This window comes from Lelliottia sp. F153 (genome assembly GCF_002870005.1).
In the GTDB taxonomy this organism is placed as follows: Bacteria; Pseudomonadota; Gammaproteobacteria; order Enterobacterales; family Enterobacteriaceae; genus Enterobacter; species Enterobacter nimipressuralis.
In genome coordinates, this window is sequence record NZ_PKFT01000001.1 from 1 (window position 1) to 56,388 (window position 56,388).

Genomic DNA, 56,388 nt, shown 5'->3' on the forward strand with positions numbered 1-56,388 from the left:
GATACAGAATTTGCCTGGCGGCTTTAGCGCGGTGGTCCCACCTGACCCCATGCCGAACTCAGAAGTGAAACGCCGTAGCGCCGATGGTAGTGTGGGGTCTCCCCATGTGAGAGTAGGGAACTGCCAGGCATCAAACAAGTGAAGAGGCCATCCGGAAGGATGGCCTTTTTGCGTTTTTGTCCTTTCTTATTCATTCCTCTGCTTCCCTCCGTGAAACTTTCTCACCACTCAGTTCCATTCCTGGTATTCCTCCTAATCGATTACCCTGCTAAGTAAATGTGTGATTCAAGTCACAATGTTAAATATAACAAAAATATAACATTTCATTTACTAAATGATTGGATCTTAGCGTCCAACACGCTTAAGTCTTATGGCAGGAGCACACTTAAATGACCGAAGGTATCACATCGCACGGGACGCTGGCTGACAGCGATACCCGGCGCAGAGTATGGGCGATTGTCAGCGCGTCATCCGGCAACCTGGTTGAATGGTTCGACTTCTACGTTTACTCGTTTTGTTCCCTCTATTTTGCTCATATCTTTTTCCCGTCCGGCAACACGACTACCCAGTTGCTCCAAACCGCAGGGGTATTTGCTGCAGGATTTCTGATGCGTCCAATTGGCGGCTGGCTGTTTGGCCGAATTGCAGACAGACAAGGGCGTAAAACCTCAATGCTGATCTCTGTCTGCATGATGTGCCTCGGATCGCTGGTGATTGCCTGTCTGCCGGGATATGACACTATCGGGACGTGGGCACCCGCGCTGTTATTATTGGCTCGTTTGTTCCAGGGCCTTTCCGTCGGCGGTGAATACGGTACAAGTGCTACTTATATGAGTGAAGTTGCTGTGGAAGGGCGGAAAGGTTTTTATGCCTCCTTCCAGTACGTCACACTGATCGGCGGGCAGCTGCTGGCTATTTTAGTGGTGGTTGTTCTGCAGCAGGTGCTGACGGATGAGCAATTGCATTCTTGGGGATGGCGCATACCTTTTGCAATGGGAGCGGTTCTGGCGGTCGTGGCTCTGTGGCTGCGCCGACAGCTTGATGAAACCTCGCAAAAAGAGGTGAGGGCACTGAAAGAAGCAGGTTCGTTGAAAGGGTTATGGCGTAACCGAAAAGCCTTTGTCATGGTGTTAGGGTTTACCGCTGGCGGTTCGCTGAGCTTTTACACGTTCACCACTTATATGCAAAAGTACCTGGTGAATACCACCGGGATGCATGCCAATGTGGCCAGTATCGTCATGACGGCGGCCTTATTTGTGTTCATGCTGATTCAGCCATTGATTGGCGCACTGTCAGACAGAATCGGGCGGCGGACATCCATGCTCATCTTTGGTGGGTTATCCGCGCTTTGTACAGTCCCAATCTTGTCCGCGCTGCAACATGTATCATCTCCCTATGCAGCCTTCGCACTTGTGATGGTGGCGATGATTATCGTGAGTTTTTACACGTCAATAAGCGGAATATTGAAAGCAGAGATGTTCCCTGCTCAGGTCCGTGCTCTGGGAGTGGGGCTATCGTACGCGGTTGCTAATGCACTCTTCGGCGGTTCGGCAGAATATGTCGCGTTAACACTGAAATCGGTAGGCAGTGAAAACACCTTTTTCTGGTATGTCACCGTTATGGGGGCGTTGGCGTTTATTGTCTCACTGATGCTACACCGCAAAGGGAAAGGCATTCGTCTTTAATAATGTGCCAGTTGCCACACCGCATAGCCGGTGGTGGCACCGGCAACATCCCAGGCAAAATCTTTCCAGCTCCAGCCGCTCCCTGCAGGGCGGCTGTCCCAAAACTCTTTCGATGCGCCAAGACTGACGGAGAACATGAATCCGTAGACGGCGCTGCGATCGCGGCTCACACCTTGGTGCTGCGCGTATTCATTACCGGCGGCGGAAAGCATCGCTGAGGCGATAAAGTGCTGGGCTTTATCCTGACCCTGCCAGCTGTCATTAGCCATATGACTGCAGCCTGAAAGTAATAGGGAAATGAGCAGGAGCAAAACGCGCATAACAGACTCCAAAAAAAAGCCCCGTCACTGACAGGGCCTGGTCGTTACAGAATGCGGCTAATCAGACGGTCAATACGAATACGGCGTAAACGGCGGATAAGCTTACGCACTTTCACCGGGTAGTCCGCAATACTTTGCAAATCGCGGTAATGGCGAACGGTAGTCGTATGGGTACGAATCAGCTCAAGTTCACGTTCACGCTGGGCTGAAAGCTCATGTCGCGGATCGTGGATCAGAATGGCGTTTTCCAGATCCAGGCGCCAGGCGCGCGGGTTGAGGTTATTCCCGGTCAGCAGCATCCAGTCATCATCAACCCACATCCCCTTCAGATGATAGCTGTTGTCTTCGTCTTTCCAGAGGCGCACCACCAGTTGATCGGTGTTGACGTAATACTGCAGGCGGCTCAGGAAGCGACGCAGGTTGATTTCATAAAGATAGGGCAACGCACCGATAATTTTGAACGGCTGATCTTCCGGAATAAAGAAGTCGTTTGCGGTTTTATCCCCAACGATGATTTCGACTTTTTTACCATCGCGTAGCAGCTGGATAATATTACGCACCAGGATTGCCGGTAAGTTGAAGTACGGCGTACAGATCGTCAGCTTCTGCTCAGTACACGGCATCAGATGATAGATGGTCTTGTTCAGCAGGCTGGATTTTCCTAGCCCGACCAGCGGCGTAACGGACAGCTGTTCATTATTTGCGTCTCCCTGGAAATGATAAACCGCATCGCGCAATTCCTGACGGAAAAGGCGGATGTCGTTTTTGATTTCCGGGCTTTTTGGACGATTCGGATCGTCAAGACGATTGACGCCACGACCATGAACCAGGTTTTGATCGACCCAGTTAAACATGATGTCCGCCATCTGTGCATTGCGAACCAGATGGTAGCGGTCGTAGCGATACTTATCGAGCTGATGCAGGTAAACGTCATTGAGGCTGGCGCCGCTGTACAGCACGCTGTCATCAATGATGAATCCTTTGAAATGCAGAACGCCCAGGGCTTCGCGCGTATTGACAGGAACACCATACACACGGACGTCAACGCCTGGGTTTTCCCGCGCCATACGGCAGTACCAGTCGGCATTGGTGTTGGATGCGGCAGCGCCAATTCGGCCACGCTGAGCACGGTGCCAGTCAACCAGTATACGAACGTCCAGTTCCGGGCGCTGGCGTTTAGCTTCATAGACCGCGCTTAAAATCGCGCGTCCACCTTCATCCTGTTCGAGATAAAGCGCCACAATGCAAATACGTTGCGTGGCACTCGCAATCTTTTCCAGAAGCGTCTCCCTGAAATGGGCGGGAGCATAAAAGAACTCGACATCATCAACTGACTGAGAAATCTTCGGTAGTTGAGCAAGGTGTTGTTGATGTTTATTACGCTTAAATTTTGACAACATCACAGTGCGTATCTTCTCTGTTCATTGAAGGGTTATCTGGCATCTGCAGACAACATAAGCGGACAATGATACCACCAGAACTGTCGAAAGTGGTCAACATTTCCAGTACCTTACTCTTGAGCAGACGTCGATGCCAGGCGGAGCGAGAGGGCGACAATTCCCTCATCCAGCTGAATATCTACGTCGAATCCGAGTTTACGCGCCAGGGTAATCATGCCGCGGTTATTCGGCATAGTAATGCCATTCAGGCAGAGCAAACCGTGATCTCGGGTATAGCCAATCAGTTTTTCCAGCAAACGCCGACCGAGACCAAGGCCTTTCAGATCGGAGCGAACCAGCACGGCAAACTCGGCATCCACGTTGTCAGGATCGGAAATTGCCCGCGTGACACCCAGGATCTCATCGCCTTCATCACGATGGCGAACGGCAACAAACGCCATTTCCCGATCGTAGTCGATCTGGGTCATATTGGCTAAATCTTCATGGGTAAATTCGCTGATTTCGCTAAAGTAGCGATAGTACAAATCTTCTTTCGTCACCTGAGCGATAAAGGCTCGCAACTGAGGTTCATCTTCGGGCAGGATCGGGCGAAACAGCACCTGCTCGCCGTTTTTCATCTCCACCCACTCTTCCAGTTGCAGAGGATACGGGCGAATGGCCAGTCTGCTTTCGCGATCACCTGTAAAGGGCGCGATATCCAGTGTGACATCCAGTGCGATAAATTCATTGCCCGACGCCAGCAGCGGATGAATATCCAGCCGCTGAATCTCAGCACAATCGACGATCAGGTTAGAGACCTGGACCAGAAACTGGCTCAGCCCGATAATATCCAAAGGCTGGAGCGCGCTGCGACCGCGGATCTTTTTGCTCTTAATGGCCTGAATCACCAGATAACGAGCCAGATTCATGTTCAACGGCGGCAGGGCAACCACGGCCTGTTCTGCCGGTCGCCACTCCACACCGCCTTCACCCAGCATAATCAACGGGCCAAAGACCGGATCGTGTTCAACCACGACTCGTAATTCCTGCGCTCCGGCGCGATTCGCCATGCTCTGTACCAGAAGCCCGTGAACTCGCGCCTGCGGCCAGGCCATTTTTACGCGGTCAAAAATCGCCTCGGCGGCCTGCTGAACTTCCGCGGCTGTGCGCAGATAAAGCATCACCCCCTGCACATCCGACTTATGCGGAATATCCGGCGAACGCAGTTTTAACGCCACCGGATAACCAATCTGTTCGGCAATATGCACTGCCTCGGCGCTGTCGCTCGCAATCCAGGTGGGTAAAGTCTGCATACCATAGGCATCCAGAATGGGTCGTACTTCATGGGTATCCAGAGAAGACGCACCGTCCTCAATGGCCTGGCGTAACAGGTTATGCGCTTCGGTCGCATTGGCGGCCAGATTGCCGGGCAATGCGGGTGTTTCACGCAGTTGCTTTTGGTTGCGGCGGTACTCCACCATATGCATAAACGCAGTAATGGTGCCTTCCGGCGTGCGGTAGGTGGGCAGTCCTGCCTCGCTGAACAAACGCCGCGCTTCCTGAGAAGAGTATTCTCCGCACCAGTTGGTCAACAGCGTGACATATTTGCCACGTGGATGGTTTTTGACGGCATCAATCAGCGCGCGTGCGCTTTGGCTACCGGGTGCGACGGCGCTGGGGGAATGAATCACCATCAGCGCGTCAAAATCCTGGCTATCCAGCAACAGGGAGAGCGCGTTGATATAGCGCTCGCTACTGGCGTCATCCCGCAGATCCAGTGGGTTTCCCGGCGTGACACTGGCAGGAAGCGCTTCTTTAAGCCGCTGAATCGTCTCATCGCTCAGGGTGGCGAGTTTCCCGTTACGCAACCACAGCTCATCGAGGGCGAGCGCTGCGGGGGCCGCACCGTTACTTAAAATCATCAGCCTTTCACCGCGTAACGGGCGCATATGGCTTAGGGTTTCTACGGCCGAGAAAAGCTCGTGGGTATCCTGCACGCGCAGCAAACCAGCGCGCTGAATGGCCGCATCCCAGGCCGGGTCCATGCCTGAGTGAGAGTGCAACAATTTCTGCGCTGCGGGACTACGGCCACTTTTGATCACCAGAATCGGTTTATTACGTGATGCGCTACGCGCAGCAGAAACAAAACGTCGGGCATCAGTTAAGTGCTCGAGATAGAGAAGTATCGCGCTGGTTTTACTGTCGCGCGCGAGGAAATCGAGCAGCTCGTCGACATCAATATCCAGGCTATCGCCCAGCGCGATGAAATATGAAAAGCCCATTTCACGCTGCTGCGCCCAGTCAAGAATAGTGTTGGACACGGCGGCAGACTGAGAGATAAACGCCAGTTTGCCTTTTCGAATCGGCACTGGAGAAAAGCTGGCATTGAGTCCCTGCCACGGCGCCAGCAACCCAAGACTATTAGGACCAAGCAAACGCATCTGATACCGGCTCGCGCTGGCCAGCAGTTCGGCCTGCTGTTCTGGCGGCGAAGAGAGAATAATGCAGGTTTTACAGCCTTTCTCACCCAGCGCGTCGAGCAGGGCGAGATTGCGTTTGGCGTGCGTACACAGGATGGCAAGATCGGGGACAAACGGCAGGCTCTGTATGTCCGGCCAGGCGAGGACGCCCTGAACAGCTTTATAAGCGGGAGTGACAGGCATGACAGGGCCATTAAAGCCTCCGGCCAGCAAATTGCGCATCATTAAATATCCGGCGCGATCGGGCTTCATCGAGGCTCCGATCACGGCGATGGATTTAGGGCGGAGTAGCGCTTCTAGCCCTCGCTGGCTCATACAAGTCTCCTGTTAACGCGAGTGACCTGATGATTTTAAACGCTTTCCGGTTCTTCTGCTGTGATGCTGGCCTGATGTGTGGGTTTTCCTGCCAGGTAACGCTCGCGGAAACAGGAAAAATGGCGGCCCAGGGCGCTGGCGGCTTCGGTGTCATTCGCCAGATCTAACAGGGCGATAGCCACTTCCGCCGTACAATATTGCCCCTCGGCATGGGCTTCACGCAGGCGATAGGCTGACACGCGGGACAGATCGACGGAGATCACCGGCAGTGCATCCAGATACGGGCTTTTGCGGAACATTTTTCGCGCTTCGGTCCAGGTACCGTCCAGCATAATAAACAGCGGAGGTTTGCCTTTGGGCGGCGCGGCGATCACCTTGCGGCTTTCACCGGCATAGGAGGCGGGAAACACCACCATGGGTTGATAATCAGGACTGGCGACCAGATCGAGCAGTGCCTGCGGCGGCTCGGTGCGGGACCACTGAAACGCGGCCGTATTTGGCAGAATATCGGCGATTAACCGTCCGGTATTGCTGGGTTTCATCGGCTCAGTGTCAAACATCACCAGGCAGAAACGGCTCTGTGCGTGGCTCGCAGCCAGCGTCTCACACAGACACTGTTTTAGCGGCAACAGGCAGCGCTGGCAGCGACGAATGCGGTTGCCTCGGGCAAGAAAAGGGCGGGTCGCACGCGCCAGGCGTTCGGCGCGCAATTGAAGTACGGCGTTATCAGTCATGGAAGAGGCGCAGAAAAAACGCCATTCTCGCAGAGGGAACAGCGGGGCACAAGCAGTGCCCCGTGATTGTCAGAGCGTTTCGTTCAGCCAGCTTTCGAAAGGTGCCTTTGGTACGGCACCGTTGAGCATATCCACGACTTCACCCTTTTTGAAAATCATGATGGTGGGAATGCTGCGAATACGGAATCGCGCACTCAGCTCGCGTTCTGCTTCTGTATTGACCTTCACAAAGCGCATTTTACCGCTGCGCTCTTCGGCGACATCTTCAAAAATCGGCGCAAAGTTACGGCATGGGCCGCACCAGGGTGCCCAGAAATCCACGACTACCGGCAAATCGTCTTTCAGTAATTTATCGAGGGTTTCACCGGTTGCGTTAATCACGTCGCCATCGAAAAGCTCATGACCGCAACGCCCGCATTTCGCTCCATCATCAATTCGGTCATCCGGAATGCGATTGAGAGCCTGGCAGTTGGCACATACGGTATTCATAACTAACCTCTGATAGAGCAGTGGGACAAAGCGGCAAAGTGCCGATAATGTTTCTGATATGTTACATATTATCATTGAGCTTGTTTGAAACGACAATGCGTTTTATTCAATGGGAACAATAGTCACAGGCTTTTGTATGAAATAATGGCTATGCGCTGACACATCGGGTAATCTGCGCGCTTCGCGCAGCGCTGGTGGAGAAAAGCATGAACGACGAACTGAAGAATAAAAGCGGCAAGGTCAAAGTGATGTATGTCCGCAGTGATGATGATTCTGACAAACGCACCCAAAATCCGCGTACCGGAAAGGGTGGGGGCCGTCCGGGACCATCTCGTGCAGACGGTGGCCGTCGCCCCGCCCGCGATGACAGAAATAACCGCGGTGATGACCGCAAACGTGATGACCGTAAGCGTGACGATCGCCGTCGCGATGACCGTCCACGCGATGATTTCCCTCGTGATGCATCCCCATGGCGCACCGTTTCCCGTGCACCGGGTGAAGAGGCACCGGCAAAAGCCGATCACGGCGGAATCAGTGGTAAGAGCTTTATCGATCCGGAAGTCCTGCGCCGTCAACGCGCAGAAGAGACCCGCGTCTATGGCGAGAACGCCTGTCAGGCCCTGTTCCAGAGCCGTCCTGAATGCATCGTTCGCGCCTGGTTTATCCAGAGCGTCACGCCGCGTTTCAAAGAGGCCCTGCGCTGGATGGCAGCAAACCGTAAAGCCTACCATGTGGTAGATGATGCGGAGCTGACCAAAGCATCTGGTACTGAACATCACGGCGGCGTCTGCTTCCTGATCAAAAAACGTAACGGCACCACGGTGCAGCAATGGGTCAGCCAGGCTGATGCCGATGACTGCGTACTGGCACTGGAAGATGTGGGCAACCCGCACAACCTGGGTGCGATGATGCGTAGCTGCGCCCATTTCGGCGTGAAAGGTGTGTTGTTGCAGGATGCGGCGATTGTCGAATCCGGTGCCGCTATTCGTACAGCCGAAGGCGGTGCGGAACATGTGCAGCCGATTACTGGCGAAAGCGTTCTGGATGCTATCGAAGAGTTCCGCCAGGCGGGTTACTCCATCGTGACCACCTCCAGCCATAAAGGTACGCCGCTGTTCAAAGCGACGCTGCCGCGCAAAATGGTATTGGTACTGGGTCAGGAACGTGATGGTCTGTCCGATGCCGCGCTCTCTACTGCCGACCTGAGCGTCTCAATCGACGGAACAGGTAAAGTCGAAAGCCTCAACGTTTCCGTTGCAACCGGCGTCCTGCTGGCTGAATGGTGGCGTCAGAACAAAGCATAATATTGCGTTGTCTACAATTATGCCCGGTGATAGCCGGGCATAATTATTTTTATCCCTTCCGAAAAATCACTCGCTTTCAGCCGGTAACACGGGCATCCAGTCGATTGGCGCTTCATTGCGTTTTTTCAGCCATTCATTGGTCAGAACAAAGTGGTTACAGCCAAAAAATCCGCGGTGAGCCGACAGTGGAGAGGGATGCGGCGCTTTCAGAACATGATGACGCTGGGCATCGATAATCGCCCCTTTCTTCTGCGCATGTGCGCCCCACAGTAAAAACACCACGCCTTCACAATGTTCATTGATAAGGCTGATGACTTTATCCGTAAAGGTCTCCCAGCCCAGGCTGGCGTGGGAGTGAGCCTGTCCCGCGCGAACCGTTAACACGGTATTGAGCAGCAGTACGCCCTGACGCGCCCAGCTTTCAAGATAACCGTGCGCCGGACGACTAAAGCCAGGCATCGATCCTTCCAGCTCTTTATACATATTCAGCAGGGAAGGGGGTGTTGCAATCCCAGGACGAACCGAAAATGCCAGACCGTGCGCCTGTCCAGGACCGTGGTAGGGATCCTGACCCAGAATGACCACTTTCACATCATTCAGTTCGGTGTAACGAAAGGCGTTAAACACATCCTTCTGTGGCGGATAGATCGTTTGACCGGATTGCCGCTCCTGCGCGACGGTACTGAGCGTATTCACAAAATAAGGCTGTTGCTTTTCATCTGCCAGCACGTCATGCCATGTCAAAGGGGTCGTCATCATGCTCTCCTGCATATCTCAATTGCGCCTAGCTTAACCTTTTCAGGGAAGGGAGCAAAATTCCGCACGACATTTACAGCTAAGTCTTTCAATTTAATTTGAAATACTCAAATCAGGGCAGAAAGTCGGCTCTGTAAAATTGATCTGAAACAACAAAATCAAACCACACTATTTGTGTGGTTGCGGTTTTTGTTGATTTAAATCAAAGAATCATGGGGTGCCGGCTGATATATATACACTCAAGCAACAATGGTTTTACCAATTGGCCGCGAGAGGCCGACATTCATTAATTAATGTAGCCCTGGAGGCATGACATGATTACAGGTATCCAAATTACTAAAGCTGCAAACGACGACCTGCTGAACTCTTTCTGGCTGCTGGACAGCGAAAAAGGCGAAGCACGTTGTGTGGTTGCGAAAGCCGGTTTTGCTGAAGACGAAATCGTTCCGGTCAACAAACTGGGCGAAATCGAATACCGCGAGATCCCAATGGACATCCAGCCGGAAGTTCGCGTGGAAGGCGGTCAGCACCTGAACGTTAACGTTCTGCGTCGTGAAACCCTGGAAGATGCGGTTAAGAACCCAGAAAAATACCCGCAGCTGACTATTCGTGTTTCTGGCTACGCGGTACGCTTCAACTCTCTCACCCCAGAACAGCAGCGTGACGTTATCGCGCGTACCTTTACTGAAAGCCTGTAAGGCTTGAGGTTTTGGGGGAATAAAAAAGCCGGGTGATAAACCCGGCTTTTTTTTACTCTTCGTTCTGCGACGTTGGCGGCGTACCGCTTGGCTTACGGCGCTTACCAATGTTTTTGGCATCGCGATGGCGGTTCTTCACGCGCGGCTTCTCTTTCGCCTGCTCTTTTTTCTTCTCTTCGCGTTTCGCGAGCACTTTCTTGGACGGTTTGCCCGTCATCTTTTCGCTCGGTGGGCGCGTGGTCGGACGCAGTTCGTCAATGACGCGAGCTTTCAATGGCTCTTCGATATAGCGGCCAACTTTCAGGAGCAGCATGTAGTCGTGTGCTTCTACCAGCGAGATAGCGATCCCTTTACGACCCGCACGGCCGGTACGACCGATACGGTGCAGGTAGGTGTCACCGGTACGCGGCATGTCGAAATTAATGACATGACTGACATCAGGAATATCGATACCGCGCGCTGCGACGTCGGTGGCAACCAGCACATTGACGCGACCTTCAGTCAGACGCTTAATCCCCTCGGTACGCTTCGCCTGCGGCATATCGCCTTCAAGATAGCAGTTATCGATACCGGCAGAACGCAGCATATTCGCCAGCTCATGCACACGCTCGCGCTTACGCACAAACACGATGGTACGGGTGGTATCATCTTGTTTCAACAGATGTTTCAGCAGCTCGACTTTGTGCTCAAGGTTATCTGCGCGGTAATACCACTGGTGGATCTTTTTGCGCTCGCGCGTGGATGGCGTCGCAGACACTTCCGCTGGTTCGTTGAGCAGACGCTCAGCGAAGTCTTTAATTGCGTCACCTTCCAGGGTGGCGGAGAACAGCATCGTCTGTTTGCGCCAGCGCGTTTCGCCCGCAATGTGTTCGATGTCCTGCGCAAAACCGAGTTCCAGCATGCGGTCAGCTTCATCTAGGATCAGCGTTTCCACCGCACGGCAGTCAAAGTTTTCTTCTTTGATGTACTGCATCAGGCGCCCGGTTGTCGCCACCACGATATCCTGGTTCTCACTGAACACTTCGGCGTGGTTCATATAGGCAACACCGCCGGTGATGGTGGCGATATCCAGATGCGTATTCGCGGCCAGTTCACGCGCATGTTCTGCCACCTGCACGGCCAGTTCACGTGTTGGGGTCAGGATAAGAATGCGCGGTGGGCCAGATTTCTTGCGAGGGAAATCGATCAGATGCTGCAAGACGGGCAGCAGGTATGCCGCCGTTTTACCGGTGCCTGTCGGCGCAGAACCGAGTACATCACGGCCTTCTAACGCAGGCGGAATAGCAGCCGCCTGGATGGCAGTTGGGCGTGTGAAGCCTTTATTCTGGAGAGCTTCCAGCAGGCACTCATCGAGTTCAAGTTCGGAAAAAGTCGTTACAGTCATGTTCTACCTCTGTGTGGGGCGCTGATTATAGACGTTATGGCTGCAATCTTCATCTGTTTGTGGATATCCCTTTTCCGCCACTTCGCTTTCCCCTATGCTAATCCGGTTTTATTTAAGAAGGTTGCTTTGACATGTCTCAACCCAAAGCGCAGCTGCGCCGCGATGGTTTTACGTTTAAACAGTTCTTTGTAGCCCACGATCGCTGTGCGATGAAAGTCGGCACTGACGGTATATTACTGGGAGCGTGGGCGCCCGTCGCGAAGGTTAAGCGAATTCTGGATATTGGTAGTGGAAGTGGGTTACTGGCGCTGATGCTGGCGCAACGTACGGAGCAGCACGTCACGATCGATGCTGTTGAACTCGATGCACAGGCCGCCAGTCAGGCCAGCGAGAATGCCGCCGAATCGCCGTGGGCGTCTCGCGTTCAGGTGGAATGCGCCGATATCCTCACGTGGGCGCCGGAGCAAACGGCGCGCTACGATCTGATAGTCAGCAACCCGCCTTACTTTGAGCCTGGCGTCGACTGCGCGACGCCGGAACGCGATCAGGCGCGATACACCGGTTCGCTGGATCACACCGCACTGTTAATGGCGGCAGCGAATTTGATCTCAGAAGAGGGATTTTTCTGCGTTGTTCTGCCTGAAAGTACCGGTAACGCGTTTATCAAAAAAGCGCTCGATATCGGCTGGTACTTACGCCTGCGAACGGATATCGCCGATAACGAAGCAAGACTTCCGCACCGTGTTTTATTAGCACTCTCCCCAAAAGAGGGTGAGTGCTTTAGCGACAGGATGGTGATTCGCGGGCCAGATCAGCGTTATTCCGAAGCCTACACGGCGCTGACCCAGGCGTTTTATCTGTTTATGTGAACGAGAGGGGACAGCACCGACGGACCAGACTCCGCCAGTTGATCGGGGTAGTCCAGCGTGTAATGCAGGCCCCGACTCTCTTTGCGCATCATCGCACAGCGGACAATCAGCTCCGCCACCTGGACCAGATTGCGTAGCTCCAGCAGATTGTTAGATACGCGGAAATTGGCGTAATACTCGTCAATTTCCTGCTGCAGCATCGTTATCCGGCGTAGGGCGCGCTCCAGACGTTTGGTGGTGCGTACAATCCCGACGTAATCCCACATAAAGAGCCGCAGTTCATGCCAGTTGTGCTGGATGACCACCAGTTCATCCGGATTATCCACCCGGCTTTCATCCCAGGCAGGCAGGTGTGCCACCTCACGGGCGTAGGGCATCCGTTTGATGATATCTTCTGCGGCAGACCAGCCGTAAACCAGGCACTCCAGCAGCGAGTTTGACGCCATGCGGTTCGCGCCGTGAAGCCCGGTATAACTCACCTCACCGATGGCGTATAGACCATCCACGTCCGTACGGCCATGATCGTCCACCATCACGCCGCCGCAGGTATAGTGCGCCGCAGGGACGATCGGCACCGGCTCTTTGGTGAGATCAATCCCAAGCCCCAGTAATTTTTCATAGATAGTCGGGAAGTGCTGGCGCACGAAATCGGCGGGTTTATGGCTGATGTCGAGATACATACAGTCGACGCCGAGACGTTTCATTTCGTGGTCAATGGCACGAGCGACGATATCGCGCGGGGCCAGTTCACCACGCGGGTCGAAGTCTGGCATAAAGCGCGTGCCGTCGGGGCGCTTGAGATGCGCGCCTTCACCACGCAGGGCTTCGGTAAGCAGAAAATTACGCGCCTGCGGATGGAACAGGGCGGTCGGGTGGAACTGGTTAAACTCCAGATTGGCGACGCGGCAACCTGCACGCCACGCCATGGCGATCCCGTCTCCTGAAGAGATATCCGGATTCGTCGTGTACTGATACACCTTCGATGCGCCACCTGTTGCCAGCACCACCGATTTAGCCTGACAGGTCTCAACCGTCTCTTTATTCCGGTTCCAGACCCACGCTCCCACAACGCGTCGTGTGCCCGGCAGACCAATTTTATCGGAGATAATCAGGTCCACTGCATTGCTGCGTTCAAGCACCTGAATATTGGGGTGATTACGTGCCTGAGCGACTAAAGTGGTTTCGACCTCTTTGCCCGTTGCATCTGCTGCGTGCAGGATGCGGCGGTGGCTATGACCGCCTTCACGGGTGAGGTGATACCCCTCTTCGCCATTCGGCTGAACGTGCGTATCGAACAAAACGCCTTGATCGATAAGCCATTGCACACAGTGACGGGCGTTGCTGGCCACAAATTCTGCGGCGTGTTCATCGACAATGCCTGCGCCAGCGATCAGCGTGTCTTCCACGTGCGATGCAATGCTGTCGGTTTCATCAAATACCGCAGCAATACCGCCCTGAGCATAGAACGTCGAGCCTTCGCTCATCGGGCCTTTGCTCAGTACGATCACTTTCTGATGCGAGGCCAGTCGAAGCGCCAGAGAGAGCCCGGCAGCGCCGCTGCCAATAATCAGTACATCACAATGCAGTTCTGGAGTTGTGTTCATGATGTTTGTTTAATTTACTAAACAGTGTTTGGCCAGAATAGCACCCGAATGCGATGAATCGCACGTTTTTTTTGAATGCTGTTGCGCAGCCTAAACTTAAACACAACCTCAAAAAAGGCGTAAAAGAACGAAAATATTTTGCGAAGCAGATCGTTAGCTTCAGATTATGTGGTGAAATAAACCCTGTGTTGCGGTACTCTTCTGGCAGCAAAAATACCATTTCTCATCAGAAATTGGGTACGTATCGTTAACAGACTTATAATGAGAGAAAATGAACAGTCTGCGACACGATGGACAAAAACAGACGCGTAACGGAACTTATTGATGAATAGACCCTCTAACCTCGTGCTTGCTCACATTGCAGTGTTTTTAGAGTGGCGTTTCGATAACGCGTGGAATTTAGGTTTGGGGAGACATTACCTCGGATGAGCGAGCAGTTAACGGACCAGGTCCTGGTTGAACGGGTCCAGAAGGGAGATCAGAAAGCCTTTAACTTACTGGTGGTTCGCTATCAGCATAAAGTGGCGAGTCTGGTATCCCGCTATGTACCGTCAGGAGATGTTCCTGATGTAGTGCAAGAGTCTTTCATAAAGGCCTATCGTGCGCTGGATTCTTTCCGGGGGGATAGTGCTTTTTACACCTGGCTGTATCGTATTGCAGTCAATACAGCAAAGAATTATCTGGTCGCTCAGGGCCGTCGTCCGCCTTCAACGGATGTGGACGCAATAGACGCTGAAAACTTCGAAAGCGGCGGCGCATTGAAAGAAATTTCGAACCCTGAGAACTTAATGTTGTCAGAAGAACTGAGACAAATCGTTTTTCGCACGATCGAGGCACTCCCGGAAGATTTACGCATGGCAATTACCTTGCGGGAGCTTGATGGACTTAGCTATGAAGAGATAGCGGCTATCATGGACTGTCCGGTCGGAACGGTTCGTTCGCGAATCTTCCGTGCGCGAGAAGCTATTGATAATAAAGTTCAACCGCTTATCAGGCGTTGACGATAGCGGGATACTGGAAAAGGTATTAGGCATGCAGAAAGAAAAACTTTCCGCTTTAATGGATGGTGAAACGCTGGACAGTGAGCTGCTTAACGAGCTCTCTCACTCTCCCGAGATGCAAAAGACCTGGGAGAGTTACCATCTCATCCGCGACTCTATGCGTGGTGATACGGGCGATGTTCTCCATTTCGATATCTCAGCACGCGTAATGGCGGCAATTGAGAACGAGCCTGTACATCAGACCACTCCGCTGATCCCTGAAGCTCAACCTGCGCCACATCAATGGCAGAAGATGCCATTCTGGAAAAAAGTGCGCCCGTGGGCGAGCCAATTAACCCAAATGGGCGTGGCTGCATGCGTATCGCTTGCAGTTATCGTTGGCGTCCAGCACTATAACGGTCAATCAGAAGCTAACCAGCAGCCTGAAGCGCCAGTGTTCAATACACTGCCGATGATGGGTAAAGCAAGTCCGGTTAGCTTGGGTGTGCCATCTGCCGATGCCTCAGTCAGCCCGGGCCAGCAACAGCAGGTCCAGGAACAGCGTCGTCGCATTAATGCGATGCTGCAGGACTATGAGTTGCAGCGTCGTCTGCACTCTGAGCAGCTCCAGTTTGAGCAGGCACAGACCCAGCAGGCTGGTGTGCAAGTGCCAGGAAACCAAACTTTAGGAACGCAATCGCAGTAATGAAGCAACTTTGGTGCGCCATGTCCTTAGTGGCGGGTAGCCTGTTCTTCTCTACCAACGCCTCGGCTGATTTATCGTCCGGGGCGTTGTTGCAGCAGATGAATATGGCGAGCCAGTCACTCAACTACGAGTTGGCCTTTATCAGTATCAACAAGCAAGGTGTAGAGTCGTTACGCTACCGCCATGCCCGTCTTGATAACCAGCCGCTCGCCCAGCTTTTACAACTCGACGGCCCGCGCCGTGAGGTTGTACAGCGCGGTAATGAAATCAGCTACTTTGAGCCAGGCCTTGAGCCGTTTACGCTTAATGGCGATTACATTGTCGACTCGCTCCCGGCCCTCGTTTATACCGACTTCAAACGTCTGTCGCCTTACTACGATTTCATTTCCGTTGGCCGTACGCGCATTGCGGATCGGCTTTGTGAAGTGATTCGCGTAGTGGCAAGAGACGGCACACGCTATAGCTACATCGTGTGGATGGATGCGGAGAGCAAACTGCCGATGCGTGTCGATCTCCTCGATCGGGACGGCGAAACGCTGGAGCAGTTCCGCGTGATTTCCTTTACGGTGAATGGTCAGGTGGGTAACAGCATGCAGAATCTGGCGAAAGCGAGCCTTCCGCCGCTTCTGTCAGTGCCTGCGGGCGATACGGTGAATTTCAACTGGGTGCCAGCGTGGATCCCACAAGGTTTCAGCGAGATATCCAGTAGCCGTCGTCAGCTTCCGACCATTGAAACGCCGGTCGAGTCGCGTCTCTATTCTGACGGCTTGTTCAGCTTTTCGGTGAACATCAATCGGGCGTCTGCCAACAGCAGCGAGCAAATGCTTCGTACCGGACGCCGGACCGTGAGCACGACGCTGCGGGATAACGCCGAAATCACGATTGTGGGTGAACTGCCACCGCAGACGGCGAAACGCATCGCTGACAGCATTAAATTCAGGGCCGCACAATGATCAAAGAATGGGCCACCGTTGTCTCGTGGCAAAATGGCGTTGCGCTGGTGAGCTGTGACGTGAAAGCGTCATGCAACAGCTGCGCCTCGCGCGCTGGCTGCGGTAGCCGGGTGCTGAATAAGCTGGGGCCGCAAACCACGCACACCATCTCTGTGCCAAGTGCAGAACCGCTTACTGTTGGGCAAAAGGTGGAACTGGGGATTGCTGAAGGCAGCCTGCTGGGGTCCGCCATGCTGGTGTATCTCTCCCCGCTGGTGGGCTTATTTGTGGTCGCCGGAATTTTCCAGATGCTGTTTGGCACCGATCTCGCGGCGATGAGCGGCGGAGTGCTGGGCGGCGTGGGCGGTTTTATGCTGGCGCGCGGCTTTTCTCAAAAGCTTGCTGAGAAAGAAGCCTGGCAGCCCGTTATCCTCAGCGTGGGGCTTCCGCCAGACATGCTGCGTGTCGAAACGCTCTCTTCAGAAGCCCGATAATTCATCGGGCTTTATCTTTATTTACATCCCATAAAACAAAACGTCCTTCTCTGACGCTATGCTTGGCTTTAACAGCATTTCCTGGTGACGAAGATGTAGTGTAGAATGCTGCGTTTTCGCACTGAAAAACGTCAGGCTAAGAACAGCGGCCTCCAGGAATTCGTAAGGCATAATTATTTAACTATATGAAGAACATACGTAACTTTTCGATCATTGCTCACATTGACCACGGTAAGTCGACGCTTTCTGACCGTATTATCCAGATTTGCGGTGGCCTGTCTGATCGTGAAATGGAAGCCCAGGTACTGGACTCCATGGACCTGGAACGCGAACGTGGTATCACCATCAAAGCGCAGAGCGTAACGCTCGACTACAAAGCCCTTGATGGTGAAACATATCAACTGAATTTCATCGACACCCCAGGCCACGTTGACTTCTCTTATGAAGTTTCTCGTTCGCTGGCAGCCTGCGAAGGCGCGCTGCTGGTGGTTGATGCCGGGCAGGGCGTAGAAGCTCAGACCCTGGCCAACTGCTACACCGCGATGGAAATGGATCTCGAAGTGGTGCCGGTGCTCAACAAAATCGACCTGCCGGCTGCCGATCCAGAGCGCGTGGCGGAAGAGATTGAAGACATTGTCGGTATTGACGCCACAGACGCAGTGCGCTGCTCGGCGAAAACCGGTGTCGGTGTTCCTGATGTGCTGGAGCGTCTGGTACGTGATATCCCGGCACCAGAAGGTGACGCAGATGCGCCGCTACAGGCGCTGATCATCGACTCCTGGTTCGATAACTACCTTGGCGTGGTGTCGCTGGTGCGTATTAAAAACGGCACCATGCGTAAAGGCGACAAAATCAAAGTGATGAGCACCGGTCAGGTGTACAACGCTGACCGTCTGGGTATCTTCACACCGAAACAGGTTGATCGTACTGAACTGAAATGCGGCGAAGTTGGCTGGCTGGTTTGCGCCATCAAAGACATCCTGGGTGCGCCAGTGGGCGATACCCTGACTCAGGCACGTAATCCGGCTGATAAAGCGCTGCCAGGCTTCAAAAAAGTGAAGCCTCAGGTTTACGCGGGTCTCTTCCCGGTCAGCTCTGACGATTACGAAAACTTCCGTGATGCGCTCGGCAAGTTGAGCCTGAACGATGCTTCCCTGTTCTATGAACCAGAAAGCTCTACTGCGCTGGGCTTCGGCTTCCGCTGTGGCTTCCTGGGTCTGCTGCACATGGAGATCATTCAGGAGCGTCTTGAGCGTGAATACGATCTGGATCTGATCACCACGGCACCGACCGTAGTGTATGAAGTCCAGACCACCAACAAAGACGTTATCTACGTCGACAGCCCCTCCAAGCTGCCGCCGCTGAACAATATTGAAGAGCTGCGTGAGCCAATCGCGGAGTGTCACATGCTGCTGCCGCAGGAGTTCTTGGGCAACGTCATTACGCTCTGTATCGAGAAGCGTGGCGTGCAGACCAACATGGTTTACCACGGTAACCAGGTGGCACTGACCTATGAAATCCCGATGGCGGAAGTGGTGCTCGACTTCTTCGACCGTCTGAAGTCTACCTCTCGTGGCTATGCGTCGCTGGACTACAACTTTAAACGTTTCCAGGCGTCCAACATGGTGCGTGTGGATGTGCTGATCAACGGCGAGCGTGTTGATGCGCTGGCGCTGATCACCCACAACGATAACGCGCCGTACCGTGGCCGCGAACTGGTCGAGAAAATGAAAGAGCTGATCCCGCGTCAGCAATTTGATATCGCGATTCAGGCCGCCATCGGCAACCACATCATTGCCCGCTCTACGGTGAAACAGCTGCGTAAAAACGTCCTGGCGAAATGCTACGGCGGCGACGTAAGCCGTAAGAAGAAACTGTTGCAGAAACAGAAAGATGGTAAAAAACGTATGAAGCAGGTCGGTAACGTTGAGCTGCCGCAGGAAGCGTTCCTTGCCATTCTGCACGTGGGTAAAGACGGAAAATAATCCTTAAGGAGTTGGCATGGCGAACATGTTTGCCCTGATCCTGGTCATAGCGACCCTGGTGACGGGGCTGTTGTGGTGTCTGGATAAGTTTATCTTCGCCCCGAAACGTCGCGAACGTCAGTCTATTACGGGTGAACAGCTGGATGCGAAAACCATGAAGAAAGTCAGCCCGAAACCGGGCTGGCTGGAAACAGGGGCTTCCGTATTCCCGGTTCTGGCGATTGTTCTGGTGGTGCGTTCGTTTATTTACGAACCTTTCCAGATCCCGTCCGGTTCGATGATGCCTACGCTGCTGATTGGCGATTTTATTTTGGTAGAGAAATATGCCTACGGCATTAAAGATCCTATCTATCAGAAAACGTTAATCGAAACCGGTCATCCAAAACGCGGTGATATTGTGGTCTTCAAATACCCTGAAGATCCGCGTCTGGATTACATCAAGCGTGCCGTTGGCTTGCCAGGCGATAAAGTGAGTTACGATCCTGTCGCGAAAGAAGTGACCGTTCAGCCGGGCTGTAGCTCCGGTACGGCGTGTGAGAACGCGCTGCCGATCACCTATTCCAACGTGGAGCCGAGCGACTTTGTGCAGACCTTTGCCCGTCGTAACGGGGGCGAAGCGACCAGCGGTTTCTTCCAGATGCCGAAAGGCGAAACCAAAGAGAACGGAATTCGTCTGGTTGAGCGTAAAGAGACCCTGGGTGACGTGACGCATCGCATTTTGACGGTTCCGATCGCGCAGGATCAGCTGGGTATGTACTACCAGCAGCCAGGCCAGCAGCTCGCCACCTGGATCGTTCCGCCAGGACATTACTTCATGATGGGTGATAACCGCGACAACTCTGCGGACAGCCGTTACTGGGGCTTTGTTCCGGAAGCGAATCTGGTCGGTAAAGCGACCGCGATCTGGATGAGCTTCGAAAAACAGGAAGGGGAGTGGCCGACCGGCGTTCGTCTGAATCGCATTGGCGGAATCCATTAATTCCTGATAATTGCACACGTAACCCTCATAAATGAGGGTTACGTGAATTATTTAAGAGATAATCTCTCCTGGCTAACGACATACCCTGTCGTTGCGTATAGAATATTCCCCCGAAGTTTAAGGTTGGCGCTGACTCAGTGCCACGGCACACGAAACCGCGTTGGTCTTATCAGGTCGGTTTCGTGTGCTGCATTTTTGACGCATTCATTTACTGGTATCGCATGAACCCCATCGTAATTAATCGGCTTCAACGGAAGCTGGGCTACACTTTTCAGCATCAGGAGTTGTTGCAACAGGCATTAACCCACCGCAGTGCCAGCAGCAAACACAATGAGCGCCTCGAGTTTTTAGGCGACTCCATTTTAAGTTACGTGATCGCAAATGCGCTTTATCACCGTTTCCCTCGTGTGGATGAAGGTGATATGAGCCGTATGCGCGCTACGCTGGTGCGCGGCAACACGCTTGCCGAGATTGCACGCGAGTTTGAACTGGGCGAATGCCTGCGACTTGGGCCGGGTGAACTGAAAAGCGGTGGTTTTCGCCGTGAATCAATTCTCGCGGATACTGTCGAAGCATTAATCGGTGGTGTTTTCCTCGACAGCGATATTCAGACGGTAGAGCAACTCATTCTGAACTGGTATCAAACGCGTCTGGACGAAATAAGCCCAGGCGATAAACAAAAAGATCCTAAGACTCGTTTGCAGGAATATCTGCAGGGTCGCCACCTCCCGCTGCCATCTTATCTGGTGGTGCAGGTGCGCGGCGAAGCACACGATCAGGAATTTACCATCCATTGCCAGGTTAGCGGCCTGAGTGAACCGGTGGTTGGCACAGGTTCTAGCCGTCGCAAGGCGGAACAGGCTGCCGCCGAACAGGCGTTAAAAATGCTGGAGCTGGAATGAGCGAAGAAAAGAGTTACTGCGGTTTTGTTGCCATTGTCGGACGTCCTAACGTCGGCAAATCAACCCTGCTGAATAATCTGCTTGGGCAGAAAATATCCATTACCTCCCGTAAGGCGCAAACCACGCGTCACCGTATTGTCGGCATCCACACGGAAGGCGCGTATCAGGCGATTTACGTCGATACCCCTGGCCTGCATATGGAAGAGAAGCGTGCCATCAACCGCCTGATGAACAAAGCGGCGAGCAGCTCTATCGGTGATGTCGAACTGATCATCTTCGTGGTGGAAGGCACCCGCTGGACGCCAGACGATGAGATGGTTCTGAACAAACTACGCGATGGCAAATCGCCGGTGATTCTTGCGGTCAACAAAGTTGACAACGTGCAGGAAAAAGCCGATTTGCTGCCGCACCTGCAGTTCCTGGCAAGCCAGATGAATTTCCTCGACATCGTTCCCCTGTCTGCGGAAACGGGCATGAACGTCGATACCATCGCCGGTATCGTGCGTAAACATCTGCCGGAAGCGATCCATCACTTCCCGGAAGATTACATCACCGACCGTTCCCAGCGCTTTATGGCCTCTGAAATCATCCGTGAAAAACTGATGCGTTTCCTCGGTGCCGAACTGCCGTACTCCGTTACCGTGGAAATCGAACGTTTCCAGACTAACGAGCGTGGCGGGTACGACATCAACGGGCTGATCCTCGTTGAGCGAGAAGGGCAGAAGAAGATGGTGATTGGCAACAAAGGCGCCAAAATCAAAACCATCGGCATCGAAGCGCGTAAAGACATGCAGGAGATGTTTGAAGCACCGGTTCACCTGGAGCTGTGGGTGAAGGTGAAATCAGGCTGGGCTGATGACGAGCGCGCCCTGCGTAGTCTCGGTTACGGCGACGACGTCTAAGACACAACATCGTGGATGGATGGCAGCGAGCCTTTGTCCTTCACAGCCGTCCGTGGAGCGAAACCAGCCTGATGCTGGACGTCTTCACGGAAGAGTCGGGTCGCGTGCGCCTGGTTGCAAAAGGCGCACGTTCCAAACGCTCTAACCTGAAGGGCGCGTTACAACCCTTCACCCCGCTGTTGGTTCGTTTTGGCGGACGTGGCGAAGTCAAAACCCTGCGCAGTGCCGAAGCCGTCTCCCTCGCGCTTCCTCTGTCAGGCATCACGCTCTATAGCGGTTTGTACGTCAACGAACTCATCTCACGCGTCCTTGAACACGAAACACGCTTCTCCGAACTCTTTTTCGATTATCTGCACTGCATCCAGGCGCTGGCTGGCGCAACAGGCACGCCCGAACCCGCATTACGCCGGTTTGAGCTGGCGCTGCTTGGCCACCTCGGTTATGGCGTTGATTTTCTGCACTGCGCAGGAAGCGGCGAATCCGTAGAGGACGCCATGACCTATCGCTATCGCGAAGAGAAGGGGTTTATTGCCAGCGTGGTGATCGACAACACGACGTTCACCGGGCGGCATCTCAGGGCGCTCTATGAGCGAGAATTTCCTGACCAGGATACCTTACGCGCGGCAAAACGCTTTACCCGAATTGCCCTCAAGCCGTATCTTGGAGGCAAGCCCTTAAAGAGCCGCGAATTATTCAGGCAGTTTGTGCCAAAGCGTTAATGAACAATGAGAAAACCGAGGATTGTCATGGCTGAATTACTGTTAGGCGTCAACATCGATCACATTGCCACGCTGCGTAATGCGCGCGGTACGGCTTATCCTGATCCGGTTCAGGCGGCATTTATCGCCGAGCAGGCTGGCGCCGACGGCATTACCGTTCACCTGCGTGAAGACCGCCGCCACATCACCGATCGTGACGTACGCATCCTGCGCCAGACGCTGGACACGCGCATGAATCTGGAGATGGCGGTTACGGAAGAGATGCTGGCGATCGCCTGTGAAACCCAGCCGCATTTCTGCTGCCTGGTGCCGGAAAAACGTCAGGAAGTGACCACCGAAGGCGGGCTGGATGTCGCCGGTCAGCGTGACAAAATGCAGGATGCCTGCAAACGTCTCGCCGATGCCGGCATCCTGGTTTCTCTATTTATCGATGCGGATGTCGAACAGATCAAGGCCGCTGCGGAAGTCGGTGCGCCGTACATCGAAATTCACACCGGTTGCTACGCGGATGCCAAAGACGAAGCCACCCAGGCCAAAGAACTGGATCGCATTGCCAACGCAGCCCGCTATGCCGCGAGCCTGGGCCTGAAAGTCAACGCCGGTCACGGCCTGACCTATCATAACGTCAAGGCGATTGCTCAGATCCCGGAAATGCACGAGCTGAATATCGGCCACGCGATTATCGGTCGCGCGGTGATGAGCGGTCTGAAAGAGGCCGTTGCCGAGATGAAACGTCTGATGCTGGAAGCGCGTCAGTAATGGCGATTCTGGGCTTAGGCACGGACATCGTTGAGATTGCCCGTATCGAAGCGGTGATCGCCCGCAGTGGCGATCGCCTGGCAAAACGGGTGCTCAGCGACAATGAATGGTCCATCTGGGAAGCGCATCAACAGCCGGTGCGTTTTCTGGCGAAGCGCTTTGCGGTAAAAGAAGCCGCGGCGAAAGCCTTCGGGACCGGGATTCGTAACGGGCTGGCGTTTAATCAGTTCGAAGTGTTTAACGATGAGCTGGGCAAACCCCGTCTGCGGTTATGGGGCGAGGCGCAAAAGCTTGCAGAAAGACTCGGTGTGAACCATATGCACGTTACGCTGGCGGATGAACGTCATTACGCCTGCGCCACGGTAATCATTGAAAGCTAGAGTTTGTCCGCGTGATGCAGCTGCACGAACTTATCCCACAGCTGCTCTTCTGATTCGGCATGGGCCGGATCTTTGAGAATGGTGTTAGGGATCGGGCACACTTTCTGACAGGTCGGCGTTTCGTAATGGCCGATGCACTCGGTGCAGCGATCGCTGTTAATCTCATAAATGCTATCACCCATTGAAATGGCCTCGTTAGGGCATTCGGGTTCGCACATATCGCAATTGATGCATTTTTTGGTGATTAACAGCGCCATCAGGAAAATCTCAGAAACATCACAAACAGGGCGGGCATTATACGCTCATTCCCTGCTCAAACCAGTTTTTTTACCAGCTCTTCGCTGTGACGAATGCGTCCCGGTGCATGTTCCAGATCTTGCTGTACCAGTGCCACAAAGAGCAGATCCGTCAGCATCATCTGCGCGCTGGTAGAGGAAATCGCGGCGCTGCGGGTAGCCTGTTCTTCGGCGATGGTGTACAAGCAACGCGTGGCTCGCTGCTGCAGGGCATTCGGGTTAAAACCGGTAATCGCCAGGATTTTACCCCCGACGCGCAGCGTTTCATCAGACGCCAGATTGATTTCCCGACGTTCTCCGGAATAGGAGATGGCTAACAGCAAATCATTCGGGTCCATCGCCTGCACGGTAGACAGCAGGGCGTGCATGTCCTGTTCAACCACGGCGTTATAGCCGATCTTAGTCAGTTTCCAGCCAAAATTACGTGCCACCAGCCCCGATGCGCCAATGCCGGTCAGGATAATTCGCCGCGCCGCGCGCAGCATCGCCACGCTTTCAAGCAGCTTCTCTTCGCTGTTCACGTCAAGCGTAGCGTGCATCGCCGTCACGTTCTCTTTGATCAGCTTTTCACCGACCAGACGCATCGGATCGTCGCCGCGAATCTGATTGTGCAACGGCATGGATTGCGGATTTGGATTGTTGACCAGCGCTTCGCTGATCGCCAGTTTTAGTGCCGGAAAACCTTTAAAACCAATTTTTTGCGCGAATTTCACCACGCTGGACTGGCTCACGCCCGCTTCGCTTGCCAGCTGCTGAGAGCTGAGATGACGCGCATGATCGGGCTGGGAAAGCAGGAAATCCGCCAGTTTTTTATCGCTCTGGGCAAAGCCCGCGTACCGCTGGCGAATACGAATTAAACAGTTCATACGCCTCCTGGCGAAATGTGATTGCTGCTGCAAAACAGAATTTTGCTCGCCTGAATGAATTTTATATTCCATTATAGTACGGTTAATATGAATTAAAAATTCCTGAGGGACAAAAAATGAATCTTGGCTCACTCGTTTCAGAAACCCGTAATCCGCAAACCATGGATCTCGATGCGCTCTCCACGCTCGATCTTGTTAACCGTTTTAATCAACAGGATACGCTGGTCGCGCTGGCAGTGAAAGAGACATTGCCTGAGGTGGCAAAAGCCGTTGATGCCGCCGCCGCCGCGCTGAAAGCCGGTGGACGCATTATTTACATGGGGGCGGGGACCAGCGGACGTCTCGGGGTACTGGATGCCTCTGAATGTCCGCCGACCTTTGGCGTGCCGCACGGTCTGGTGATTGGGCTGATTGCCGGTGGGCCGGGGGCGCTGTTGAAAGCGGTCGAAGGAGCTGAGGACGATAAACAGCTTGGCGCGGATGATCTCGCCGCTCTGAGCCTGACCAAAAACGATCTGGTAGTCGGCCTGGCGGCATCTGGGCGCACGCCTTATGTCATCGGCGGTCTGGAATATGCCAAACAGCTGGGCTGCACGACGGTGGCGATCTCCTGCAATCCCGGTTCGCCGATTGCACAGGTTGCGGCGATTGCCATCTCTCCCGTCGTAGGGCCAGAAGCGCTGACCGGATCGACGCGCCTGAAATCGGGCACCGCGCAAAAGCTGGTACTCAATATGATCTCCACGGGGGCAATGGTGAAATTCGGCAAGGTCTACCAGAACCTGATGGTGGACATGAAAGCCACCAACATCAAGCTGGTGGATCGTGCCTGCCGTATGGTTGTGGAAGCCACCGGCGCCAGCCGTGAAGAGGCTGAAGCTGTTCTCCAACAAACCGATCACGACGTTAAACCGGCCATTCTGATGATTCTGAGCGGACTGGACGCCACAGCGGCACGCGCAAAACTGGAAGCCCATCAGGGATTCTTGCGGGCTGCATTACAAAACTAAAACTGAGGCGTATATGGAAAAAACAGCAGCGCTCGCCAGCGACATCTTGCAGGGGATTGGCGGGGAGAAAAACATCCGCCGTCTCGAAAACTGCATGACGCGCGTGCGGGTCGAAGTTCAGGACGACGGCCAGCTCGATCTGGCGCGTCTGAAAAAGCTCCCCGGCGTCAGCGGCTACGTAAAGCAGGGCGCACAGCACCAGCTGATTGTCGGGCCGGGTAAAGCCGCGCAGGTCGTTGATGCGATGCGTGCGCTGATGATCGGTGAAAGCGCTGAGGTTTTAGGCGATGTGGATCGCAACAAAGCGCAGGCCAAAGCCAAATACAAAGCCCCGATGAGCGATGCGCTGCGCCAGTTGGCCAACGTCTTTATTCCCCTGATCCCGGCGTTTATCGCGTCGGGTCTGATTACCGGGATTATCAATATCCTCAAACGCCCGGATATCGTCGGCGATTTTGCGACCCATTATCCAAACCTGCTTGGGATTCTGGGCATCTTTGGTAGCGCGGTGTTTGCCATCATGAACATTCTGGTGGGCGTCAACGCGGCGAAAGTCTACGGCGGTTCGATGGCGATGGGCGGCGTGATGGCGGGGATCCTCTCCAGCCCGCAGCTGGCGCAAATTACCCTGTTTGGCGAAGCGCTCCAGCCCGGACGCGGCGGTGTCATCGCGGTGCTGCTGGTCGTCGCCCTGATGTGCTGGGTCGAAAAGCGTCTGCGCAGCCTGCTGCCGGGCTCGATTGAGCTGATTCTCAATCCACTGCTGACCACCCTGATCACCGGTACGGTGGCGATTGTGGCCTTACAGCCGCTGGGCGGCTGGATCTCCGAGGCGATTGCGCACGGGGCGTCGATGGCTATCGATCGTGGTGGCTTGCTGGTGGGGGCGGTGCTGTCCGGTACCTTCCTGCCGCTGGTGTTAACCGGGCTGCATCAGGGGCTGGTGCCTATTCACGTGGAGCTTGTGCAGGCGCACGGCTACAACGCGCTGCTGCCGATTCTGTCGATGGCAGGGATGGGGCAGGTCGGTGCTGCGATTGCTATCCTGCTGAAAACACGCAACGAACGGCTGAAAAAGGTGATCAAAGGTGCATTGCCGGTTGGATTGCTGGGCATCGGTGAGCCGCTGATTTTCGGCGTCACATTGCCGCTTGGCAAACCATTCCTCGCGGCCTGTCTGGGGGGCGCGATGGGTGGGGCGTTGATCAGCTACTGGAAAGTGGCTACCGTTATTACTTTCGGGATCTCCGGTTTACCGCTGGCATTAACCATCGTAACCGGAAAAGTCATGCTCTATCTGTTAGGCTGTTTGGTAGCGATTATCGCCGGGTTCTTGTTTACCTGGCTGTTAGGATTCCACGATCCAGAGGAGTAAGGTTTGGTTAATCACGAGCGCCGCGTTGTCTTTTTCGATTTGGATGGAACGCTTCATCAGCAGGATATGTTTGGCAGTTTTATGCGCTATCTGTTGCGTCGCCAGCCCTTGAACGCACTGCTCGTGCTGCCACTTTTGCCGATTATCGGGATCGCACTGTTGATAAAAGGGCGCGCGGCGCGTTGGCCAATGAGCCTGCTGTTATGGGGCTGCACCTTTGGGCACAGCGACGCGCGGCTCAGCCAGCTGCAACAGGATTTCGTCCACTGGTTTCGCGGGCACGTCACCGCGTTTCCGGTGGTGCAGGACCGGCTAACGGAGTACCTCAACGCCAGTGACGCCGATATCTGGCTTATCACCGGCTCGCCGCAGTCGCTGGTGGAGCAGGTCTATTTTGACACGCCATGGTTGCCGCGCGTGAATCTGATTGCCACTCAAATGGGACGCGCCTACGGCGGATGGGTGCTGACGCTGCGCTGTCTGGGGCACGAGAAAGTGGTGCAGCTCGAGAAAAAAATCGGCACGCCCCTGCGCCTTTACAGCGGCTACAGCGACAGCAAGCAGGACAACCCGCTGCTCTATTTCTGCCAGCACCGCTGGCGCGTTACCCCTTCAGGCGAACTTCAGCAACTGGAATAGTGTTAATCATAACGGGTGTGTATAATGCCGCCCGCTTTCCGACTGGAGTACCTTTCGTTGTCTGACCTTGAACTCAATCATGAATACTGGATGCGCCATGCGCTCTCCCTTGCAAAACGCGCCTGGGATGAGGGCGAAGTGCCCGTGGGTGCCGTTCTGGTGCATAACAATCAGGTGATTGGCGAAGGGTGGAACCGTCCGATAGGGCGCCACGATCCGACTGCGCATGCCGAAATCATGGCCCTGCGTCAGGGCGGACTGGTACTGCAGAACTACCGTCTGCTGGATACAACGCTGTATGTCACGCTGGAACCCTGCGTGATGTGTTCTGGTGCGATGGTGCACAGCCGCATCGGGACGCTGGTATATGGCGCGCGGGATGAAAAGACAGGCGCGGCGGGTTCCTTAATGGACGTACTCGGTCATCCGGGCATGAACCACCAGGTCCAGATTATCGGTGGGGTACTTGCACCAGAGTGTTCGGGGCTACTAAGCGATTTCTTTCGAATGCGCCGTCAGCAGAAAAAGCAACAAAGGGCAGAATTGAAGTCGTCGGGTGATTAAGCTCATTCGGTGATACCACCGGATAGCTCTGCGCCAGCTGCTCGGCCTCCATCACTTCCTTCTCTTTCTCCTGCAGATAGCCTTCCAGGCTTATCTGATACTTGCGGATATTTTCCACATACGCGTAGGCTTCGTGCCCGCGCGCATAGCCGTACGTGAGTTTATTGTACCAGGGCTTCTGGCTCAGCAGCGGCAGACGCTGTTTTACGTCAGACCAGCTGTCAGGATTGCCTTTAGTCTTGGCGGTCAACGCGCGGGCGTCGAGCATATGCGCGTAACCCATGTTGTAGGCCGCCAGTGCAAACCAGATCCGCTCCTCTTCCGGCACCGTTTCCGGCACTTTCGCCATCATATCCTGCAGATAACGCGCGCCGCCGCTGATGCTCTGTTCCGCGTCGGTGCGGTCCGTCAGTCCGAGGCTTTGCGCCGTATTCTTGGTGAGCATCATCAGTCCGCGCACGCCGGTGGGTGAGGTCGCCTGAGCGTCCCAGTGAGATTCCTGGTAAGAAATCGCCGCCAGCAGGCGCCAGTCGATCGCCTGGGCGTATTTCTCGAACAGCGGCTGGAGTTCCGGCAGCACACTGTCGACCGCGCGCAGGAAGCTGCGGGTATCGACGTAATCGAAATCGCCGCCGTGACCGAGATACTTCTCCTCAAGCCGCGCGAGGGTGCCGTCTTCATTCATGGAATTGAAGAAATCAAGGATCGCGGCGGCGAGGGTTTGATCTTCGTCGAGAGGGCTAAACCAGGTGACGGGCTGTTCGTCGGTCACGTCCAGCGCCACGGCCAGCTCCGGATGCACGCGCTGGAACAGACTGATCGCCACGGAATCGGCGATGGTGTACGCCAGCTTTTTATCTTTTACCTGTTCCAGTAGGGCCGTAGTGCCGAGTTTGTCATCGACCTTCCAGCTGAGATCCGGGTATTTCTTCTCTTTCAGGGAGCGCAAATCGTCAATCACCACATGGCCTGGCGCGATGGTGAGTTGCTGATCGTTAAGGGCAGCAAGCGTACGCGGGCGCACCCCGCCCACGCGATAGACAAGTTGCTGAGAAACGGAGTAGTAGGTCGGCCCTGGCTGATAGTTTTTGCTACGCTCGCTGTTATAGACCAGCCCGGCGGCGAGCATATCGGCATCGCCGTTATCCAGGTCGTCAAACAGCTGGCTGATATTCTGGCGAACGGTGATTTTGAGTTTCACGCCCAGGTAGTCGGCAAACTGCTGCGCAAGTTCGTAATCGAGACCGGTTATTTTGCCGTTCACGTTGTTGTAGGTGAGTGGAGAGCTGATGGTACTGACACGCAGCTCCCCCCGCGACTGGATCGCGGCGATACGGTTTTCGGCTTTGCCGAACCAGGGGATTGAAGGCCACAGGGCCGCTGCCAGCAGCAAGGTTACAATGCCGATGAGCAGATAATTAATCTTTAATTTTTTCAATTAGTTAATTCTCTGCGCCGTGCGTTGCCTCAGTGTGCTGTAGCCATGTTAAGAATAAGGTTTGCCATTGATTGAGCGGCATTTTGCGCAAACTTACGACAGTTGGCAACAAATTAGAGAGACAGGTCACACCTATGGATAAAAATGCGAGATGATTTTATTTCGACGCAAACGGTTTCGTCGGCGCTCAGGATTCTCTATAATGACGCCCGTTTTCCCCTTGCGCACACTGTAAGCGCCTCAGGCGCTTCGAAGACGAGAGACTTATGATGGAAATTCTGCGTGGTTCGCCTGCACTGTCTGCCTTCCGTATCAATAAACTGCTGGCACGTTTTCAGGCTGCCGACCTTCCGGTAAGCAATATTTACGCTGAGTATGTCCATTTTGCTGACCTGAATGCTCCCTTAGATGCGCAGCAGCGCGAGCAGCTTGAACGTCTGCTCAAGTATGGCCCGAGCCTGAGCAGCCATACGCCAACCGGCAAACTGATCCTTGCGACGCCTCGCCCTGGCACCATCTCCCCCTGGTCTTCTAAAGCCACTGACATTGCCCACAACTGCGGCCTGAGCCAGATTAATCGTCTGGAGCGCGGCGTGGCGTATTACGTTGAAGCCTCGACGTTGACCGCTGAACAATGGCAGGCCGTTACCGCTGAGCTGCACGACCGCATGATGGAAAGCGTTTTCGCGTCGCTGGATGATGCACAACAGCTGTTCTCTCACCATCAGCCTGCGCCCGTTCAGAGCGTGGATCTGCTGGGTGAAGGCCGCCAGGCGCTGATTGATGCCAACCTGCGTCTGGGTCTGGCGCTGGCAGATGACGAGATTGACTACCTGCAGGATGCGTTCGTGAAGCTTAACCGCAACCCGAACGACATCGAACTCTATATGTTCGCGCAGGCCAACTCCGAGCACTGCCGCCATAAGATTTTCAACGCCGACTGGGTTATCGACGGCGAAGAACAGCCGAAGTCGCTGTTCAAAATGATTAAAAACACCATGGAACAAACGCCTGACCACGTCTTGTCTGCCTATAAAGACAACGCGGCCGTGATGGAAGGTTCTGAGGTGGGCCGCTTCTTCGCCGATCGCGAAGCAGGGCGCTATGCATTTCATCAGGAGCCTGCGCATATCCTGATGAAAGTGGAAACGCACAACCACCCGACGGCGATTTCGCCATGGCCGGGTGCAGCCACCGGTTCCGGCGGCGAAATCCGTGACGAAGGCGCAACCGGACGCGGAGCAAAACCAAAAGCGGGCCTGGTCGGTTTCTCCGTCTCTAACCTGCGTATTCCTGGCTTTGAACAGCCGTGGGAAGAAGATTTCGGCAAGCCAGAGCGCATTGTCACTGCGCTAGACATCATGACCGAAGGCCCCCTGGGCGGCGCGGCGTTTAACAACGAATTTGGTCGCCCGGCGCTGAACGGCTACTTCCGTACCTATGAAGAGAAAGTCGACAGCCACAACGGCGAAGAGCTGCGCGGCTACCACAAGCCCATCATGCTGGCAGGCGGGATCGGCAATATTCGCGCCGATCACGTGCAGAAAGGTGAGATCACCGTCGGCGCGAAACTGATCGTTCTCGGCGGCCCGGCAATGAATATCGGTCTGGGCGGCGGGGCGGCCTCTTCGATGGCCTCTGGTCAGTCTGACGCAGACCTCGATTTTGCTTCCGTACAGCGCGACAACCCTGAAATGGAGCGTCGTTGCCAAGAGGTGATCGACCGCTGCTGGCAGCTTGGCGATGCCAACCCTATTCTGTTCATTCACGACGTCGGCGCGGGCGGTCTCTCTAACGCCATGCCGGAGCTGGTGAGCGACGGCGGCCGCGGGGGGCGTTTCAACCTGCGCGATATCCTGAGCGATGAGCCAGGCATGAGCCCGCTGGAAATCTGGTGTAATGAATCCCAGGAACGCTACGTGCTGGCGGTCTCTGCGGACCAGTTGCCGCTGTTCGACGAACTGTGCCGCCGCGAGCGCGCACCGTACGCGGTCATTGGTGAAGCGACGGAAGAGCTGCATCTGACCATGAACGATCCGCACTTCGACAATCAGCCGATTGATCTGCCGCTTGACGTGCTGCTGGGCAAAACGCCGAAGATGACCCGCAACGTGCAAACCCGTAAAGCTGCGGGCAAAGCGCTGGATGTGCGCGGGATCGCCATTGCGGATGCCGTGAATCGCGTCCTGCACCTCCCGGCGGTAGCGGAAAAAACCTTCCTCGTGACCATCGGCGACCGCTCGGTGACCGGTATGGTGGCCCGCGATCAGATGGTTGGCCCATGGCAGATCCCGGTGGCGAACTGCGCGGTGACCACGGCGAGCCTCGACAGCTACTACGGCGAAGCGATGGCGCTGGGCGAACGTACCCCGGTTGCACTGCTGGACTTCGCCGCCTCTGCCCGTCTGGCGGTCGGCGAAGCGCTGACCAACATCGCTGCGACTCAGATTGGCGATATCAAACGCATCAAACTCTCCGCAAACTGGATGGCCGCAGCCGGGCACCCTGGTGAAGACGCGGGTCTGTATGAAGCCGTAAAAGCGGTCGGCGAAGAACTCTGTCCGGCGCTGGGTCTCACCATTCCGGTCGGCAAAGATTCTATGTCAATGAAAACCCGCTGGCAGGAGGGCAACGAGCAGCGCGAAATGACCTCTCCGCTGTCGCTGGTTATCACCGCTTTTGCCCGCGTGGAAGATGTGCGTCACACCATCACGCCACAGCTGGCTACGGAAGATAACGCCCTGCTGCTGATTGATCTCGGTAAAGGCCATAACGCTCTCGGTGCTACCGCACTGGCGCAGGTTTATCGTCAACTGGGCGACAAACCGGCAGATGTGCGCGACGTGGCGCAGCTGAAAGGCTTCTACGACGCCATTCAGGCGCTGGTAGCCGATCGCAAACTGCTGGCCTATCACGACCGTTCAGACGGCGGCCTGCTGGTGACACTGGCCGAGATGGCTTTCACCGGCCACTGCGGTGTGGAAGCAGATATCGCTTCGCTGGGCGACGACCGTCTGGCGGCGCTGTTTAACGAAGAGCTGGGCGCGGTCATTCAGGTTCGTGCTGCTGACCGCGATGCCGTTGAAGCGCTGCTGGCGCAGCATGGTCTGGCGGATTGCGTACACTATCTGGGTAAAGCCGTCAGCGGCGATCGCTTCGTGATTGAAGCGGACGGTCACGCGGTATTTAGCGAAAGCCGCTCCACGTTGCGTATGTGGTGGGCCGAAACCACCTGGCAGATGCAGCGTCTGCGCGATAACCCTGAGTGCGCCGATCAGGAACATGAAGCCAAAGCGAATGACAGCGATCCGGGTCTGAACGTGAAGCTCTCCTTCGACATTAACGAAGACGTGGCGGCACCTTACATTGCGACCGGCGCGCGTCCGAAAGTGGCGGTTCTGCGCGAGCAGGGCGTGAACTCCCACGTGGAAATGGCGGCAGCGTTCCACCGTGCGGGCTTTGATGCTATCGACGTCCACATGAGCGACCTGCTGGCTGGGCGCACCGGGCTGGACGATTTCCAGGCACTGGTCGCCTGCGGCGGTTTCTCTTACGGCGACGTGCTGGGGGCAGGTGAGGGTTGGGCGAAATCCATTCTGTTCAACAATCGTGTGCGCGATGAGTTCGAAACCTTCTTCCACCGTCCGCAGACGCTGGCGTTGGGCGTGTGTAACGGCTGCCAGATGATGTCGAATCTGCGTGAGCTGATCCCTGGCAGCGACGCCTGGCCGCGCTTTGTGCGTAACCAGTCCGACCGCTTCGAGGCACGCTTTAGCCTGGTTGAAGTGACCCAAAGCCCGTCTCTGCTGCTGCAGGGAATGGTGGGCTCGCAGATGCCGATTGCGGTTTCACACGGTGAAGGACAGGTGGAAGTCCGCGATGCTGCGCATCTGGCTACGCTCGAAAGCAAAGGGCTGGTGGCACTGCGCTTCGTCGATCACTTCGGCAAAGTCACGGAAACCTACCCGGCAAACCCTAACGGCTCTGCAAACGGCATTACTGCCGTGACCAGCGAAAGCGGCCGCGCCACCATCATGATGCCGCACCCGGAGCGTGTATTCCGTACCGTCAGTAACTCCTGGCACCCGGAAAACTGGGGCGAAGACAGCCCATGGATGCGTATCTTCCGCAATGCGCGTAAGCAGTTAGGTTAATCAGCCTGTCAATGCCGGGCGGCACTGTGTTTGCCCGGCTTTCAAAAGGCTTAAATCGGAGGCCCGGTGAGCGCTAGCGCCATCGGGCTTTTTTTGTCGCAAAAATGCGACAAACGCATAACAACCCTGTCGCTAAAAGGAGACGTGTAACTCGTTGATTTTAAATGGGTACGTAAGAGTGGTGCGAAGGTGTATCTAATTAGCGACACTTAGCCTGGAAATCGTTCAGTCAGCAACTAACGCTGTTTTGCCATAAATCTGTGAAATATCATTATGATAATAATTTATTTTGCATTCTGGCACGGCTGTTGCATAATATTAACCAGTGGCTCATTCACCCTCTTATGTCAGCCCCTTCGGGACGCGCTACATAAACTTCGAATGACGCACAACAAGGTGCCTGCCGTCCAACTACTGATTATAGCGATGCTTTATCAGACCCAGGGCGAAACGTCGAGTAAGGCACCGCCTCTTTTCACAACAAAGCCGGGTTTTTACCCGGCTTTGTTGTATCTGACGGGCTGACTCAGTTAGCATCACTCAACACCCACATTGAGAGAGTCATGCGTTGAAACGCTGGTCAATTTTCCCTCGCTCCCTGCGACAGCTCGTTATGATGGCATTCCTGCTGATCCTGTTACCTTTGCTGGTTCTGGCCTGGCAGGCGTGGCAGAGCCTCAATGCCCTCAGCGCTCAAGCGGCGCAAACCAACCGCACGACGCTGATCGATGCCCGCCGCAGCGAGGCGATGACCAATGCCGCTCTGGAAATGGAGCGTAGCTACCGCCAGTATTGCGTGCTCGACGACCGCACGCTGGCGAAGGTCTATCAGAACCAGCGCAAGCGCTACAGCGAAATGCTCGACGCACATGCGGGCGTTCTCCCCGACGACAAACTTTATCAGGCGCTGCGCCAGGATCTTAACGATCTGGCGCAGCTGCAGTGCAAAAACAGCGGGCCGGACGAGGTTGCGACCGCACGCCTCGAAGCCTTTGCCAACGCCAATACCGAGATGGTGCAGTCCACGCGCACCGTTATTTTCTCTCGCGGACAACAGCTTCAGCAGGAGATCGCCGAACGCGGTCAGTTCTTTGGCTGGCAGGCGCTGGTGCTGTTTCTGGTCAGCCTCGGTCTGGTGCTGCTGTTTACCCGCATGATCATCGGCCCGGTGAAGGGCATTGAACGGATGATTAACCGTCTGGGGGAGGGCAAATCCCTCGGTAACACCGTTGTGTTCAAAGGGCCGCGTGAGCTGCGATCCGTCGGTCAGCGCATCATCTGGCTCTCCGAGCGCCTACAGTGGCTGGAATCACAGCGCCATCAGTTTTTACGTCATATCTCCCATGAGCTGAAAACGCCGCTCGCCAGTATGCGCGAAGGCACCGAGCTGCTGGCTGACGAAGTGGCGGGACCACTGACCCCTGAACAAAAAGAAATTGTTGAGATTCTTGATGACAGTAGCCGCAATCTGCAGAAGCTGATTGAACAACTGCTTGATTACAACCGCAAACTGGCCGACGGTGCCGTCGAGCTGGAAAACGTCGAGATTGAGCCGCTGGTGGATATGGTGCTCTCTGCCCACAGCCTGCCTGCGCGAGCTAAAATGATGCATACCGACCTGGATCTCCAGGAGCCGGTCTGTTTTGCTGAACCTATGCTATTAATGAGTGTGCTGGATAATCTTTATTCCAATGCGGTGCACTATGGTACTGAATCCGGTAACATTTATATTCGCAGTTTTACCCACAATTCACGGGTCTGTATTGACGTCGCCAACACCGGTAGTCCCATCCCGGATGACGAACAGAAGATGATTTTTGAGCCCTTTTTCCAGGGAAGTCATCAGCGAAAAGGTGCGGTTAAAGGGAGCGGTTTGGGCTTAAGCATTGCCCGCGATTGCATACGGCGGATGCACGGGGAGTTATATATCTCCCACGACGATCGCGCTGATGTCTGTTTTCGCATCGAGCTGCCCCTTGAGCCGGAAAAATCAATGAAATGAATCTAAGTCTGGTGAGTATGTCACACGTCTTTTTCCGCGCGGTTAACGCGACGTTTTCCAGTAAAATTTTACGCTTAGGTCTGCCATGCCTGCTGCTGGCGGGCTGCGTGGCACACACGCCAAAAAGTGCGATCAGCGATAAACAAGAAGATAAATTACCTGAACATCAGCTGGCCGATTTCCTCTCCACCGATTGCGACGATGTCTGGCAGCTCAACGGCCATGATGTCGAATCGAACCCGCTGTTCTGGCTGCGCGGCATGGATTGCGCCGAGCGTCTCGCGCCTGCTGTGGCGCGCGCACAGGCGCATCAGTGGGCCGACGACACCTGGCAGGACACCTTTAAGCGCGGCATTCTGCTGGCCAATGCCAAAATTAATCCCGTAGAGCGTCGCAATAATACGTCGCGGATGGATGCGCTCAGCCCGCAGATCCCGGCGCAGATCCGCCCTCTGTATCAGCTGTGGCGTGACGGGCAGGTGCTACAGCTGCAACTCGCCGAAGAGCGCTTCCGCTACAGCAAACTGCAACAGTCCGCAGACGGCGAACTGGATACCCTGCGCCAGCAGCAGCAATACTTACGTTCCCAGCTTGATACGACCACCCGCAAGCTGGAAAACCTGACGGATATCGAACGTCAGCTCTCCACCCGCAAGCCGTCCAGCAACTATTTGCCGGATAATACGAAAGGCACTGCGCAGCCCGCCAAAACGCCGGAGCAGGAGAGCGAGACGCCGAAACAAGAGGATGTGAAGCCATGACGAGCCGCAAACCTGCCCATCTCCTGCTGGTGGATGACGATCCTGGCCTGCTCAAGCTGCTGGGAATGCGTCTGGTCAGCGAAGGCTACAGCGTGGTCACCGCCGAAAGCGGCGCTGAAGGACTGAAAGCGCTGGGGCGCGAGAAGGTCGATCTGGTGATTAGCGATCTGCGCATGGACGAGATGGACGGGATGCAGCTGTTTGTGGAAATTCAGAAGCTGCAGCCTGGGATGCCTGTGATTATCCTCACCGCCCACGGCTCGATTCCGGACGCGGTCGCCGCCACGCAGCAGGGGGTGTTTAGCTTCCTGACCAAGCCGGTGGACAAAGACGCGCTGTACAAAGCCATCGACGATGCGCTGGAACATTCTGCCCCGTCGGTGGATGAGAAGTGGCGCGAATCCATTGTGACCCGCAGCCCGGTGATGCTGCGCTTGCTGGAGCAGGCGCGGATGGTGGCCCAGTCGGACGTCAGCCTGCTGATCAACGGCCAGAGCGGTACCGGGAAAGAGATTCTCGCCCAGGCGATCCACAACGCCAGCCCGCGCAGTAAAAATGCCTTTATCGCCATCAACTGCGGCGCATTGCCGGAACAGCTGCTGGAGTCTGAACTCTTTGGTCATGCACGCGGGGCCTTTACCGGCGCGGTCAGCAGCCGTGAAGGGCTCTTCCAGGCGGCGGAAGGTGGCACGCTGTTTCTTGATGAAATTGGTGATATGCCTGCGCCGCTGCAGGTCAAGCTGCTGCGCGTGTTACAGGAGCGCAAAGTGCGCCCACTCGGCAGCAACCGGGATATCGATATTAATGTGCGCATTATTTCGGCCACGCACCGCGACCTGCCGAAAGCGATGGAGCGCAAAGAGTTTCGCGAAGATCTCTACTACCGTCTTAATGTCGTAAACCTGAAAATCCCCGCTCTGGCGGAACGTTCCGAAGATATTCCCCTGCTGGCAAACCATCTTTTGCGCCAGTCAGCCGATCGCCACAAACCCTTCGTGCGCGCGTTCTCCACCGACGCCATGAAACGCCTGATGACCGCCAGCTGGCCGGGCAATGTGCGTCAACTGGTCAACGTGATTGAGCAGTGCGTGGCGCTGACCTCTTCGCCGGTGATCAGCGATGCGCTGGTGGATCAGGCGCTGGAAGGGGAAAACACCGCGCTGCCCACGTTTGTCGAGGCGCGTAACCAGTTCGAACTCAACTATCTGCGCAAGCTGCTGCAGATCACCAAGGGTAACGTCACCCACGCCGCGCGCATGGCCGGGCGTAACCGCACTGAGTTCTACAAACTGCTGTCGCGTCATGAGCTGGAAGCGAACGATTTTAAAGAGTAGTACCGCAAAATTTGACTGACTATGATACTGTGAGCAATCGATTACGAGGCTACAGACAGGCGAGCGTTTAAGGACCCACCATGAAAAAGATTGATGCGATTATTAAACCTTTCAAACTGGATGATGTGCGTGAAGCGCTGGCGGAAGTCGGTATCACCGGGATGACAGTCACCGAAGTGAAAGGCTTTGGTCGCCAGAAAGGTCATACCGAGTTGTACCGTGGCGCAGAGTACATGGTGGATTTCCTGCCGAAAGTGAAAATCGAAATTGTGGTGACTGACGATATCGTCGATACCTGCGTGGATACCATTATCCGCACGGCGCAGACCGGTAAAATCGGTGACGGCAAGATCTTCGTCTTTGACGTGGCGCGCGTCATCCGTATTCGTACCGGTGAAGAAGACGACGCGGCGATTTAAGCCGGCGTAGATGTCACCGGCCGGGTAGAGCGAACTGCCAGGTGTAATAAAAAGCCCCTCTGAAAGGGGCTGTTTGCGTTACAGCACTTTGTGTGGACCAAAGCATTCGTAATGGATCTGCTCTGCTTTAACGCCCAATTCAACCAGCTGCTTCGCGGCAAACTGCATAAAGCCGACCGGACCGCAGAGATAAAACTGCATGGCCGGATCGCTGAACGCCCCTTCCTGAGTCCGTATATCCATCAGCCCTGCGCTATCAAACACGTCATCGCTTTCCGGTTTGTTATACCAGATGTGAGAGGTGAAGCGCGGCAGCGTGGCACCCAGCGTTTTAACGTCTTGCGCAAAGGCATGCACCTGCCCATTTTCCGCCGCGTGGAACCAGTTCACCTGGGCGCTGTGGTTTGCCGCTGCGAGGGTATCGAGCATTGCCAGCATCGGCGTTTGGCCGACCCCCGCTGAGATCAGCGTGACAGGCGTGTTCGCTTCTACCGCCATAAAGAAATCACCCGCCGGTGCCGCCAGATGCACCACGTCACCGACGCTGGCGCGATTATGCAGCCAGTGAGAAACCTGACCGCCGTCTTCACGTTTCACCGCAATACGATAGCCTTTTCCATTCGCTTTACGGGTCAGAGAGTACTGACGAATTTCCTGATGCGGGAACCCTTCTGGTTTCAGCCATACGCCGAGATACTGACCCGGCTGATAATCCGCAACCGGAAGCCCATCGACGGGTTCAAATTCAAAGCTGGTGATCAGGGCACTACGCGGGGTTTTATCGGCGATACGGAACGCGCGCGTGCCTTCCCAGCCGCCGTTTTTCGTTGCGTGCTCGCTGTAGATTTGCGCTTCACGATTGATGAACACATTCGCCAGCACGCCGTAGGCTTTGCCCCAGGCGTCCAGCACTTCCTGGCCTGGGCTGAACATCTCGTCGAGCGTCGCCAGCAGGTGGCTACCGACGATATCGTACTGCTCAGGTTTAATCTGGAAACTGGTGTGCTTCTGGGCAATTTTCTCAACCGCAGGCAGCAGCGCGGCCAGATTTTCAATATTGCTGGCATACGCGGCGATGGCGTTAAACAGCGCCTCGCGCTGATCGCCGTTGCGCTGATTGCTCATATTGAAAATCTCTTTCAGCTCCGGGTTGTGAGCGAACATGCGATTGTAAAAATGGGCGGTGAGTTTCGGTCCGGTTTCGACCAGCAGGGGAATAGTGGCTTTAACGGTAGCGATGGTTTGAGCGTCTAACATAGCAACTTCCTTCGATTGTTACTCTAATGATGTATTTTAAATGCATCTTATAAAAAATAGCCCTGCTTTGTAAATGGTTCTTTGCATGATGAAATAGTTGCATCACAAACCTGAAAAGAAATCCATTGAAAATCGCGAGGTCTTTATTCCTCAAACCCTTGCGTGGCGGGTAGGTAAACGTTTGCGTAAAATCCTTTGTCAAGACCTGTTATCGCAACACTATTCGGTTATACTGTTGCCCGTCGTCTATCAGGACAGCCCTTTCAGGCCAAAATTTTATTGTTAGCTGAGTCAGGAGATGCGGATGTTAAAGCGTGAAATGAACATTGCCGATTATGATGCCGAACTGTGGCAGGCTATGGAGCAGGAAAAAGTACGTCAGGAAGAGCACATCGAACTGATCGCCTCCGAGAACTACACCAGCCCGCGCGTAATGCAGGCGCAGGGTTCTCAGCTGACCAACAAATATGCAGAAGGTTATCCGGGCAAACGCTACTACGGCGGTTGCGAATACGTTGATATCGTTGAACAACTGGCGATTGACCGTGCTAAAGAGCTGTTTGGCGCAGACTACGCGAACGTACAGCCGCACTCTGGTTCTCAGGCGAACTTCGCGGTTTACACCGCGCTGCTGCAGCCGGGCGATACCGTTCTCGGTATGAATCTGGCGCAAGGTGGCCACCTGACTCACGGTTCCCCGGTTAACTTCTCCGGTAAACTGTACAACATCATCCCTTACGGTATTGATGAGTCCGGTAAAATTGACTACGAAGACATGGCGAAGCAGGCGCAGACCCATAAACCGAAGATGATCATCGGCGGTTTCTCTGCTTACTCCGGCGTGGTTGACTGGGCAAAAATGCGTGAAATCGCAGACAGCATCGGCGCATACCTGTTCGTTGATATGGCGCACGTCGCCGGTCTGATTGCAGCAGGCGTTTACCCGAACCCGGTTCCACATGCGCACGTTGTCACCACCACGACCCACAAAACCCTGGCAGGTCCGCGCGGCGGCCTGATCCTGGCGAAAGGTGGTGACGAAGATCTGTACAAAAAACTGAACTCTGCCGTCTTCCCAAGCGCTCAGGGCGGCCCGCTGATGCACGTTATCGCAGCAAAAGCCGTTGCCCTGAAAGAAGCGATGGAGCCAGAGTTCAAAGTTTACCAGCAGCAAGTGGCGAAAAACGCGAAAGCGATGGTGGAAGTGTTCCTGAACCGCGGTTACAAAGTGGTTTCTGGCGGCACTGAGAACCACCTGTTCCTGCTGGATCTGGTTGATAAAAACCTGACCGGTAAAGAAGCCGACGCCGCGCTGGGCCGTGCTAACATCACCGTTAACAAAAACAGCGTACCAAACGATCCGAAGAGCCCGTTTGTGACCTCCGGTATCCGTATCGGTTCTCCGGCTGTTACTCGCCGCGGTTTCAAAGAAGCGGAAGTGAAAGAGCTGGCTGGCTGGATGTGTGATGTTCTCGACAACATCAACGATGAAGCTGTGATCGAACGTGTTAAAGGTAAAGTGCTGGATATCTGCGCACGTTTCCCTGTCTACGCGTAATTCTGCTCGCAGAAATAATAAAGGCCGCGTAAGCGGCCTTTATGTTATCTAGCGACGGTCGACAGATATTGCTCCCGGCCCGGTTACGGCCAGCAACAAAAACGCGCCGGCAATGCTGATATTCTTGTAGAAGTTAATCATGTTAGGCATAACCGCATCACCGCTCATATCCCAGTAGTGGTGACCAATCACCGCTGTCCCAAGCGTATAGAGGACAAAGAGCAGCGCCAGCGGCCGGGTGAAGAACCCGAGCACAATCAGAATCGCGGCGGGCACTTCCATGATCACCGCAATAATGGCTGCCAGCATCGGCATCGGTGCGCCGAGCGACGTCATATATTGCACCGTTCCATCAAAACCGGTCATTTTCGGAATACCAAAAATAATAAACAACACAACAATCGCGATACGTGCAATCAGCAGTACCAGCGGGCGGGACTGTCCGAAATCGAAATAGCGTAGAGTGTTCATGGCAGGCTCGTTATTGGATGGGGCTTATCATAAAGCTAATACACAACCGGTAACTCCGCCATAAGACCAAATTATCAGCCGCTTAACCCTTCGCAAGTCTGCTCCAGGTCCCCGTGCATTTCGCCCCGTTCCCGCTTTGGGCGGCCTGAATGCAATCTCGATACTCCGTCGGCGTAAGCGTTTCAGGAGCGAATAAACAGCCGCTGTCTGTCAGAGGTAATGTGATGGCTATCACAATATCATCGCAAACTCCGTGGCTGATGCTGTTTCGAATGTCGGGTGAAGCACGCTTATGCCTCGAACCTCAGCGCCATCCGGTGAATGCCCGTCATCACGCCGGACAACCTGATTTAACGGCGTTAGCCCTGGATGAGCGCACCCGTTTAGCCACAGAAATTGCCGCCGAATCAACGGCAAATTCCTGTTAATCAGCTGTTAATAGCCGCTTGCGTCGGCCACTTTTTAGCGCCAGACTAGCGCCTCCAAAACGGGAGGGATTCATGGGTTTGCATTCCACGCGCTGGCTGGCGCTCAGCTATTTTACCTACTTTTTTAGCTACGGTATTTTTCTGCCTTTCTGGAGCGTCTGGCTCAAAGGTATCGGCCTGACGCCGGAAACCATCGGCATTCTACTGGGTGCAGGCCTGGTAGCGCGATTCCTGGGCAGCCTGCTGATTGCGCCGCGCGTCAGCGATCCCTCTCTGTTGATTAAGGCCATGCGTATCCTCGCGCTGCTGACGCTGGTGTTCCTCGCGGGCTTCTGGGTGAATCAGCAGTTTGCGTGGCTGATGGTGGTGATGGTCGGTTTTAACCTCTTCTTTTCGCCGCTGGTACCGCTGACGGACGCGCTGGCGAACACCTGGCAAAAACAGGTGACGATGGACTACGGACGCGTGCGCCTGTGGGGGTCCATCGCCTTTGTGATTGGCTCGGCGCTGGTGGGCAAACTGGTCAGTCTCTACGACTATCGGGCCATTCTGGCGCTGTTAAGCGTCGGTATTGCCTCAATGCTGCTGGGGATGTTGCTGCAGCCGTCGGTGAAACCGCAGGGCGAAAGCCGTCATCAGGAGAGCACCGGCTGGTCCGCCTGGCGGTCACTGATTAAACAGAGCTGGCGTTTTCTGGCCTGCGTCTGTCTGTTGCAGGGCGCTCACGCGGCCTACTACGGTTTTAGCGCCATTTACTGGCAGGGGGCGGGGTTCTCCGCGTCGGCGGTGGGCTATCTCTGGTCGCTCGGCGTGGTGGCGGAAGTCATTATCTTTGCTCTTAGCAAGAAGCTGTTCCGCCGTTTTGGTGCGCGCGATCTGCTGCTGCTCTCTGCCGTCTGCGGCGTGTTGCGCTGGGGCATTATGGGCTGGACCACCGATCTCCCTTGGCTGATTGTGGCTCAGATCCTGCACTGCGGTACCTTTACGGTGTGCCATCTGGCGGCGATGCGCTACATCGCTGCGCGTCAGGGCAGCGAAGTGATTCGTCTCCAGGCGGTCTATTCGGCGGTGGCGATGGGCGGCAGTATCGCCGTGATGACGGTGTTTGCGGGCTTCCTCTATCAGCACCTCGGCCACGGCGTATTCTGGGTGATGGCGCTCGTGGCGCTGCCGGCTATGGTGGTTCGTCCCAAAGTGGCAGCGCGAAGCGAAGCGTTATGATTCCAGCATGGCGCGTATATGTTCCTGCTGCTGCGCATTCAACGTCTCTACGGCATGAATGAGCGGCGGCGAGAACAGCGGCAGGGCGGTAGGGTACGGAGTAATAATCAGCGCCGCCTCGCGCGGTGCGCCGTCCTTCTGAAACGTCTGGAGCGACACATAGCGGATATTCAGCGGCAGCAGCGTCAGCTCGCGCAGCTGCTCTTCAATCAACACTTCGCAGGCTTTATCATCGCCCGTTAACAGCACCACCTGTTTTTCATGCAGGTCGGTCTCCTGCATCAGCCAGGCGCCGAAAATCACCGCCACCAGGCTCATCTCCTCATCGGAAAACCGCAGGCCAAATTCTGCTTCTACTTCAAACAGCACATCCCGGGTAGTGCGCATCAGGCGCGGATAGAGGCGACCGATCTCTTCGGGCAGACTGTTATCGATGCCAACGCCAAACAGCGAGCGGTCCAGCGCCTGGGAAAGATGGATGTACAGCTGGTCCGTCAGCCCCTGTTCGTCGCTAAAGCGCATTCCTGTTTGCCCGCGAAAGCGCCCGATCATTCGAGAGATGGCGTGGCGCAGGCGTTGATCCAGCTGATGCGCATCGCGCAGCGGATCGGGCGTGCGCAGCATCATAAACAGCAGCGACAGAAACAGCGGCTCATCGGCATGGGGGCTTTGCCGCACGCGGCGCTGCCAGTGGCGGACAATCTCCTGCGCTGCCAGATATTCACCGCGCGAATGCGCCCAGTGGCGCTGAACAGCGGAGAACTGCGGCGTCTGCCCCAGATGATGCTGGATCAGGCAATACTGCAGATAGAGCTGCAAAAACTGCACGTCGCGGCACTCGAAGTGGCGCTGCAGGCGGCGCGAACAGAAGTTGATCAGCGCGCGCAGATTGGTATCGTCATACAGCGTACGCGCAATGCCGAGTTGTTTAAGCTCGGTTTTGAGCGCCGGGGTAAACTGTTGTGTAATAAAATGCGGACACAGCCGCAATGCCCGTCGCAACCAGTGCAGCAGGCATAAACGTTGATCGAGCGTCGTACCTTCAATTCGGTAGCTGCCGTCATGATGCGTCACGATGTTCAGCCGGTGATAGCGCTGGATCTCATCGCGTGTCTCGGCTATATCTTGCCGTGCAATGTCGTCGTCCACCCCATTGATATCAACAATACTTTGCGGGGTCACGGCAATACCTGGCAGGTAAAGCATCAAAAGCACCTGGCAGCGGCGCTGCGAACTGGAAAGCACAGATGGGTTTTCGAGGGTCGTCATCATCTGTCGGGTATCCAGTAGAAGTATTCGATAAGAATAGCTAAAGGATGTGCGCAGGAAAGCGCACCCGTGGGTCTTTCCGTCAGGAATGCGGGAGAACATCACAGAATTTTTGACGTGAGGAATCGATGCAAATAGTTAAACACAGCGCCACGGCGCTATTTTTGGCGGTTTTATCTTCTGCTGCCGTCGCGCATCCTCACAGTTTCATCAGCCTGCAGACGGAGATTGTCGCAGACGATACGCATCTGAGCGGGCTGAAAATGCGCTGGACGATGGATGAAATTACATCAGCCGATCTACTCTATGACGCGGGCGATGCGAAACCGGGCGATGAGATCTGGAAAAAACTGGCGGCGGAAGTGATGGCCAACGTACTCGGTCAGCACTATTTCACCGAGTTCTGGCACAACGGTCAGAAAGTGAAATTTCTTAATCGCCCCACGACCTACGGCATGGAGCGCGACGGGCACCAGGCGGTGTTAACTTTTATTCTGCCGCTGGCCGAACCTCAGCCGTTGGCAGGGCAGAAGTATACGTTTTCAACCTTTGACCCGAGCTACTACGTCGACATGAGTTATGCAGAAGACAAGGACGCAACGCTGCCCGCGGTGCTGCAAAAGCGCTGCACGATTGCGGTTCATACGCCAAAACCCAGCGAAGAGACGATGAATTTTGCGCTCTCTCTCGATAAAGCGGATGCGCCGCCGGAAGATATGGATTTAGGTAAACAGTTTGCGCAGCAGGTGACCGTGCAATGTCAGTGATCTCCACTTCACTCAGCAAAAAACGCCGCTGGCTGCACCTGTGGCCGCTGGCACTGTTTCTGATCTTAGCGGCCATCGGGGCGTTTTGGCTCTGGCAGGCGTGGCCGCAGGTGATGATGAAAAGCATCCTCTGGCAGCGCGACGTGAATCAGCAAATGAGCGGGCTGCTCAAGGCCGTGGCGGAAAACCCGACCAAAGCGGGCGGCTCGCTGCTGATCTTCAGCTTTTTGTATGGCGTGCTGCATGCCCTGGGGCCAGGGCACGGGAAGATCGTCATCACCACCTGGCTTGCGACTCACCCTTCAAAGCTCAAATCCAGTATCGGCTTAACGCTTGCCTCTTCCTTGTTGCAGGGGCTGGTGGCGATTGCGCTGGTGGTTGTGGTGCTGACGGTGCTGCAACTGCCTGCCCGACAGCTGCACATGAGCAGCTTCTGGCTGGAGAAGGGCAGTTATGCGCTGGTGGGCGTGCTGGGGGTGCTGCTCTGCTGGCGGGCGATCAAAAAACTGCGGGCATTACTTCGAAAACCAACGTTTAAAGCCTTCACGGCGCATCATGTTCACGACGCACATTGCGGTTGCGGGCATCAACATCTGCCGACGCAGGAGCAGCTTCAGAGCACAGATGACTGGCGAGCGCGGCTAATGATTATTCTGTCGATGGGAATGCGGCCCTGTTCTGGGGCGATCATGGTGCTGCTGTTCAGTAAGGTGATTGGAGTATTTAGCTGGGGCGTGGTCTCCGCGCTGGCGATGGCGGCGGGAACGTCACTGACGATTACCTCGCTGGCATTGCTGGTCCACAGTTTTCGCCAGCTGGCGGTCAAACTGAGTGGCAACAAAACGCCGGTACTGTGGCGGCAGGTTGGCTGGACGACGCTGGCGTTAGCGGGCGGGGTGATTTTACTGGTGGCGGCGGTGACGATGTGGATCAGTGCAGTGCCGGTAGGGCGGGGGTTACGACCGTTCTAAAACGAACGATGGCACTGCACTTATCCGGCCTACAGGATCGTAGGCCCGGGAAGTACAGTGCCACCGGGCACAACAGTCGGAATTAACGCTTCAGCGCTTCACTCAGTTCGTCACGCATGTTTGCCAGCATAGCTTTCACGACACGCGGGTTACCGGCCACGATGTTACCGCTCAGCATGTAGTTGTGACCGCCGGTGAAATCGCAAACCAGTGCGCCTGCTTCACGGGCAATCAGCTCGCCTGCAGCAAAATCCCACGGCTTCAGCGCGATTTCGAAATAACCATCAACACGGCCAGCGGCAACGTAGGCCAGATCCAGCGCAGCAGAACCGGTGCGACGGAAATCCGCGCATTCGGTGTAGAGCTTGCCGAGGATTTTCATGTAGGTCTGAGCGTGCTGTTTCGCCTTGAACGGGAAACCAGTCGCCAGAATCGTGCCATCCAGATCGCGAGAGTTGCTGCCGCGCAGACGGTAACCGTTCAGCTGCGCGCCCTGACCACGGGTAGCCGTGAACAGTTCGTTACGCATTGGATCGTAAACAACGGCCACTTCAGTACGGCCTTTGATGCGTACAGCGATAGAAACAGAGAAATGAGGAAGGCGTTTAACGAAGTTGGTGGTGCCATCCAGTGGATCGATTACCCATTGAACATCCTGATCTTCGCCTGCGTGTTCACCGCTTTCTTCGGTGATGATGGTGTGCTGCGGGTAAGATTTGCGAATGGTTTCGATAATAATCGCTTCTGCGGCTTTATCGACGTTAGTCACAAAGTCATTGCTGCCTTTCTGGCTGGTTTCTACAGAATCTGGAGTTTCGTAGTGTTTGGCAATTACATTACCCGCCTTGCGCGCTGCGCGCACGGCGATGGTCAACATAGGATGTTGCATCGGTTACTCTCACTGGATGTTAAAGAACAGGGGAAACGAAAACGGCCCAGAGTATAGCAGCGAGTTCGGATCATGTCTCTCGTTTATGATAATATGGCCGAATATTCTTCAGACACTGGCTTCAGACAAAACTAATTATGCTGCAAAACATCCGAATCGTACTGGTCGAAACATCGCACACCGGCAATATGGGCTCTGTCGCCCGCGCAATGAAAACCATGGGTTTAACCAATCTGTGGCTGGTCAATCCGCTGGTTAAACCAGACTCGCAGGCTATTGCACTGGCAGCAGGGGCGAGCGACGTGATCGGCAACGCTCAGATCGTCGATACCCTTGATGAAGCGCTGGCGGGCTGTAGCCTGGTCGTCGGTACCAGCGCACGTTCACGTACGCTGCCGTGGCCGATGCTCGATCCGCGCGAATGTGGCCTGAAAAGCGTTGCTGAAGCCCAGCAGGCGCCGATCGCACTGGTGTTTGGCCGTGAACGCGTTGGCCTGACCAACGACGAGCTGCAGAAGTGTCATTACCACGTGGCGATTGCCGCGAACCCGGAATACAGCTCCCTGAACCTGGCGATGGCGGTGCAGGTTATTGCCTACGAAGTGCGTATGGCATGGCTTGCGACCCAGGAAAAAGGCGTCACCCCGGAGCAGGAAGAAGACGCCGCGTATCCGCTGGTGGACGATTTAGAGCGTTTCTACGAACATCTTGAGCAAACGCTGCTGACGACGGGCTTTATTCGCGCGTCGCATCCAGGCCAGGTGATGAACAAGCTGCGCCGTCTGTTTACCCGCGCCCGCCCGGAAACGCAGGAGCTGAACATTCTGCGCGGGATGCTGGCGTCGATTATTGAGCAGAAGAATAAGCAACAGTAACGCCTGATTGCCCGGCTGCGCTTCGCTTGAGCGGGCCGACGTTCTGGTCAGTCGGGTGAGCAAAGCGCCACCCGACAAGGCTTAGAGCGCACATAAGGCTAAATACTTGACTAAAACAGTCAAGTAAATAGTTGACCAATTTAGTCGGGAATGTCAGACTTGGCCCTGCTATGCAATACCCCCCATTTTACAATAAAAAACCCCGGGCAGGGGCGAGTTTGAGGTTAAGTAAGACATGAGACTGACATCTAAAGGGCGTTATGCTGTGACCGCGATGCTGGACGTTGCGCTCAACTCTGAATCGGGCCCGGTTCCGTTGGCTGATATTTCTGAACGTCAGGGTATTTCCCTCTCTTATCTGGAACAGCTGTTCTCCAGATTGCGTAAAAATGGACTGGTTTCCAGCGTTCGCGGCCCAGGCGGCGGATATCTGCTGGGTAAAGACGCGGGCAGTATTGCAGTTGGCGAAGTCATTAGTGCTGTTGATGAGTCTGTTGATGCGACCCGTTGCCAGGGCAAAGGCGGCTGCCAGGGCGGCGATAAATGCCTGACCCACGCGCTGTGGCGCGATCTGAGCGACCGTCTGACCGGCTTCCTGAATAACATCACCCTCGGTGAACTGGTTAATAACCAGGAAGTTATGGAAGTGTCTGGCCGCCAGCATAATCACGAAAACCAACGCAGCACCCGCGCGCAAGACGCAATCGACGTTAAACTGCGCGCGTAAAAAAACGATAAGATTTTTCGAATCAGGCCGGGGCACCCGTTGCCCCGTGTACTCGGCCGTACATCCAGCCGGTTAGCCTGATTCCTTGCATTGAAGCGATGTACGGAGTTTATAGAGCAATGAAATTACCGATCTATCTCGATTACTCCGCAACCACGCCGGTGGACCCGCGTGTTGCCGAGAAAATGATGCAGTGTCTGACCCTGGACGGAAACTTTGGTAACCCAGCTTCCCGTTCTCACCGTTTTGGCTGGCATGCTGAAGAGGCGGTTGATATCGCCCGTAATCAGATTGCTGAGCTGGTTGGCGCCGACCCGCGTGAAATTGTTTTCACCTCCGGTGCAACCGAATCCGACAACCTGGCGATCAAAGGCGCTGCCAACTTCTATCAGAAAAAAGGCAAGCACATTATCACCAGCAAAACCGAACACAAAGCCGTGCTGGACACCTGTCGCCAGCTTGAGCGTGAAGGTTTTGACGTCACCTATCTCGCCCCTCAGAGCAACGGTATTATCGACCTGAAAGAGCTCGAAGCGGCCATGCGTGACGACACCATTCTGGTGTCCATCATGCACGTTAACAACGAAATCGGCGTGGTTCAGGATATCGCGACTATCGGCGAACTCTGCCGTGCGCGCGGCATCATCTATCACGTTGACGCGACTCAGAGCGTGGGCAAACTGCCTATCGATCTGAGCCAGCTGAAAGTGGACCTGATGTCCTTCTCCGGCCACAAAATTTATGGCCCGAAAGGTATCGGCGCGCTGTACGTTCGTCGTAAGCCACGTATCCGCATCGAAGCACAGATGCACGGCGGCGGTCATGAGCGCGGCATGCGTTCAGGAACTCTGCCTGTTCACCAGATCGTGGGCATGGGCGAAGCCTACCGTATCGCGAAAGAAGAGATGGAAAGCGAGATGGCGCGCCTGCGCACGCTGCGTAACCGTCTGTGGGACGGCGTGAAAGATATGGAAGAAGTCTATCTGAACGGCGACCTCGAGCAGGGCGCTCCGAACATTCTCAACGTCAGCTTCAACTATGTTGAAGGCGAATCGCTGATTATGGCGCTGAAAGACCTCGCGGTCTCTTCCGGTTCTGCCTGTACTTCTGCAAGCCTCGAGCCATCCTACGTGCTGCGTGCACTGGGCATGACCGACGAACTGGCACACAGTTCTATCCGTTTCTCTTTAGGTCGCTTCACTACCGAAGAAGAGATTGACTACACCATCAAGCTGGTTCGTAACTCCATTGGCCGTCTGCGTGACCTTTCTCCACTGTGGGAAATGTTCAAACAGGGCGTGGATCTGAACAGCATTGAATGGTCACATCACTAATCGGTACGAAGGAGAATTCAACATGGCTTACAGCGAAAAAGTTATTGATCATTACGAGAACCCACGCAACGTTGGCTCTTTCGACAACAGCGACGAAAGCGTTGGTAGCGGCATGGTTGGCGCGCCAGCATGTGGCGACGTGATGAAGTTGCAGATTAAAGTCAACAATGAAGGTATCATTGAAGACGCGCGTTTCAAGACTTACGGTTGCGGTTCTGCTATCGCTTCCAGCTCCCTGGTCACCGAGTGGGTGAAGGGCAAGTCTCTGGACGAAGCACAGGCAATTAAAAATACCGATATTGCTGACGAACTCGAACTGCCACCGGTGAAAATTCACTGCTCTATTCTGGCAGAAGACGCGATCAAAGCCGCTATTGCGGATTACAAAAGCAAACGTGAAGCGAAATAAGAAGAGTTGAGGTTTTGTTATGTCGATTACCCTTAGCGACAGCGCTGCCGCGCGAGTAAGCGCCTTTCTGGCGAACCGTGGTAAAGGCTTTGGCCTGCGACTGGGCGTACGTACCTCCGGCTGTTCCGGGATGGCTTATGTACTGGAATTTGTTGACGCACCGGCGACTGATGACACCGTGTTTGAAGACAAAGGCGTGAAGGTAGTAGTCGATGGCAAGAGCCTGCAATTCCTCAACGGCACTCAGCTGGACTTCGTCAAAGAAGGCCTGAACGAAGGGTTTAAATTCACTAACCCGAACGTAAAAGACGAGTGCGGTTGCGGCGAAAGCTTCCACGTTTAACTGCGTTCCGCTGTTATACCGATTAATTCGTGTTGCAGAAAGGCGGCGAGCGAGTGAATCTCCGGGAGCTTACTTAAGTAAGTGACCGGAGTGAGCGAGCGCAGGCAACGCATCTGCAACGCGAAGTAAGAAGGTATAACCCCACCGTGGCCTGGCTGCGTGTGGGGTTTGTTCTAACTGGCTAACCCTGAGATTGTTATGGATTACTTCACCCTCTTCGGGTTGCCCGCCCAGTACCCGATCGATATCCAGGCCCTGACGGTTCGTTTTCAGGATCTGCAACGTCAATTCCATCCTGATAAATTTGCCAGCGGGTCCCAGGCGGAGCAACTGGCTGCCGTTTCGCAGTCAGCCACCATTAATCAAGCGTGGCAAACGCTGCGCAGTCCCTTAGCGCGTGCGGAATATCTGCTCTCGCTGCACGGTTTTGATCTGGCTAGTGAACAACACACGGTACGCGACACCGCTTTCCTGATGGAACAGCTGGAGCTTCGCGAAGAGCTGGATGAGATCGAACAGGCGAAAGACGAAGTGCGTCTTGAAAGCTTCATCAAACGGGTGAAAGCGATGTTCGATACCCGCCATCAGCAGATGGTTGAACAACTGAATAACGAGACGTGGGACGTGGCGGCAGATACTGTACGCAAGCTGCGTTTTCTCGATAAACTGCGAAGCAGTGCTGAACAACTCGAAGAAAAGCTGCTCGATTTCTGATTTTGGAAGCTTAACATGGCCTTATTACAAATTAGTGAGCCTGGTCTGAGCGCCGCACCGCACCAGCGTCGTCTGGCGGTGGGCATTGATTTAGGCACCACCAATTCCCTCGTAGCGACCGTACGCAGCGGTCAGGCGGAAACGCTGGCAGACGCCGAAGGGCGTCATCTGCTGCCCTCTGTCGTTTACTACCAGCAGCAGGGCCATTCGGTGGGATATGACGCGCGCGCCAATGCCGCGAAAGATCCGGCCAATACCATCAGCTCGGTAAAACGGATGATGGGCCGCTCGCTGGCCGATATTCAAACGCGTTACCCGCATCTGCCTTATCAGCTGCAGGCCAGTGTTAACGGCCTGCCGATGATTGCCACCGACGCCGGGTTGCTCAACCCGGTTCGCGTCTCTGCCGATATTCTCAAAGCGCTCGCGGCGCGCGCGACCGAGACGCTCGAAGGCGAACTGGATGGCGTTGTTATCACCGTTCCAGCCTATTTCGACGACGCACAGCGTCAGGGCACGAAAGACGCTGCGCGTCTGGCGGGCCTGCATGTGCTGCGCTTGCTCAACGAACCAACCGCTGCGGCGATTGCTTACGGTCTCGATTCCGGCCAGGAAGGGGTGATTGCCGTTTACGATCTCGGCGGCGGCACCTTTGATATCTCCATTCTTCGCCTCAGCCGTGGCGTGTTTGAAGTGCTGGCGACCGGCGGCGATTCAGCCCTCGGCGGCGATGACTTCGACCACCTGCTGGCGGATTACATTCGCGAGCAGGCGGGTATTCCCGATCGCAGCGACGTGCGCGTTCAGCGCGAACTGCTGGATGCCGCTATCGACGCCAAAATTGCGCTTAGCGATGCCCAGTCTGTCACCGTTGACGTGGCGGGCTGGCGCGGCGAAATCACCCGCGAGCAGTTCAACGAACTGATTGCTGCGCTCGTAAAACGCACGCTGCTGGCCTGTCGTCGTGCGCTGAAAGATGCCAACGTCGACGCGAGCGAAGTGCTGGAAGTGGTGATGGTCGGCGGCTCAACGCGCGTACCGCTGGTGCGTGAACGCGTGGGCGAATTCTTTGGCCGCACGCCGCTCACCTCTATCGACCCGGATAAAGTGGTGGCGATTGGGGCCGCGATTCAGGCGGATATTCTGGTCGGTAACAAGCCGGACAGCGAAATGCTGCTGCTCGATGTAATTCCGCTCTCTCTGGGGCTGGAAACCATGGGTGGCCTGGTCGAGAAAGTGATCCCCCGTAACACCACCATCCCCGTGGCGCGCGCGCAGGAGTTCACCACTTTCAAAGATGGCCAGACTGCGATGTCTATCCACGTGATGCAGGGCGAGCGCGAGCTGGTCCAGGATTGCCGTTCGCTGGCGCGCTTCGCGCTGCGCGGTATTCCTGCGCTGCCAGCAGGCGGGGCGCATATCCGCGTCACCTTCCAGGTGGATGCCGATGGTCTGCTCAGCGTCACGGCGATGGAAAAATCGACCGGCGTGGAGTCATCCATCCAGGTGAAACCGTCTTACGGTCTGACCGACGGCGAAATCGCCTCCATGATTCAGGATTCAATGAGCTATGCCGAACAGGATGTGAAGGCACGTATGCTGGCGGAACAGAAAGTGGAAGCCGCGCGCGTGCTGGAAAGTCTCGAAGGTGCACTCACTGCCGATGCCGCGCTGTTAAGTGCCGCAGAGCGCCAGGCCATTGACGACGCCGTTGCGCAGTTACGCGCAGTGGCCGTTGGCGATGACGCTGACGCAATAGAACAAGCGATTAAAAACGTTGATAAACAAACCCAGGATTTCGCCGCTCGCCGCATGGACCAGTCTGTCCGTGTCGCGCTGAAAGGCCAGTCCGTGGACGAGGTTTAATATGCCAAAGATTGTTTTTCTGCCTCATGCGGACCTCTGTCCGGATGGCGCAGTTCTGGAAGCTGAGACCGGCGAAACCATCCTCGACGTTGCCCTGCGCAACGGTATCGAAGTGGAACACGCCTGTGAAAAATCCTGTGCCTGCACCACCTGCCACTGCATCGTGCGTGAAGGTTTTGACTCCCTCGCGGAAAGCACCGAAGACGAAGACGACATGCTGGATAAAGCATGGGGTCTGGAGCCAGACAGCCGTTTAAGCTGCCAGGCGCGCGTCACCGATGAAGACCTGGTGGTCGAAATCCCGCGTTACACTATCAACCATGCGCGTGAGCATTAACAGGGGGTAGTATGGGACTGAAGTGGACCGACAGCCGCGAAATCGGTGAGGCGCTGTACGACGCCAACCCGGATCTGGATCCGAAGACCGTACGATTCACCGATATGCATCAGTGGATCTGCGATCTGGAAGATTTTGACGATGATCCCAGCGCATCCAATGAAAAAATTCTGGAGGCGATTCTGTTAGTCTGGTTAGATGAAGCAGACGTTTAACAGAAAGAAAGATCATACGGGCTGCCTTCTGGCGGCCCGTTTGCTCGTTGCGAATAAGGAAAAATAAAATGACCGAAGCGATGAAAATTACGCTCTCTACACAGCCTGCTGACGCACGCTGGGGCGACAAAGCCACCTACAGCATCAACAATGACGGCATCACCCTGCACCTGAACGATTCCGACGATTTGGGTCTGATCCAGCGCGCCGCGCGTAAAATTGACGGCCTGGGCATCAAGCACGTCACTCTGGCCGGAGAAGGCTGGGACACGGATCGCAGCTGGGCATTCTGGGCTGGTTACAAAGGCCCGAAAGGCACCCGTAAAGTCGAGTGGGCGAACCTCGACGAATCCGCGCAGAAAGAGCTGGAAAACCGTCTGACCATCATCGACTGGGTACGCGACACCATTAACGCTCCGGCGGAAGAGCTGGGTCCTGAACAGCTGGCGCAGCGCGCAGTCGATCTGCTGTGCAAAGTCGCGGGCGATAAAATGTCTTATCGCATCACCAAAGGTGAAGATCTGCGCGAGCAAAACTACATGGGGATTCACACTGTAGGGCGCGGCTCTGAGCGACCACCGGTGCTGCTGGCTCTCGATTTCAACCCGACCGGCGACAAAGAAGCGCCGGTTTACGCGTGTCTGGTCGGCAAAGGCATTACCTTTGATACCGGCGGTTACAGCCTGAAGCAGAGCGCGTTTATGGACTCGATGAAGTCCGACATGGGCGGCGCGGCAACCATTACCGGCGCACTGGCATTCGCTATCACCCGCGGTCTGAACAAGCGCGTAAAACTTTACCTGTGCTGTGCAGACAACATGGTGAGCGGCAATGCGTTCAAGCTGGGCGATATCATTCGCTACCGTAACGGTAAAAATGTCGAAGTGATGAACACCGACGCCGAAGGCCGTCTGGTGCTGGCGGATGGTCTGATTGACGCCTCTGCGCAGAAACCTGAGCTGATCATCGATATGGCGACCCTGACGGGGGCGGCGAAAACCGCTCTGGGTAATGACTATCACGCACTGTTCAGCTTCGACGACAAACTGGCCGCACGCCTGCTGGCGAGCGCCGCCGCTGAGAACGAACCTTTCTGGCGTCTGCCGCTGGCGGAATTCCACCGCAGCCAGCTGCCGTCTAACTTTGCCGAGCTGAACAACACCGCAAGCGCAGCGTATCCGGCTGGCGCAAGCACCGCTGCAGGCTTCCTGTCCCACTTCGTTGAGAACTATCACGAAGGCTGGCTGCACATCGACTGCTCTGCCACCTACCGCAAAGCGGGCGTGGAACAGTGGTCTGCGGGTGCTACCGGTCTGGGTGTGCGTACGATTGCGAATTTGTTGACTGCTGAGTAGTCGTCCTGCCGGGTGGCGTAGCCGCTGCCCGGCCTACAAACCCCGTAGGCCCGTGCAAGCGCTGCGCCGCCGGGCGATTAACGTAACGAAACTATGTCCGAAACCAAAAACGAATTAGAAACCCTGCTGGAGCAGGCGGCCACGGAGCCAGCTCACCGTCCGGCATTTTTCCGCACCCTGCTGGAGTCCACCGTCTGGGTTCCGGGAACGGCGGCTGAGGGCGAGCAGGTTGTGGAAGACAGCGCGCTGGATCTGCTGCACTGGGAAAAAGACGACGGCACGTCTGTTATCCCGTTTTTCACCTCGCTGGAAGCTCTGCAGCAAGCGGTGGAAGACGAACAGGCGTTTGTCGTCATGCCCGTGCGCACGCTGTTTGAAATGACGCTCGGTGAAACGCTCTTCCTCAACGCCAAACTACCGACCGGGAAAGAGTTTACCCCGCGTGAAATCAGCCATCTGATTGGCGAAGAGGGCAACCCGCTCAGCACGCAGGAAGTGCTGGAGGGCGGCGAAACGCTGCTGTTGTCTGAAGTGGCTGAGCCTCCGGCGCAGATGATCGACTCTCTGACCACCCTGTTCAAAACCATCAAGCCGGTGAAACGCGCGTTTCTATGCTCTATCAAAGAGAGCGCAGAAGAACAGCCCGTGCTACTGATTGGGATTGAAGCCGATGGTGACATCGACGAGATCATTCAGGCGGCGGGAAGCGTTGCGACCGACACGCTGCCGGGCGATGAGCCGATTGACATCTGTCAGGTCGTGAAAGGTG

The 56,388-nt window shown here is 55.2% G+C and carries 55 protein-coding genes, 1 rRNA gene and 1 pseudogene (1 of these 57 only partly in view); 42 read left to right on the top strand and 15 right to left on the bottom strand.

What is annotated here, in order from left to right; translation table 11 throughout:
* Nucleotides 1-13: 13 nt before the first annotated feature.
* Both rrf and F153LOC_RS00010 read left to right on the top strand, forming a co-directional pair.
* Nucleotides 14-129 (top strand): 5S ribosomal RNA (gene rrf, locus F153LOC_RS00005).
* 260 nt (nt 130-389) lie between these two features.
* Nucleotides 390-1,685: an MFS transporter gene (locus F153LOC_RS00010; RefSeq protein ID WP_100779263.1), complete on the top strand. Its 1,296-nt coding sequence runs from the start codon at nt 390-392 to the stop codon at nt 1,683-1,685.
* On the opposite strand, the gene F153LOC_RS00015 is transcribed toward F153LOC_RS00010, so the two are convergent.
* From F153LOC_RS00015 to trxC, 5 genes are all read right to left on the bottom strand, one after another.
* Nucleotides 1,682-2,005 (bottom strand): YfiM family lipoprotein, encoded by a 324-nt coding sequence (locus F153LOC_RS00015; RefSeq protein WP_102105005.1) that lies wholly within the window; start codon nt 2,003-2,005, stop codon nt 1,682-1,684. The genes F153LOC_RS00010 and F153LOC_RS00015 overlap by 4 nt on opposite strands.
* A 44-nt stretch (nt 2,006-2,049) precedes the next feature.
* Nucleotides 2,050-3,405, bottom strand: a complete 1,356-nt coding sequence (pssA, locus tag F153LOC_RS00020) for a CDP-diacylglycerol--serine O-phosphatidyltransferase (protein ID WP_102105004.1) — start codon at nt 3,403-3,405, stop codon at nt 2,050-2,052.
* 110 nt (nt 3,406-3,515) lie between these two features.
* Nucleotides 3,516-6,179: a protein lysine acetyltransferase gene (gene pat / locus F153LOC_RS00025; RefSeq protein WP_102105003.1), complete on the bottom strand. Its 2,664-nt coding sequence runs from the start codon at nt 6,177-6,179 to the stop codon at nt 3,516-3,518.
* A 35-nt stretch (nt 6,180-6,214) separates the two neighbouring features.
* Complete coding sequence (tapT, locus tag F153LOC_RS00030; RefSeq protein WP_102105002.1) at nt 6,215-6,913, bottom strand: tRNA-uridine aminocarboxypropyltransferase; 699 nt, start codon at nt 6,911-6,913, stop codon at nt 6,215-6,217.
* A gap of 69 nt (nt 6,914-6,982) precedes the next feature.
* Complete coding sequence (gene trxC, locus F153LOC_RS00035) at nt 6,983-7,402, bottom strand: thioredoxin TrxC (protein ID WP_100779268.1); 420 nt, start codon at nt 7,400-7,402, stop codon at nt 6,983-6,985.
* Nucleotides 7,403-7,608: 206 nt separating this feature from the next.
* Here trxC and F153LOC_RS00040 point away from each other — a divergent pair, with 206 nt between their 5' ends.
* The gene (locus F153LOC_RS00040; RefSeq protein WP_102105001.1) at nt 7,609-8,706 is read left to right on the top strand and encodes a tRNA/rRNA methyltransferase; all 1,098 of its coding nucleotides are present in this window, start codon (nt 7,609-7,611) and stop codon (nt 8,704-8,706) included.
* Between the two features lie 66 nt (nt 8,707-8,772).
* Here the strand turns inward: F153LOC_RS00040 and ung are convergent, their stop codons facing one another.
* Nucleotides 8,773-9,462 carry a uracil-DNA glycosylase gene (ung, locus tag F153LOC_RS00045; RefSeq protein ID WP_102105000.1) on the bottom strand — a complete coding sequence of 230 codons (690 nt, stop codon included), beginning with the start codon at nt 9,460-9,462 and terminating at the stop codon, nt 8,773-8,775.
* Between the two features lie 314 nt (nt 9,463-9,776).
* On the opposite strand from ung, the gene grcA reads away from it, so the two are divergent.
* Nucleotides 9,777-10,160, top strand: a complete 384-nt coding sequence (gene grcA, locus F153LOC_RS00050; protein ID WP_100779271.1) for an autonomous glycyl radical cofactor GrcA — start codon at nt 9,777-9,779, stop codon at nt 10,158-10,160.
* Between the two features lie 52 nt (nt 10,161-10,212).
* Here the strand turns inward: grcA and srmB are convergent, their stop codons facing one another.
* A complete protein-coding gene (srmB, locus tag F153LOC_RS00055; RefSeq protein WP_100779272.1) occupies nt 10,213-11,544 on the bottom strand; it encodes an ATP-dependent RNA helicase SrmB in 1,332 nt (443 codons plus the stop codon).
* Nucleotides 11,545-11,675: 131 nt separating this feature from the next.
* Here srmB and F153LOC_RS00060 point away from each other — a divergent pair, with 131 nt between their 5' ends.
* Complete coding sequence (locus F153LOC_RS00060) at nt 11,676-12,413, top strand: tRNA1(Val) (adenine(37)-N6)-methyltransferase (RefSeq protein ID WP_102104999.1); 738 nt, start codon at nt 11,676-11,678, stop codon at nt 12,411-12,413.
* Here F153LOC_RS00060 and nadB read toward each other — a convergent pair.
* Nucleotides 12,398-14,017: an L-aspartate oxidase gene (nadB, locus tag F153LOC_RS00065; RefSeq protein WP_102104998.1), complete on the bottom strand. Its 1,620-nt coding sequence runs from the start codon at nt 14,015-14,017 to the stop codon at nt 12,398-12,400. The genes F153LOC_RS00060 and nadB overlap by 16 nt on opposite strands.
* Nucleotides 14,018-14,341: 324 nt before the next feature.
* On the opposite strand from nadB, the gene rseD reads away from it, so the two are divergent.
* The 12 genes from rseD (at nt 14,342) to acpS (ending at nt 23,755) form a co-directional block, all read left to right on the top strand.
* A complete protein-coding gene (gene rseD, locus F153LOC_RS21475) occupies nt 14,342-14,446 on the top strand; it encodes a rpoE leader peptide RseD (protein ID WP_228483504.1) in 105 nt (34 codons plus the stop codon).
* Nucleotides 14,443-15,018, top strand: coding sequence for an RNA polymerase sigma factor RpoE (gene rpoE, locus F153LOC_RS00075; RefSeq protein WP_100779275.1), 576 nt, complete (start codon nt 14,443-14,445; stop codon nt 15,016-15,018). Before rseD ends, rpoE begins: the two co-directional genes overlap by 4 nt.
* Before the next feature lie 31 nt (nt 15,019-15,049).
* Nucleotides 15,050-15,703, top strand: a complete 654-nt coding sequence (gene rseA, locus F153LOC_RS00080; protein WP_100779276.1) for an anti-sigma-E factor RseA — start codon at nt 15,050-15,052, stop codon at nt 15,701-15,703.
* Nucleotides 15,703-16,656 (top strand): sigma-E factor regulatory protein RseB, encoded by a 954-nt coding sequence (rseB, locus tag F153LOC_RS00085; protein WP_100779277.1) that lies wholly within the window; start codon nt 15,703-15,705, stop codon nt 16,654-16,656. The genes rseA and rseB overlap by 1 nt, the downstream gene beginning before the upstream one ends.
* The gene (gene rseC / locus F153LOC_RS00090) at nt 16,653-17,129 is read left to right on the top strand and encodes a SoxR-reducing system protein RseC (protein WP_102104997.1); all 477 of its coding nucleotides are present in this window, start codon (nt 16,653-16,655) and stop codon (nt 17,127-17,129) included. Before rseB ends, rseC begins: the two co-directional genes overlap by 4 nt.
* A 185-nt stretch (nt 17,130-17,314) precedes the next feature.
* On the top strand, nt 17,315-19,114 hold the full coding sequence (lepA, locus tag F153LOC_RS00095; protein ID WP_100779279.1) for a translation elongation factor 4: 1,800 nt from the start codon (nt 17,315-17,317) through the stop codon (nt 19,112-19,114).
* Nucleotides 19,115-19,130: 16 nt separating this feature from the next.
* Nucleotides 19,131-20,093, top strand: a complete 963-nt coding sequence (gene lepB / locus F153LOC_RS00100; RefSeq protein WP_100779280.1) for a signal peptidase I — start codon at nt 19,131-19,133, stop codon at nt 20,091-20,093.
* Nucleotides 20,094-20,314: 221 nt separating this feature from the next.
* Nucleotides 20,315-20,995: a ribonuclease III gene (gene rnc / locus F153LOC_RS00110; protein WP_095284345.1), complete on the top strand. Its 681-nt coding sequence runs from the start codon at nt 20,315-20,317 to the stop codon at nt 20,993-20,995.
* Nucleotides 20,992-21,897: a GTPase Era gene (gene era, locus F153LOC_RS00115; RefSeq protein WP_100779281.1), complete on the top strand. Its 906-nt coding sequence runs from the start codon at nt 20,992-20,994 to the stop codon at nt 21,895-21,897. Before rnc ends, era begins: the two co-directional genes overlap by 4 nt.
* An 11-nt stretch (nt 21,898-21,908) precedes the next feature.
* On the top strand, nt 21,909-22,616 hold the full coding sequence (recO, locus tag F153LOC_RS00120) for a DNA repair protein RecO (protein WP_102104996.1): 708 nt from the start codon (nt 21,909-21,911) through the stop codon (nt 22,614-22,616).
* A 27-nt stretch (nt 22,617-22,643) separates the two neighbouring features.
* Entirely contained in the window at nt 22,644-23,375 is a 732-nt protein-coding gene (pdxJ, locus tag F153LOC_RS00125; protein ID WP_102104995.1) for a pyridoxine 5'-phosphate synthase, read from the top strand.
* On the top strand, nt 23,375-23,755 hold the full coding sequence (gene acpS / locus F153LOC_RS00130; protein WP_102104994.1) for a holo-ACP synthase: 381 nt from the start codon (nt 23,375-23,377) through the stop codon (nt 23,753-23,755). Before pdxJ ends, acpS begins: the two co-directional genes overlap by 1 nt.
* On the opposite strand, the gene F153LOC_RS00135 is transcribed toward acpS, so the two are convergent.
* Both F153LOC_RS00135 and F153LOC_RS00140 read right to left on the bottom strand, forming a co-directional pair.
* Nucleotides 23,752-24,012, bottom strand: a complete 261-nt coding sequence (locus F153LOC_RS00135; protein ID WP_100779285.1) for a YfhL family 4Fe-4S dicluster ferredoxin — start codon at nt 24,010-24,012, stop codon at nt 23,752-23,754. The genes acpS and F153LOC_RS00135 overlap by 4 nt on opposite strands.
* A 56-nt stretch (nt 24,013-24,068) precedes the next feature.
* Nucleotides 24,069-24,917, bottom strand: coding sequence for a MurR/RpiR family transcriptional regulator (locus tag F153LOC_RS00140; RefSeq protein WP_100779286.1), 849 nt, complete (start codon nt 24,915-24,917; stop codon nt 24,069-24,071).
* 116 nt (nt 24,918-25,033) lie between these two features.
* On the opposite strand from F153LOC_RS00140, the gene murQ reads away from it, so the two are divergent.
* Genes murQ through tadA form a run of 4 tightly spaced genes read left to right on the top strand, consistent with a single transcriptional unit; the run spans nt 25,034 to nt 28,505 of the window.
* Nucleotides 25,034-25,927: an N-acetylmuramic acid 6-phosphate etherase gene (murQ, locus tag F153LOC_RS00145; protein ID WP_102104993.1), complete on the top strand. Its 894-nt coding sequence runs from the start codon at nt 25,034-25,036 to the stop codon at nt 25,925-25,927.
* A gap of 13 nt (nt 25,928-25,940) precedes the next feature.
* Nucleotides 25,941-27,302, top strand: coding sequence for a PTS transporter subunit EIIC (locus F153LOC_RS00150; protein ID WP_100779288.1), 1,362 nt, complete (start codon nt 25,941-25,943; stop codon nt 27,300-27,302).
* Nucleotides 27,303-27,305: 3 nt separating this feature from the next.
* Nucleotides 27,306-27,941 (top strand): phosphatidylglycerophosphatase C, encoded by a 636-nt coding sequence (yfhb, locus tag F153LOC_RS00155; protein WP_102104992.1) that lies wholly within the window; start codon nt 27,306-27,308, stop codon nt 27,939-27,941.
* Between the two features lie 24 nt (nt 27,942-27,965).
* Complete coding sequence (tadA, locus tag F153LOC_RS00160; protein ID WP_102104991.1) at nt 27,966-28,505, top strand: tRNA adenosine(34) deaminase TadA; 540 nt, start codon at nt 27,966-27,968, stop codon at nt 28,503-28,505.
* Here the strand turns inward: tadA and mltF are convergent.
* Nucleotides 28,393-29,958: pseudogene (gene mltF / locus F153LOC_RS00165) on the bottom strand (membrane-bound lytic murein transglycosylase MltF); the annotation flags it as partial. The gene tadA and the pseudogene mltF overlap by 113 nt on opposite strands.
* A 251-nt stretch (nt 29,959-30,209) precedes the next feature.
* Between mltF and purL the strand changes: the two are divergent.
* The 5 genes from purL (at nt 30,210) to glnB (ending at nt 38,613) form a co-directional block, all read left to right on the top strand.
* Nucleotides 30,210-34,097 carry a phosphoribosylformylglycinamidine synthase gene (purL, locus tag F153LOC_RS00170; RefSeq protein WP_102104989.1) on the top strand — a complete coding sequence of 1,296 codons (3,888 nt, stop codon included), beginning with the start codon at nt 30,210-30,212 and terminating at the stop codon, nt 34,095-34,097.
* 568 nt (nt 34,098-34,665) lie between these two features.
* Nucleotides 34,666-36,099, top strand: coding sequence for a two component system sensor histidine kinase QseE/GlrK (gene qseE, locus F153LOC_RS00175; protein ID WP_164971801.1), 1,434 nt, complete (start codon nt 34,666-34,668; stop codon nt 36,097-36,099).
* Nucleotides 36,096-36,860, top strand: a complete 765-nt coding sequence (gene qseG, locus F153LOC_RS00180) for a two-component system QseEF-associated lipoprotein QseG (RefSeq protein WP_102104988.1) — start codon at nt 36,096-36,098, stop codon at nt 36,858-36,860. The genes qseE and qseG overlap by 4 nt, the downstream gene beginning before the upstream one ends.
* The gene (gene glrR, locus F153LOC_RS00185) at nt 36,857-38,194 is read left to right on the top strand and encodes a two-component system response regulator GlrR (RefSeq protein WP_100779295.1); all 1,338 of its coding nucleotides are present in this window, start codon (nt 36,857-36,859) and stop codon (nt 38,192-38,194) included. The genes qseG and glrR overlap by 4 nt, the downstream gene beginning before the upstream one ends.
* A gap of 80 nt (nt 38,195-38,274) precedes the next feature.
* The gene (gene glnB / locus F153LOC_RS00190) at nt 38,275-38,613 is read left to right on the top strand and encodes a nitrogen regulatory protein P-II (RefSeq protein WP_002914032.1); all 339 of its coding nucleotides are present in this window, start codon (nt 38,275-38,277) and stop codon (nt 38,611-38,613) included.
* A 78-nt stretch (nt 38,614-38,691) separates the two neighbouring features.
* Here the strand turns inward: glnB and hmpA are convergent, their stop codons facing one another.
* Nucleotides 38,692-39,870 (bottom strand): NO-inducible flavohemoprotein, encoded by a 1,179-nt coding sequence (gene hmpA, locus F153LOC_RS00195; protein WP_102104987.1) that lies wholly within the window; start codon nt 39,868-39,870, stop codon nt 38,692-38,694.
* Nucleotides 39,871-40,174: 304 nt separating this feature from the next.
* On the opposite strand from hmpA, the gene glyA reads away from it, so the two are divergent.
* A complete protein-coding gene (gene glyA, locus F153LOC_RS00200) occupies nt 40,175-41,428 on the top strand; it encodes a serine hydroxymethyltransferase (protein WP_100779297.1) in 1,254 nt (417 codons plus the stop codon).
* Between the two features lie 48 nt (nt 41,429-41,476).
* Here glyA and F153LOC_RS00205 read toward each other — a convergent pair whose 3' ends face one another.
* Nucleotides 41,477-41,899: a DoxX family protein gene (locus F153LOC_RS00205; RefSeq protein ID WP_102104986.1), complete on the bottom strand. Its 423-nt coding sequence runs from the start codon at nt 41,897-41,899 to the stop codon at nt 41,477-41,479.
* A 224-nt stretch (nt 41,900-42,123) separates the two neighbouring features.
* On the opposite strand from F153LOC_RS00205, the gene F153LOC_RS21700 reads away from it, so the two are divergent.
* Nucleotides 42,124-42,327 (top strand): hypothetical protein, encoded by a 204-nt coding sequence (locus tag F153LOC_RS21700; protein ID WP_369804801.1) that lies wholly within the window; start codon nt 42,124-42,126, stop codon nt 42,325-42,327.
* 72 nt (nt 42,328-42,399) lie between these two features.
* Complete coding sequence (locus tag F153LOC_RS00215) at nt 42,400-43,548, top strand: 3-phenylpropionate MFS transporter (RefSeq protein ID WP_102104985.1); 1,149 nt, start codon at nt 42,400-42,402, stop codon at nt 43,546-43,548.
* Here F153LOC_RS00215 and csiE read toward each other — a convergent pair.
* Nucleotides 43,543-44,820 (bottom strand): stationary phase inducible protein CsiE, encoded by a 1,278-nt coding sequence (gene csiE / locus F153LOC_RS00220; RefSeq protein WP_102104984.1) that lies wholly within the window; start codon nt 44,818-44,820, stop codon nt 43,543-43,545. The genes F153LOC_RS00215 and csiE overlap by 6 nt on opposite strands.
* A 125-nt stretch (nt 44,821-44,945) precedes the next feature.
* On the opposite strand from csiE, the gene F153LOC_RS00225 reads away from it, so the two are divergent.
* Both F153LOC_RS00225 and F153LOC_RS00230 read left to right on the top strand, forming a co-directional pair.
* Entirely contained in the window at nt 44,946-45,584 is a 639-nt protein-coding gene (locus F153LOC_RS00225; RefSeq protein WP_100779301.1) for a DUF1007 family protein, read from the top strand.
* Nucleotides 45,575-46,555 (top strand): nickel/cobalt transporter, encoded by a 981-nt coding sequence (locus tag F153LOC_RS00230; protein WP_102104983.1) that lies wholly within the window; start codon nt 45,575-45,577, stop codon nt 46,553-46,555. The genes F153LOC_RS00225 and F153LOC_RS00230 overlap by 10 nt, the downstream gene beginning before the upstream one ends.
* A gap of 82 nt (nt 46,556-46,637) precedes the next feature.
* Here the strand turns inward: F153LOC_RS00230 and suhB are convergent, their stop codons facing one another.
* Nucleotides 46,638-47,444, bottom strand: coding sequence for an inositol-1-monophosphatase (gene suhB / locus F153LOC_RS00235; protein WP_100779303.1), 807 nt, complete (start codon nt 47,442-47,444; stop codon nt 46,638-46,640).
* 137 nt (nt 47,445-47,581) lie between these two features.
* Between suhB and trmJ the strand changes: the two genes are divergently transcribed.
* The 11 genes from trmJ to sseB form a co-directional block, all read left to right on the top strand.
* A complete protein-coding gene (gene trmJ / locus F153LOC_RS00240) occupies nt 47,582-48,319 on the top strand; it encodes a tRNA (cytosine(32)/uridine(32)-2'-O)-methyltransferase TrmJ (RefSeq protein WP_100779304.1) in 738 nt (245 codons plus the stop codon).
* Between the two features lie 235 nt (nt 48,320-48,554).
* On the top strand, nt 48,555-49,046 hold the full coding sequence (iscR, locus tag F153LOC_RS00245; RefSeq protein ID WP_100779305.1) for a Fe-S cluster assembly transcriptional regulator IscR: 492 nt from the start codon (nt 48,555-48,557) through the stop codon (nt 49,044-49,046).
* Between the two features lie 119 nt (nt 49,047-49,165).
* Nucleotides 49,166-50,380, top strand: coding sequence for an IscS subfamily cysteine desulfurase (locus F153LOC_RS00250; RefSeq protein WP_100779306.1), 1,215 nt, complete (start codon nt 49,166-49,168; stop codon nt 50,378-50,380).
* A gap of 22 nt (nt 50,381-50,402) precedes the next feature.
* Nucleotides 50,403-50,789 carry a Fe-S cluster assembly scaffold IscU gene (iscU, locus tag F153LOC_RS00255; protein ID WP_005120408.1) on the top strand — a complete coding sequence of 129 codons (387 nt, stop codon included), beginning with the start codon at nt 50,403-50,405 and terminating at the stop codon, nt 50,787-50,789.
* 19 nt (nt 50,790-50,808) lie between these two features.
* Nucleotides 50,809-51,132 carry an iron-sulfur cluster assembly protein IscA gene (gene iscA / locus F153LOC_RS00260; RefSeq protein WP_100779307.1) on the top strand — a complete coding sequence of 108 codons (324 nt, stop codon included), beginning with the start codon at nt 50,809-50,811 and terminating at the stop codon, nt 51,130-51,132.
* A gap of 198 nt (nt 51,133-51,330) precedes the next feature.
* The gene (hscB, locus tag F153LOC_RS00265) at nt 51,331-51,846 is read left to right on the top strand and encodes a co-chaperone HscB (RefSeq protein WP_102104982.1); all 516 of its coding nucleotides are present in this window, start codon (nt 51,331-51,333) and stop codon (nt 51,844-51,846) included.
* 15 nt (nt 51,847-51,861) lie between these two features.
* On the top strand, nt 51,862-53,712 hold the full coding sequence (hscA, locus tag F153LOC_RS00270) for a Fe-S protein assembly chaperone HscA (protein WP_100779309.1): 1,851 nt from the start codon (nt 51,862-51,864) through the stop codon (nt 53,710-53,712).
* Nucleotide 53,713: 1 nt separating this feature from the next.
* Nucleotides 53,714-54,049 carry an ISC system 2Fe-2S type ferredoxin gene (fdx, locus tag F153LOC_RS00275; RefSeq protein WP_100779310.1) on the top strand — a complete coding sequence of 112 codons (336 nt, stop codon included), beginning with the start codon at nt 53,714-53,716 and terminating at the stop codon, nt 54,047-54,049.
* Between the two features lie 11 nt (nt 54,050-54,060).
* Entirely contained in the window at nt 54,061-54,264 is a 204-nt protein-coding gene (gene iscX, locus F153LOC_RS00280; protein ID WP_100779311.1) for a Fe-S cluster assembly protein IscX, read from the top strand.
* Between the two features lie 68 nt (nt 54,265-54,332).
* Complete coding sequence (gene pepB / locus F153LOC_RS00285) at nt 54,333-55,619, top strand: aminopeptidase PepB (protein ID WP_100779312.1); 1,287 nt, start codon at nt 54,333-54,335, stop codon at nt 55,617-55,619.
* 93 nt (nt 55,620-55,712) lie between these two features.
* Nucleotides 55,713-56,388, top strand: partial view of an enhanced serine sensitivity protein SseB gene (sseB, locus tag F153LOC_RS00290; RefSeq protein WP_100779313.1) — the 5' portion only. 101 nt of this gene lie beyond the right edge of the window; the window shows 676 of its 777 coding nt (coding positions 1-676); its start codon is at nt 55,713-55,715; the stop codon falls past the right edge of the window.

Excerpts from the sequence above, each read along its gene's own strand:
- F153LOC_RS00010 (WP_100779263.1), top strand. The coding sequence starts at position 390 with ATGACCGAAGGTATCACATCGCACGGGACGCTGGCTGACAGCGATACC.
- F153LOC_RS00015 (WP_102105005.1), bottom strand. The coding sequence starts at position 2,005 with ATGCGCGTTTTGCTCCTGCTCATTTCCCTATTACTTTCAGGCTGCAGT.
- pssA (WP_102105004.1), bottom strand. The coding sequence starts at position 3,405 with ATGTTGTCAAAATTTAAGCGTAATAAACATCAACAACACCTTGCTCAA.
- pat (WP_102105003.1), bottom strand. The coding sequence starts at position 6,179 with ATGAGCCAGCGAGGGCTAGAAGCGCTACTCCGCCCTAAATCCATCGCC.
- tapT (WP_102105002.1), bottom strand. The coding sequence starts at position 6,913 with ATGACTGATAACGCCGTACTTCAATTGCGCGCCGAACGCCTGGCGCGT.
- trxC (WP_100779268.1), bottom strand. The coding sequence starts at position 7,402 with ATGAATACCGTATGTGCCAACTGCCAGGCTCTCAATCGCATTCCGGAT.
- F153LOC_RS00040 (WP_102105001.1), top strand. The coding sequence starts at position 7,609 with ATGAACGACGAACTGAAGAATAAAAGCGGCAAGGTCAAAGTGATGTAT.
- ung (WP_102105000.1), bottom strand. The coding sequence starts at position 9,462 with ATGACGACCCCTTTGACATGGCATGACGTGCTGGCAGATGAAAAGCAA.
- grcA (WP_100779271.1), top strand. The coding sequence starts at position 9,777 with ATGATTACAGGTATCCAAATTACTAAAGCTGCAAACGACGACCTGCTG.
- srmB (WP_100779272.1), bottom strand. The coding sequence starts at position 11,544 with ATGACTGTAACGACTTTTTCCGAACTTGAACTCGATGAGTGCCTGCTG.
- F153LOC_RS00060 (WP_102104999.1), top strand. The coding sequence starts at position 11,676 with ATGTCTCAACCCAAAGCGCAGCTGCGCCGCGATGGTTTTACGTTTAAA.
- nadB (WP_102104998.1), bottom strand. The coding sequence starts at position 14,017 with ATGAACACAACTCCAGAACTGCATTGTGATGTACTGATTATTGGCAGC.
- rseD (WP_228483504.1), top strand. The coding sequence starts at position 14,342 with ATGAATAGACCCTCTAACCTCGTGCTTGCTCACATTGCAGTGTTTTTA.
- rpoE (WP_100779275.1), top strand. The coding sequence starts at position 14,443 with ATGAGCGAGCAGTTAACGGACCAGGTCCTGGTTGAACGGGTCCAGAAG.
- rseA (WP_100779276.1), top strand. The coding sequence starts at position 15,050 with ATGCAGAAAGAAAAACTTTCCGCTTTAATGGATGGTGAAACGCTGGAC.
- rseB (WP_100779277.1), top strand. The coding sequence starts at position 15,703 with ATGAAGCAACTTTGGTGCGCCATGTCCTTAGTGGCGGGTAGCCTGTTC.
- rseC (WP_102104997.1), top strand. The coding sequence starts at position 16,653 with ATGATCAAAGAATGGGCCACCGTTGTCTCGTGGCAAAATGGCGTTGCG.
- lepA (WP_100779279.1), top strand. The coding sequence starts at position 17,315 with ATGAAGAACATACGTAACTTTTCGATCATTGCTCACATTGACCACGGT.
- lepB (WP_100779280.1), top strand. The coding sequence starts at position 19,131 with ATGGCGAACATGTTTGCCCTGATCCTGGTCATAGCGACCCTGGTGACG.
- rnc (WP_095284345.1), top strand. The coding sequence starts at position 20,315 with ATGAACCCCATCGTAATTAATCGGCTTCAACGGAAGCTGGGCTACACT.
- era (WP_100779281.1), top strand. The coding sequence starts at position 20,992 with ATGAGCGAAGAAAAGAGTTACTGCGGTTTTGTTGCCATTGTCGGACGT.
- pdxJ (WP_102104995.1), top strand. The coding sequence starts at position 22,644 with ATGGCTGAATTACTGTTAGGCGTCAACATCGATCACATTGCCACGCTG.
- acpS (WP_102104994.1), top strand. The coding sequence starts at position 23,375 with ATGGCGATTCTGGGCTTAGGCACGGACATCGTTGAGATTGCCCGTATC.
- F153LOC_RS00135 (WP_100779285.1), bottom strand. The coding sequence starts at position 24,012 with ATGGCGCTGTTAATCACCAAAAAATGCATCAATTGCGATATGTGCGAA.
- F153LOC_RS00140 (WP_100779286.1), bottom strand. The coding sequence starts at position 24,917 with ATGAACTGTTTAATTCGTATTCGCCAGCGGTACGCGGGCTTTGCCCAG.
- murQ (WP_102104993.1), top strand. The coding sequence starts at position 25,034 with ATGAATCTTGGCTCACTCGTTTCAGAAACCCGTAATCCGCAAACCATG.
- F153LOC_RS00150 (WP_100779288.1), top strand. The coding sequence starts at position 25,941 with ATGGAAAAAACAGCAGCGCTCGCCAGCGACATCTTGCAGGGGATTGGC.
- tadA (WP_102104991.1), top strand. The coding sequence starts at position 27,966 with ATGCCGCCCGCTTTCCGACTGGAGTACCTTTCGTTGTCTGACCTTGAA.
- purL (WP_102104989.1), top strand. The coding sequence starts at position 30,210 with ATGATGGAAATTCTGCGTGGTTCGCCTGCACTGTCTGCCTTCCGTATC.
- qseG (WP_102104988.1), top strand. The coding sequence starts at position 36,096 with ATGAATCTAAGTCTGGTGAGTATGTCACACGTCTTTTTCCGCGCGGTT.
- glrR (WP_100779295.1), top strand. The coding sequence starts at position 36,857 with ATGACGAGCCGCAAACCTGCCCATCTCCTGCTGGTGGATGACGATCCT.
- glnB (WP_002914032.1), top strand. The coding sequence starts at position 38,275 with ATGAAAAAGATTGATGCGATTATTAAACCTTTCAAACTGGATGATGTG.
- hmpA (WP_102104987.1), bottom strand. The coding sequence starts at position 39,870 with ATGTTAGACGCTCAAACCATCGCTACCGTTAAAGCCACTATTCCCCTG.
- glyA (WP_100779297.1), top strand. The coding sequence starts at position 40,175 with ATGTTAAAGCGTGAAATGAACATTGCCGATTATGATGCCGAACTGTGG.
- F153LOC_RS00205 (WP_102104986.1), bottom strand. The coding sequence starts at position 41,899 with ATGAACACTCTACGCTATTTCGATTTCGGACAGTCCCGCCCGCTGGTA.
- F153LOC_RS21700 (WP_369804801.1), top strand. The coding sequence starts at position 42,124 with ATGGCTATCACAATATCATCGCAAACTCCGTGGCTGATGCTGTTTCGA.
- F153LOC_RS00215 (WP_102104985.1), top strand. The coding sequence starts at position 42,400 with ATGGGTTTGCATTCCACGCGCTGGCTGGCGCTCAGCTATTTTACCTAC.
- csiE (WP_102104984.1), bottom strand. The coding sequence starts at position 44,820 with ATGATGACGACCCTCGAAAACCCATCTGTGCTTTCCAGTTCGCAGCGC.
- F153LOC_RS00225 (WP_100779301.1), top strand. The coding sequence starts at position 44,946 with ATGCAAATAGTTAAACACAGCGCCACGGCGCTATTTTTGGCGGTTTTA.
- F153LOC_RS00230 (WP_102104983.1), top strand. The coding sequence starts at position 45,575 with ATGTCAGTGATCTCCACTTCACTCAGCAAAAAACGCCGCTGGCTGCAC.
- suhB (WP_100779303.1), bottom strand. The coding sequence starts at position 47,444 with ATGCAACATCCTATGTTGACCATCGCCGTGCGCGCAGCGCGCAAGGCG.
- trmJ (WP_100779304.1), top strand. The coding sequence starts at position 47,582 with ATGCTGCAAAACATCCGAATCGTACTGGTCGAAACATCGCACACCGGC.
- iscR (WP_100779305.1), top strand. The coding sequence starts at position 48,555 with ATGAGACTGACATCTAAAGGGCGTTATGCTGTGACCGCGATGCTGGAC.
- F153LOC_RS00250 (WP_100779306.1), top strand. The coding sequence starts at position 49,166 with ATGAAATTACCGATCTATCTCGATTACTCCGCAACCACGCCGGTGGAC.
- iscU (WP_005120408.1), top strand. The coding sequence starts at position 50,403 with ATGGCTTACAGCGAAAAAGTTATTGATCATTACGAGAACCCACGCAAC.
- iscA (WP_100779307.1), top strand. The coding sequence starts at position 50,809 with ATGTCGATTACCCTTAGCGACAGCGCTGCCGCGCGAGTAAGCGCCTTT.
- hscB (WP_102104982.1), top strand. The coding sequence starts at position 51,331 with ATGGATTACTTCACCCTCTTCGGGTTGCCCGCCCAGTACCCGATCGAT.
- hscA (WP_100779309.1), top strand. The coding sequence starts at position 51,862 with ATGGCCTTATTACAAATTAGTGAGCCTGGTCTGAGCGCCGCACCGCAC.
- fdx (WP_100779310.1), top strand. The coding sequence starts at position 53,714 with ATGCCAAAGATTGTTTTTCTGCCTCATGCGGACCTCTGTCCGGATGGC.
- iscX (WP_100779311.1), top strand. The coding sequence starts at position 54,061 with ATGGGACTGAAGTGGACCGACAGCCGCGAAATCGGTGAGGCGCTGTAC.
- pepB (WP_100779312.1), top strand. The coding sequence starts at position 54,333 with ATGACCGAAGCGATGAAAATTACGCTCTCTACACAGCCTGCTGACGCA.